The organism is Paraburkholderia sp. SG-MS1 (genome assembly GCF_012275575.1).
Taxonomy (GTDB): domain Bacteria; phylum Pseudomonadota; class Gammaproteobacteria; order Burkholderiales; family Burkholderiaceae; genus Paraburkholderia.
Genome location: NZ_NPIH01000235.1, coordinates 1 through 55,186 on the forward strand (window position 1 = coordinate 1; position 55,186 = coordinate 55,186).

General features: G+C 61.4%; 48 protein-coding genes. 9 read left to right on the forward strand and 39 right to left on the reverse strand.

Annotated features, from left to right (window positions below):
* On the reverse strand, positions 1–894 hold an 894-nt coding region (locus CIC12_RS22235; RefSeq protein WP_168667045.1), incomplete at its 3' end, for a primosomal protein N' family DNA-binding protein.
* Positions 895–1,358: 464 nt separating this feature from the next.
* Positions 1,359–2,459: a uroporphyrinogen decarboxylase gene (gene hemE, locus CIC12_RS22240; RefSeq protein WP_168667047.1), complete on the reverse strand. Its 1,101-nt coding sequence runs from the start codon at positions 2,457–2,459 to the stop codon at positions 1,359–1,361.
* A 218-nt stretch (positions 2,460–2,677) separates the two neighbouring features.
* Here hemE and CIC12_RS22245 point away from each other — a divergent pair, with 218 nt between their 5' ends.
* Positions 2,678–3,466 (forward strand): transporter substrate-binding domain-containing protein, encoded by a 789-nt coding sequence (locus CIC12_RS22245; RefSeq protein ID WP_168667049.1) that lies wholly within the window; start codon positions 2,678–2,680, stop codon positions 3,464–3,466.
* Positions 3,467–4,285: 819 nt separating this feature from the next.
* Here the strand turns inward: CIC12_RS22245 and CIC12_RS22250 are convergent.
* The 26 genes from CIC12_RS22250 to CIC12_RS22375 all read right to left on the reverse strand — a co-directional run bounded on the left by CIC12_RS22250 (position 4,286) and on the right by CIC12_RS22375 (position 35,133).
* Positions 4,286–6,016, reverse strand: a complete 1,731-nt coding sequence (locus CIC12_RS22250; protein WP_168667051.1) for an AMP-binding protein — start codon at positions 6,014–6,016, stop codon at positions 4,286–4,288.
* Positions 6,017–6,249: 233 nt separating this feature from the next.
* Complete coding sequence (locus CIC12_RS22255; protein WP_073427836.1) at positions 6,250–6,675, reverse strand: F0F1 ATP synthase subunit epsilon; 426 nt, start codon at positions 6,673–6,675, stop codon at positions 6,250–6,252.
* 161 nt (positions 6,676–6,836) lie between these two features.
* A complete protein-coding gene (atpD, locus tag CIC12_RS22260; protein WP_020067427.1) occupies positions 6,837–8,231 on the reverse strand; it encodes a F0F1 ATP synthase subunit beta in 1,395 nt (464 codons plus the stop codon).
* 115 nt (positions 8,232–8,346) lie between these two features.
* Positions 8,347–9,231: a F0F1 ATP synthase subunit gamma gene (atpG, locus tag CIC12_RS22265; protein ID WP_168667053.1), complete on the reverse strand. Its 885-nt coding sequence runs from the start codon at positions 9,229–9,231 to the stop codon at positions 8,347–8,349.
* A gap of 139 nt (positions 9,232–9,370) precedes the next feature.
* Positions 9,371–10,912 (reverse strand): F0F1 ATP synthase subunit alpha, encoded by a 1,542-nt coding sequence (atpA, locus tag CIC12_RS22270; protein ID WP_168667055.1) that lies wholly within the window; start codon positions 10,910–10,912, stop codon positions 9,371–9,373.
* 58 nt (positions 10,913–10,970) lie between these two features.
* Positions 10,971–11,510, reverse strand: a complete 540-nt coding sequence (locus CIC12_RS22275) for a F0F1 ATP synthase subunit delta (RefSeq protein ID WP_168667057.1) — start codon at positions 11,508–11,510, stop codon at positions 10,971–10,973.
* A 2-nt stretch (positions 11,511–11,512) separates the two neighbouring features.
* Positions 11,513–11,983 carry a F0F1 ATP synthase subunit B gene (locus CIC12_RS22280; RefSeq protein WP_168667059.1) on the reverse strand — a complete coding sequence of 157 codons (471 nt, stop codon included), beginning with the start codon at positions 11,981–11,983 and terminating at the stop codon, positions 11,513–11,515.
* A 138-nt stretch (positions 11,984–12,121) separates the two neighbouring features.
* The gene (atpE, locus tag CIC12_RS22285) at positions 12,122–12,391 is read right to left on the reverse strand and encodes a F0F1 ATP synthase subunit C (protein ID WP_007180033.1); all 270 of its coding nucleotides are present in this window, start codon (positions 12,389–12,391) and stop codon (positions 12,122–12,124) included.
* An 82-nt stretch (positions 12,392–12,473) separates the two neighbouring features.
* A complete protein-coding gene (atpB, locus tag CIC12_RS22290; RefSeq protein WP_168667061.1) occupies positions 12,474–13,325 on the reverse strand; it encodes a F0F1 ATP synthase subunit A in 852 nt (283 codons plus the stop codon).
* A gap of 161 nt (positions 13,326–13,486) precedes the next feature.
* Positions 13,487–14,032 carry an ATP synthase subunit I gene (locus CIC12_RS22295; protein WP_168667063.1) on the reverse strand — a complete coding sequence of 182 codons (546 nt, stop codon included), beginning with the start codon at positions 14,030–14,032 and terminating at the stop codon, positions 13,487–13,489.
* Positions 14,033–14,891: 859 nt separating this feature from the next.
* Positions 14,892–15,779, reverse strand: coding sequence for a ParB/RepB/Spo0J family partition protein (locus CIC12_RS22300; RefSeq protein WP_168667065.1), 888 nt, complete (start codon positions 15,777–15,779; stop codon positions 14,892–14,894).
* An 18-nt stretch (positions 15,780–15,797) separates the two neighbouring features.
* On the reverse strand, positions 15,798–16,589 hold the full coding sequence (locus CIC12_RS22305) for a ParA family protein (protein WP_168667067.1): 792 nt from the start codon (positions 16,587–16,589) through the stop codon (positions 15,798–15,800).
* Positions 16,590–16,666: 77 nt separating this feature from the next.
* A complete protein-coding gene (gene rsmG, locus CIC12_RS22310; protein ID WP_168667069.1) occupies positions 16,667–17,350 on the reverse strand; it encodes a 16S rRNA (guanine(527)-N(7))-methyltransferase RsmG in 684 nt (227 codons plus the stop codon).
* Positions 17,347–19,305, reverse strand: coding sequence for a tRNA uridine-5-carboxymethylaminomethyl(34) synthesis enzyme MnmG (gene mnmG / locus CIC12_RS22315; RefSeq protein ID WP_168667071.1), 1,959 nt, complete (start codon positions 19,303–19,305; stop codon positions 17,347–17,349). The genes rsmG and mnmG overlap by 4 nt, the downstream gene beginning before the upstream one ends.
* Before the next feature lie 170 nt (positions 19,306–19,475).
* Positions 19,476–20,228 carry an ABC transporter ATP-binding protein gene (locus CIC12_RS22320; RefSeq protein ID WP_174772145.1) on the reverse strand — a complete coding sequence of 251 codons (753 nt, stop codon included), beginning with the start codon at positions 20,226–20,228 and terminating at the stop codon, positions 19,476–19,478.
* A gap of 11 nt (positions 20,229–20,239) precedes the next feature.
* Entirely contained in the window at positions 20,240–22,024 is a 1,785-nt protein-coding gene (locus CIC12_RS22325) for a branched-chain amino acid ABC transporter ATP-binding protein/permease (RefSeq protein ID WP_168667075.1), read from the reverse strand.
* A 4-nt stretch (positions 22,025–22,028) separates the two neighbouring features.
* Entirely contained in the window at positions 22,029–23,084 is a 1,056-nt protein-coding gene (locus tag CIC12_RS22330; RefSeq protein ID WP_168667077.1) for a branched-chain amino acid ABC transporter permease, read from the reverse strand.
* A 210-nt stretch (positions 23,085–23,294) separates the two neighbouring features.
* Positions 23,295–24,455, reverse strand: coding sequence for an ABC transporter substrate-binding protein (locus tag CIC12_RS22335; RefSeq protein ID WP_168667079.1), 1,161 nt, complete (start codon positions 24,453–24,455; stop codon positions 23,295–23,297).
* A 403-nt stretch (positions 24,456–24,858) separates the two neighbouring features.
* Positions 24,859–26,025 carry an ABC transporter substrate-binding protein gene (locus tag CIC12_RS22340; protein WP_168667081.1) on the reverse strand — a complete coding sequence of 389 codons (1,167 nt, stop codon included), beginning with the start codon at positions 26,023–26,025 and terminating at the stop codon, positions 24,859–24,861.
* A 544-nt stretch (positions 26,026–26,569) separates the two neighbouring features.
* Entirely contained in the window at positions 26,570–27,541 is a 972-nt protein-coding gene (locus CIC12_RS22345; RefSeq protein ID WP_168667131.1) for a branched-chain amino acid ABC transporter permease, read from the reverse strand.
* Entirely contained in the window at positions 27,541–28,425 is an 885-nt protein-coding gene (locus CIC12_RS22350) for a branched-chain amino acid ABC transporter permease (protein WP_168667083.1), read from the reverse strand. Before CIC12_RS22350 ends, CIC12_RS22345 begins: the two co-directional genes overlap by 1 nt.
* 201 nt (positions 28,426–28,626) lie before the next feature.
* Complete coding sequence (locus CIC12_RS22355) at positions 28,627–29,841, reverse strand: ABC transporter substrate-binding protein (RefSeq protein ID WP_168667086.1); 1,215 nt, start codon at positions 29,839–29,841, stop codon at positions 28,627–28,629.
* Positions 29,842–29,902: 61 nt separating this feature from the next.
* Positions 29,903–30,661, reverse strand: a complete 759-nt coding sequence (locus CIC12_RS22360; RefSeq protein ID WP_168667088.1) for an ABC transporter ATP-binding protein — start codon at positions 30,659–30,661, stop codon at positions 29,903–29,905.
* Complete coding sequence (locus CIC12_RS22365) at positions 30,658–31,437, reverse strand: ABC transporter ATP-binding protein (RefSeq protein WP_168667090.1); 780 nt, start codon at positions 31,435–31,437, stop codon at positions 30,658–30,660. Before CIC12_RS22365 ends, CIC12_RS22360 begins: the two co-directional genes overlap by 4 nt.
* 325 nt (positions 31,438–31,762) lie before the next feature.
* Complete coding sequence (locus CIC12_RS22370) at positions 31,763–33,478, reverse strand: GMC family oxidoreductase (protein ID WP_168667092.1); 1,716 nt, start codon at positions 33,476–33,478, stop codon at positions 31,763–31,765.
* Between the two features lie 107 nt (positions 33,479–33,585).
* Positions 33,586–35,133: a CoA-acylating methylmalonate-semialdehyde dehydrogenase gene (locus tag CIC12_RS22375; protein ID WP_168667094.1), complete on the reverse strand. Its 1,548-nt coding sequence runs from the start codon at positions 35,131–35,133 to the stop codon at positions 33,586–33,588.
* A 142-nt stretch (positions 35,134–35,275) separates the two neighbouring features.
* Between CIC12_RS22375 and CIC12_RS22380 the strand changes: the two genes are divergently transcribed.
* On the forward strand, positions 35,276–36,175 hold the full coding sequence (locus tag CIC12_RS22380; RefSeq protein WP_168667096.1) for a LysR family transcriptional regulator: 900 nt from the start codon (positions 35,276–35,278) through the stop codon (positions 36,173–36,175).
* 279 nt (positions 36,176–36,454) lie between these two features.
* The gene (locus tag CIC12_RS22385) at positions 36,455–36,991 is read left to right on the forward strand and encodes a class IV adenylate cyclase (protein ID WP_168667098.1); all 537 of its coding nucleotides are present in this window, start codon (positions 36,455–36,457) and stop codon (positions 36,989–36,991) included.
* Positions 36,992–37,046: 55 nt separating this feature from the next.
* Here CIC12_RS22385 and CIC12_RS22390 read toward each other — a convergent pair whose 3' ends face one another.
* Entirely contained in the window at positions 37,047–37,538 is a 492-nt protein-coding gene (locus CIC12_RS22390; protein ID WP_168667100.1) for an Lrp/AsnC family transcriptional regulator, read from the reverse strand.
* A 148-nt stretch (positions 37,539–37,686) separates the two neighbouring features.
* Between CIC12_RS22390 and phhA the strand changes: the two genes are divergently transcribed.
* On the forward strand, positions 37,687–38,589 hold the full coding sequence (gene phhA, locus CIC12_RS22395; protein ID WP_174772146.1) for a phenylalanine 4-monooxygenase: 903 nt from the start codon (positions 37,687–37,689) through the stop codon (positions 38,587–38,589).
* 100 nt (positions 38,590–38,689) lie between these two features.
* The gene (locus tag CIC12_RS22400) at positions 38,690–38,980 is read left to right on the forward strand and encodes a 4a-hydroxytetrahydrobiopterin dehydratase (protein WP_168667104.1); all 291 of its coding nucleotides are present in this window, start codon (positions 38,690–38,692) and stop codon (positions 38,978–38,980) included.
* 105 nt (positions 38,981–39,085) lie between these two features.
* Here the strand turns inward: CIC12_RS22400 and CIC12_RS22405 are convergent, their stop codons facing one another.
* Positions 39,086–39,310, reverse strand: coding sequence for a DUF3717 domain-containing protein (locus CIC12_RS22405; protein ID WP_121319136.1), 225 nt, complete (start codon positions 39,308–39,310; stop codon positions 39,086–39,088).
* Positions 39,311–39,469: 159 nt separating this feature from the next.
* Between CIC12_RS22405 and CIC12_RS22410 the strand changes: the two genes are divergently transcribed.
* A complete protein-coding gene (locus CIC12_RS22410) occupies positions 39,470–40,156 on the forward strand; it encodes a response regulator transcription factor (protein ID WP_042327201.1) in 687 nt (228 codons plus the stop codon).
* Between the two features lie 134 nt (positions 40,157–40,290).
* Complete coding sequence (locus tag CIC12_RS22415) at positions 40,291–41,796, forward strand: sensor histidine kinase (RefSeq protein WP_168667106.1); 1,506 nt, start codon at positions 40,291–40,293, stop codon at positions 41,794–41,796.
* Between the two features lie 61 nt (positions 41,797–41,857).
* Here the strand turns inward: CIC12_RS22415 and CIC12_RS22420 are convergent, their stop codons facing one another.
* The 7 genes from CIC12_RS22420 to mnmC all read right to left on the reverse strand — a co-directional run bounded on the left by CIC12_RS22420 (position 41,858) and on the right by mnmC (position 51,101).
* Positions 41,858–42,388 carry an SET domain-containing protein gene (locus CIC12_RS22420; protein WP_168667115.1) on the reverse strand — a complete coding sequence of 177 codons (531 nt, stop codon included), beginning with the start codon at positions 42,386–42,388 and terminating at the stop codon, positions 41,858–41,860.
* A 222-nt stretch (positions 42,389–42,610) separates the two neighbouring features.
* Positions 42,611–43,723: an NADH:flavin oxidoreductase/NADH oxidase gene (locus CIC12_RS22425; RefSeq protein WP_168667117.1), complete on the reverse strand. Its 1,113-nt coding sequence runs from the start codon at positions 43,721–43,723 to the stop codon at positions 42,611–42,613.
* A 72-nt stretch (positions 43,724–43,795) separates the two neighbouring features.
* Positions 43,796–44,509, reverse strand: coding sequence for a glutamine amidotransferase (locus CIC12_RS22430; RefSeq protein WP_168667119.1), 714 nt, complete (start codon positions 44,507–44,509; stop codon positions 43,796–43,798).
* Between the two features lie 125 nt (positions 44,510–44,634).
* The gene (locus CIC12_RS22435; protein ID WP_168667121.1) at positions 44,635–45,273 is read right to left on the reverse strand and encodes a MarR family winged helix-turn-helix transcriptional regulator; all 639 of its coding nucleotides are present in this window, start codon (positions 45,271–45,273) and stop codon (positions 44,635–44,637) included.
* A 534-nt stretch (positions 45,274–45,807) separates the two neighbouring features.
* Complete coding sequence (locus tag CIC12_RS22440; RefSeq protein WP_168667123.1) at positions 45,808–46,923, reverse strand: YbdK family carboxylate-amine ligase; 1,116 nt, start codon at positions 46,921–46,923, stop codon at positions 45,808–45,810.
* Positions 46,924–47,028: 105 nt separating this feature from the next.
* The gene (locus CIC12_RS22445; protein ID WP_121316110.1) at positions 47,029–48,243 is read right to left on the reverse strand and encodes a cation:proton antiporter; all 1,215 of its coding nucleotides are present in this window, start codon (positions 48,241–48,243) and stop codon (positions 47,029–47,031) included.
* A gap of 878 nt (positions 48,244–49,121) precedes the next feature.
* Positions 49,122–51,101 carry a bifunctional tRNA (5-methylaminomethyl-2-thiouridine)(34)-methyltransferase MnmD/FAD-dependent 5-carboxymethylaminomethyl-2-thiouridine(34) oxidoreductase MnmC gene (mnmC, locus tag CIC12_RS22450; RefSeq protein ID WP_168667125.1) on the reverse strand — a complete coding sequence of 660 codons (1,980 nt, stop codon included), beginning with the start codon at positions 51,099–51,101 and terminating at the stop codon, positions 49,122–49,124.
* A 409-nt stretch (positions 51,102–51,510) separates the two neighbouring features.
* Here mnmC and CIC12_RS22455 point away from each other — a divergent pair, with 409 nt between their 5' ends.
* Positions 51,511–51,789, forward strand: coding sequence for an HU family DNA-binding protein (locus CIC12_RS22455; RefSeq protein ID WP_006050811.1), 279 nt, complete (start codon positions 51,511–51,513; stop codon positions 51,787–51,789).
* A gap of 111 nt (positions 51,790–51,900) precedes the next feature.
* Here the strand turns inward: CIC12_RS22455 and CIC12_RS22460 are convergent, their stop codons facing one another.
* Positions 51,901–53,226: a GTP-binding protein gene (locus tag CIC12_RS22460; RefSeq protein WP_168667127.1), complete on the reverse strand. Its 1,326-nt coding sequence runs from the start codon at positions 53,224–53,226 to the stop codon at positions 51,901–51,903.
* Positions 53,227–53,586: 360 nt separating this feature from the next.
* A complete protein-coding gene (locus CIC12_RS22465) occupies positions 53,587–54,033 on the reverse strand; it encodes a lytic transglycosylase domain-containing protein (protein WP_168667129.1) in 447 nt (148 codons plus the stop codon).
* Between the two features lie 511 nt (positions 54,034–54,544).
* On the opposite strand from CIC12_RS22465, the gene CIC12_RS22470 reads away from it, so the two are divergent.
* Positions 54,545–55,186: secretin N-terminal domain-containing protein (locus CIC12_RS22470; RefSeq protein WP_274597568.1), on the forward strand; the 642-nt coding region annotated here is incomplete at its 3' end.

The following is a 55,186-nucleotide window of genomic DNA, read 5'->3' on the forward strand; positions in this document are numbered from 1 at the left end:
ACGTTCGCCCTCCGCGAGGCCGCTGTGCAACGTGACGATCGACGTGCCGTTGAGCGCGGCGAAGCGCGCCCGGAAAGCCGCCTCGAATTGGGGCGTCAGATTGATTTCCGGCACGAGGACGAGCGCCTGGGCGTCGGGCTTCGCGGCAAGAATCTCGGCGAGCGCACGCAGATACACCTCGGTCTTGCCGCTGCCCGTCACGCCGTGCAGCAGGAACGGAGCAAAGCCGTCCGCGTCGCGAATTGCTTCGACGGCGGCCGTTTGCTCGTCCGTAAGCGTGGGCAGCACGGGCGCAGGCGCGTCGGGCGACGCCGGAACGGCCTGCACCTCGGCAGCCTCGATGATGTCGAGCGCCACCCACCCCTGCGCTTGCCATGCTTCGAGATTCGCAAGCGCTTTGGGGTGGAGCGCGCGAGCGTCGGCGGCCAGCAGAAAATCGGCGTCGGCGAGCGATTGTGCGAGCTTTCGCAAGGCGCTCGCGCGCGCAGGCAAGGCGTCGGGTAGTGCCTCCCGGCCTTCCGGCGTGACGCTATAGCGCTCCTCCGGTGCGAACAGGCGAGACCAGCGCGACGCATCGCGTAACGCTTGCGGCAACGCCGGCAACGCCACCTCACCCATCCCGCGCTGGTAGTAGTCGGCGGCGAAGGCGCTCAGCCTCAACCATTCCGCGGACAGCGGCGGGCACGCGGTGCATAAGCTGCTGACCGAGCGCAGGCGGTTTTCCGGCACGTCGCTGTGAGCGGTCACTTCGCAGACGAGCCCGACCACGTGCCGCTTGCCGAATGGCACACTGATGAGCATGCCCGGCGCGACGGGTTCAGATGCGTCGTATCGATAGTCGAACAGAGTCGGCAGCGGATGATCCAGCGCAACGCGGACGAAGACCTCGCTCACGCGGCCGCACGACTTGGGGGTGCTGACGCGACGTGACGCCACGTCGCCACGCACATCGGACACGCAGAGAGCCGATCAAAGTTAAAGTAAAACTTCAATAACAGCGCTAAGTTTTGGATTCCGCTGAACAATTGCAATCGATCCGCTGGCCTGTGGATAACTTTGTTGAGAACTTCGCCCGGATGGGCCGCGAACCGCGTCGCGGCGGCCTTCTGTGGGGTACCGCACATTTCGTCTGGCACCCCTCAAACCCTTGCCCGACAAGGGTTAGATCAAATGCGCACGCACTGTGCAAGGGTCAGGACACGACGAAAGGTTCTACTGCGCCGCAGCGTGGCAAATGTGCATAAGTCAAGTCTTGACAATCACGAGACCGCCACCCGACGGCCTATGAACAGCAATTCTCCCCTTAGACCCGGAGCCCACTTCGCTGCGTCGCAACAAAAATGGTAACGATTACGGCCTCACGTTAGTGCATGCGCGCCACCGCGAATCGTGCGGCTGTGACGATGCACTTCGTCGACCAGCTCCGCTACGTTTTCGGGGGGCGTGAACTGCGAGATACCGTGCCCCAGATTGAAGACGTGGCCGGGGTGACTGCCGAAGCTGTCGAGTACCGCGCGCGCTTCCATGCGAATCGAAGCGGGCGGCGCAAACAGCACCGAAGGGTCGATATTGCCTTGTAGCGCGACCTTGCCGCCCACGCGCTCGCGAGCTTTACCCAGATTCACGGTCCAGTCGAGACCGACCGCATCGACGCCGATCCGGGCTATCTCGTCGAGCCACAGACCGCCGCCCTTCGTGAAGGTGATCACCGGCACTTTCTCGCCGTCGTGATCGCGCTTCAACTGGCTCACCACCTGCTGGATGTACTGCAGTGAAAAGCGTTGATAGGCACCGTCCGCCAGCGCCCCGCCCCACGTGTCGAAAATCATCACGGCTTGCGCGCCGGCTTCGATCTGCGCATTCAGGTAGGCCGCGACCGAACGTGCATTGACGTCGAGGATCCGATGCATCAGATCCGGACGTGCGTAAAGCATCGACTTGACTGTGCGGAAGTCCGCCGACCCGCCGCCTTCGACCATGTAGCAGGCCAAGGTCCAAGGGCTGCCCGAAAAGCCGATCAGCGGCACCCGCTGGCGGCCTTGTGCGTCCGTGAGCGCCGTGCGAATTTCGCGAACGGCGTCAGTGACGTAGCGCAGCGTGGCGTCGATGTCCGGCACCGTGAGGCGCGCCACGTCGTCTTCCGTGCGCACCGGGCGGGCGAATTTCGGCCCCTCGCCCGTAACGAATTCGAGTCCGAGGCCCATGGCGTCGGGCACGGTCAGGATGTCGGAGAACAGGATCGCGGCGTCGAGGGGGTAACGATCGAGCGGCTGAAGCGTGACTTCCGTCGCGAACGCCGGACTCTTTGCAAGACCAAGGAAACTGCCTGCGCGACCCCGCGTGGCGTTGTATTCCGGCAGATAGCGACCAGCCTGCCGCATCAGCCAGATCGGCGTGTAGTCGGTAGGCTGGCGCAGCAGCGCGCGCAGGAAGGTGTCGTTCAGGAGTTTATGGGCCACGTTACGTACGACTGAGGGCAAAGGGGCATTTTACCGGAGCGCGCTCGCCCCATCGCGCCCGATACGACCAATAACTGTCCAGCCGCATGGTACCGACAGTTTTCCGTAGCTGCCCGCAGCTGTCACCCTGGCTGAATGGCCGATGTTCAAGGCAGCTTCACCGAGCTACTATCGGACCGTCTTACCAGACAATTACATACAAATGAGAAGGAGACTCGATGAAGCTAGTACTTGCCATCCTCGGCGCCATCGCCGGAGTTTTGATGCACGCAGGCGCGACCGGTGCGCAGACCAGTCCCGCCGCGCCGTCCAGACTGGACGAAATTCTTAGCCGTGGCACGCTGCGCGCTTGCACGACTGGTGACTACAAACCCTATTCGTTCGACAAAGGGGATGGCCAGTTCGAAGGCATCGACATTGACATGACGGAGTCGCTCGCGAAATCGCTCGGTGTGAAGGCGCAATTCGTCAAGACGTCATGGTCGAACCTGATGAACGACTTTGTCGCGAAATGCGATATCGGCGTGGGTGGCGTGTCGCCTACGCTCGAGCGGCAAAAGCGCGCGTTCTTCACGCAGGCTTACATGATCGACGGCAAGACGCCCATCGTGCGCTGCGACGACGTCAGCAAGTATCAGACTGTCGCGCAAATCGACCAGCCGTCGACGCGCGTGATCGTCAATCCCGGCGGGACCAACGAGCGTTTCGCGAAGCAGTACTTTGCGCATGCGAATTTGACCGTCTATCCGGACAACGTGACGATCTTCAAGCAGATCCTTGCTGGGAAGGCCGACGTGATGGTGACGGACGCCTCGGAAACCTTGTTGCAGCAGAAGCTGAATTCGGGTCTTTGTTCCGTGCATCCGGACAAGCCGTTCCAGTATGGCGAGAAAGCTTGGCTGCTGCCGCGCGGCGATGTGGCTTTCCAGCAGTATGTCGACCAGTGGCTCCACCTTGCGCGGGCGACTGGCGAATATCAGGCTATCTCCGACAAGTGGTTGAAATGAAGTAAGTGGCCGGCGCAGATGCCGATTACTTCTGGCGTCGGCCAACATCGTGTAACGAACCGCGTCCAGTTTTAAGAAAAAGCCCAACAACGGCGCCGCATGGTTAACTGCGTGAATTGACCCCTTCAAACGCCGTCGAAAAATGGAGGTTGTTGCTTTGCGATACATCAGACCGCGTTTTAAGTATAAATTTACAGCAGCTCAGCAATACCTGTAACACGGGAGATTTTCCCCATAAAAGATGCGCATGCAACCATTTGATGCGGAATCGACTGAACAATTTACGCCGCAATATGCGACACGAATAGCATCAATCATGGGTATGAAATTGCGAGCGAGTCATCAGTAAAAATTACGTTTCGAGCGTCCAAATTTGCCATGGCTCCCGCAGCGCCTTATTTGGCGGGCGTTACAACCTGAAACACTTTGTTACCGCGCCATTAGAGTAATTCGCCCACAATGCCTCAACGGTTTCAACACGGATGTGGCTGGGTGCATGGTGTGAGCGGATACGATGCACTTGCCGGTCGGCGCATGCCGAAGCCCTGAGAAGGGGCATCCCTGCTGGGGCCGTATTCGGCACAGGGTTGCCGTCTCAGTTGCTCCATCTTTGGTCTCCTCGCGCTAACCCCGTAGCGTGTGGTTTTTAGCGGGCTCCAGGCCCGCTTTTTTTTCGTCTGGCCAAACGTTTGCGCATACGGCACGCTCCGGCTTTGCTTCAATTCAGGTCGGTTGGCGAAGCCACCAGAACGGTTCTGGCTTCTGTTTGCGCCGCGCGGTTTGCCGTTAGCAATTACCAGCGCGGCTCTATTCTGCGCGTCATGCTGTCCTGTCTTCCTGCAGCTTCAATTCGCTAATCATCCGTTCGCGCATGATGAATTTCTGCACTTTGCCGGTCACCGTCATGGGCAGTTCGTCGACGAAACGGACGTACTTCGGCACTTTGTAGTGCGCAATTTGCCCTTGGCAGAATTGCTGAATCTCTTCGGCGCTCGCCTGCTCACCCGAGCGCAGCACGACCCATGCGCAGACTTCCTCGCCGTACTTCGCGTCGGGCACGCCGAACACCTGCACGCTCTGGATTTTCGGGTGGCGGAACAGAAATTCTTCGACCTCTCGCGGATAGATGTTTTCCCCTCCGCGAATCAGCATGTCCTTCAATCGGCCCACAATGTTGCAGTAACCCTCGGCATCGAGCGTTGCCAGATCGCCGGTATGCATCCAGCCGTCGATCACGCTTTCGCGCGTCTTCGCCTCGTCGCCCCAGTAACCCTGCATCACCGAGTAGCCCCGCGTGCACAGTTCGCCAGTCTCGCCCACCGGCACGATCTCGCCGAGCGGATCGACGATCTTCACCTCCAGATGCGGCTGAATGCGGCCCACCGTGGTGGTGCGTTTGTCGAGCGGGTCGGTCGTCGAACTCTGGAACGACACGGGGCTGGTTTCCGTCATGCCGTACGCAATCGTGATCTCGCTCAGATGCATCTTCGAGACGACCCTCTTCATCGTTTCGATCGGGCACGGCGAGCCCGCCATGATGCCGGTGCGCAGTTGCGAGAAGTCGTAGCCGGCGAAGTCCGGGTGATCGAGTTCGGCGATGAACATGGTCGGCACGCCGTGCAAGGCGGTGCACTTTTCTTCGGCCACCGCGGCGAGGGTCGCGGCGGGGTCGAAGCCTTCGCCTGGAAACACCATATTCGCGCCGACCGACACGCACGCCAGCACCGACAGGACCATCCCAAAACAGTGGTACAGCGGGACGGGAATACATAAGGCGTCCTGCTCGGACAGCCGCATCGCCATCGCGATGTAGCGCGCGTTGTTGACGACGTTGCTATGGGTTAGCGTTGCGCCTTTCGGATTTCCCGTCGTACCGCTCGTGAACTGAATGTTGATCGGTTCGTGGCATGTCAGCGTTGCGCCAACGGCTTCCAGTTGCGCGATGTCGAGCGTCGCGCGTCCCCGTTCAATCAGTTCGGAAAAGCTCATCATGCCAGGCGTTTCGGTGTCGCACATGCGAATCACGTAGCGCAACTCCGGCAACCGTGCGGCGTGAAGGTCGCCCGGCGCCTGCGCCGCCAGTTCGGGAGCAAGTTCCTGCAGCATTTCGAGGTACATCGACGTCTTGAAACGCTCGGCGGCAATGACCGCCTTGCAGCCGACCTTGTTTAACGCATATTCGAGCTCCGCGAGTCGATAGGCCGGGTTGATGTTGACCAGCACCGCGCCGATCCGCGCGGTCGCGAATTGGGTAAGCAACCACTCCACGCGGTTTGGCGACCAGATGCCCACGCGGTCGCCCTTCGCGATGCCGAGTGTGAGAAGCCCGGCCGCCAGCACGTCCACTTCGTCTGCAAATTCCTTCCACGTCCAGCGAATGCGCTGCTCGCGAAACACCACGGCCGGGCGGTCGGCAAAGCGCCTGGCCGTGTCGCGAAGAAACTGGCCGACGGTCGCTTCGCTCAACGGGATTTCGGTCGACCCACGCACATACGAAAGTCCGCCTTTGGGTTCGATGAGTGCACCTTCGCCTGACGCTTGCGTTGCCATGGTGTTGTCTCCGTGAGCGGAAGCTCGCCCGATTGAAATGAATTTGAAATCGATTGTGCCACCGGCGTGCGTTCTTATGGCATCAAGTCTTACCCGCAGCGCATCGCGCGGACTTGCGCGACAGGCGTGCGATCGGTCCGATCGCATCATTGTGCAGACCTTTCCGTAAACGTCAATTCGTGGTCAAAAAAAAGCAGCCGCGAAGGCTGCTTTCTCTCTGATACGTATGCCTTTTAGTTCTGACCACGCAGCTTGCGCAGACGCTGAATCGCAGCGAGCTGAGCCGTCGCGTAAGCCAATTCCGCTTGCGCGGTGGCGTATTCGAGGTTCGAACCCGTGTTTTGCAGCGCTTCTTCCGCGCGCTTGCGTGCATCTTCAGCTTTGGCTTCGTCGAGATCCTTGCCACGGATCGCGGTGTCGGCGAGAACCGTCACTGCGCCCGGCTGGACTTCGAGGATGCCGCCGGCGACGAACACAAACTCTTCTTCGCCGTTCTCAGCTTCGATGCGCACCGCACCCGGACGAATCCGCGTGATGAGCGGCGTGTGGCCCGGCAAAATACCGAGTTCACCCGCTTCGCCCGGCAGCGCGACGAACTTCGCCTGGCCCGAGAAGATCTGCTCTTCCGCGCTGACGACGTCTACTTTAATGGTTGCCATAACTGTCGACTCCTGTCGACGAGAGCTAGCGCTTGAGCGCCTATTCTCGTCCCATGCAAGGCTACAAGGTGAGCGTAGTGAGAGGCGCCCGCTTTGCGGTCCGATACAGCACAACCATATCGACACGCACAAGCCGACGCCCGCTTCGTTACACCCGACCCTTACTGGATCTTCTTGGCCTTTTCGAAGGCTTCGTCGATCGTGCCGACCATGTAGAACGCTTGTTCCGGCAGGTGGTCGCATTCGCCTTCAACGATCATCTTGAAGCCACGGATCGTTTCCTTCAGCGGCACGTACTTGCCCGGCGAACCCGTAAACACTTCAGCGACGTGGAACGGCTGCGACAGGAAACGCTGGATCTTACGAGCGCGCGCAACGGCGAGCTTGTCTTCCGGCGCCAGTTCGTCCATGCCCAGAATCGCGATAATGTCGCGCAGTTCCTTGTAGCGCTGCAGCGTCTGCTGCACGCCACGCGTGATCGAATAGTGCTCTTCGCCAATCACGTTCGGGTCGATCTGACGCGAGGTCGAATCGAGCGGGTCGACTGCCGGGTAGATGCCCAGCGAAGCGATGTCACGCGACAAGACGACGGTTGCGTCCAGGTGGCCGAAAGTCGTAGCCGGCGACGGGTCGGTCAAGTCATCCGCAGGGACGTACACGGCCTGAACCGACGTGATCGAGCCGGTCTTGGTCGACGTAATACGCTCTTGCAGCTTACCCATTTCTTCAGCCAGCGTCGGCTGATAGCCCACTGCCGACGGCATACGGCCGAGCAGTGCCGACACTTCCGTGCCTGCCAGCGTGAAACGGTAAATGTTGTCGACGAAGAACAGCACGTCGAGGCCTTCGTCACGGAAGTGCTCAGCCATCGTCAGACCGGTCAGCGCGACGCGCAGACGGTTGCCCGGCGGCTCGTTCATCTGGCCGTACACCAGCGCGACCTTGTCGAGAACGTTCGAGTCCTTCATTTCGTGATAGAAGTCGTTCCCTTCGCGGGTACGTTCGCCAACACCGGCGAACACGGAGTAACCACCGTGTTCCTTGGCGATGTTGTTGATCAGTTCCATCATGTTCACGGTCTTGCCCACGCCGGCGCCACCGAACAGACCCACCTTACCGCCCTTCGCGAACGGGCAGATCAGGTCGATAACCTTGATGCCAGTTTCGAGCAGCTCGGTCGACGGCGACAGTTCGTCGAACGCCGGAGCCTTCTGGTGAATACCGCGAACCACGTCCGAGTTGATCGGGCCGGCTTCGTCGATCGGGCGACCCAGCACGTCCATGATCCGCCCCAGAGTCGGCTTGCCGACCGGCACGCTGATCGGGTTACCCGTGTTCTTCACGACCGTGCCGCGACGCAGGCCGTCCGAAGCACCCAGACAGATGGTACGGACGACGCCGTCGCCCAGCTGTTGCTGGACTTCTAGGGTCAGTTCCGAACCTTCGAGAATGAGCGCGTCGTAAATCTTCGGCATGTCCGAACGCGGGAATTCCACGTCGATCACCGCGCCGATGCACTGTACGATCTTGCCTTCTACCAAAGCAGTAGTACTCATCGCTTTTCCTTTAGATACTCAATTCTTCACTCGCGCAAAGGCGCAATTTCGATGGGCCGCCAAGGTGGGGCGCGCCTCACGGGCGCACACGAAGCGGCGTGACTGACCGTCGAGGTCAGACTGCCGCCGCGCCACCGACGATTTCCGACAGTTCTTTCGTGATCGCGGCCTGACGGCTCTTGTTGTACACGAGCTGCAGTTCGTTGATGACCTGCTTCGCATTGTCCGAAGCAGCCTTCATCGCGACCATCCGCGCCGACTGCTCCGATGCCATGTTCTCCGCGACGGCCTGATAGACCAGCGCTTCGACATAACGCACCAGCAGTTCGTCCACCACTGCCTGCGCATCCGGCTCGTAGATGTAGTCCCACTGCGTGCTCGGCGTCGTGCTGTCTTCTTCCTTGCGCTCGAACTGGTCTGCCGACAGCGGCAGCAGTTGCTCAATCACCGGCTCCTGCTTCATCGTGTTGACGAAGCGCGTGTATGCCAGGTACACCGCCGACACCTTGCCTTCCGAGTACAGGTCGAGTTGCACCTTCACCGCGCCGATCAGCTTTTCCAGATGCGGCGTATCGCCCAGATGCACGACGTTCGACACCACCTTGGCGCGCAAACGGTTCAGAAAACCCAGACCCTTGGTGCCGATCGCAGTTGCTTCGACCGTCTTGCCCTGGCCTTCCAGTTCCTTGAACTTCTGCGTCGACGCGCGCAACACGTTGGTGTTCATCCCGCCGCACAGACCCTTGTCGGTGGTGACGAGGATGATGCCGGCCGCCTTCGCGCCTTCGTTCGACACCATGAACGGGTGACGATACTCAGGGTTCGCACGGCTCATGTGCGCAGCGATGTCGCGGACCTTGTCGGCATACGGGCGAGCAGCGCGCATGCGCTCCTGAGCGCGGCGCATCTTCGATGCGGCCACCATCTCCATCGCTTTCGTGATCTTGCGCGTGTTTTGCACGCTCTTGATCTTGCCGCGAATTTCCTTCATTCCAGCCATTGCTTGCTCCTTGTCGGCCCGAGTTAGCGCTTTAGCGCTTACTCGGGTCCCATGCAAAGCGATCGAAGCGGCGCGAGGGCATTCACATGCGTCCCGCTCCGCTTCAAGGTCCGTTTATGCCTTGCGGATCATTCGCGGATCAATAAGCGCCGGACCTCTTGAAGTCTTTGAGGACCGTGTGCAGCAGGCCTTCGTCGTCCTTCGAGAGTTCCTTGGTATCTTCGATGCGCTTGACCAGGTCAGCGTGGCTCGACTTCAGGTGCTCGCGCAGGCCCTTTTCGAACGGCAGGACTTGCGGGACTTCGAGGTCGTCGAGGTAGCCGTTGTTCGCTGCGAACAGCGAAACAGCCAGTTCCCACACTTGCAGCGGTTGGTACTGCGGCTGCTTCAGCAGTTCCGTCACGCGGCGGCCGCGCTCCAGCTGCTTACGGGTCGCTTCGTCGAGATCCGAGGCGAACTGGGCGAATGCTGCGAGTTCACGGTACTGTGCGAGGTCGGTACGGATACCACCCGACAGCTTCTTCACGACCTTCGTCTGAGCCGCACCACCCACGCGCGACACCGACACGCCGGCGTTAATCGCCGGGCGGATACCTGCGTTGAAGAGGTCGGTTTCCAGGAAGATCTGGCCGTCGGTAATCGAGATCACGTTCGTCGGAACGAATGCGGTCACGTCGCCTGCTTGCGTTTCGATGACCGGCAGTGCCGTCAGCGAACCGCTCTTGCCCTTCACTTCGCCGTTCGTGAACTTCTCGACGTACTCTTCCGAGACGCGAGCAGCACGCTCCAGCAGACGCGAGTGCAGATAGAACACGTCGCCCGGATACGCTTCACGGCCCGGCGGGCGGCGCAGCAACAGCGAGATCTGACGATACGCCCAAGCCTGCTTGGTCAAGTCGTCGTAAACGATCAGCGCGTCCTGACCGCGGTCGCGGAAGTATTCGCCCATCGTGCAGCCGGCGTAAGGTGCGAGGTACTGCATCGCAGCCGATTCCGAAGCCGAAGCGGCCACGACGATCGTGTATTCCAGCGCGCCGGTTTCTTCCAGCTTACGCACCACGTTCATGATCGACGAAGCCTTCTGGCCGATCGCGACGTAGATACAGAAAAGGTTCTTGCCCTTCTGGTTGATGATCGCGTCGACTGCGACTGCGGTCTTGCCGCACTGGCGGTCGCCAATGATCAGCTCACGCTGGCCGCGGCCAACCGGCACCATCGCGTCGATCGACTTCAGACCGGTCTGGACCGGCTCCGAAACCGACTTACGCCAGATCACACCCGGAGCAATCTTTTCGATTGCGTCGGTCTTCTTCGCGTTGATCGGGCCCTTGCCGTCGATCGGATTGCCAAGTGCATCGACCACGCGGCCGAGCAGTTCCGGACCCACCGGCACTTCGAGAATGCGGCCCGTCGTCTTGACGATGTCGCCTTCCGAAATGTGTTCGTACTCACCCAGAATCACGGCGCCGACCGAGTCGCGCTCGAGGTTCAGTGCGAGACCGAAGGTGTTGCCCGGAAATTCGAGCATTTCGCCCTGCATCACTTCCGACAGGCCGTGAATACGCACGATACCGTCGGTCACGGAGATCACGGTACCCTGGTTGCGAACGTCTGCGCTCGCTTCAAGGCCCTGGATCCGGCTCTTGATCAGCTCGCTGATCTCAGAGGGATTGAGTTGCATTATTCGCTCCTGATAGTCAATTCTGTTGCGTGCCAGCCGCTTCAGCGCCGTGGGCGCTTCAGGCCGTCAGAGCCGTTTGCATGCTGGCAAGCCGCGCGCGGACCGAGGTATCGAGCACTTCGTCGCCGACCGTCACGCGCACGCCGCCGATCAACGACGAGTCCACCTGGACCGTCGGCTTCAGCTTGCGTTTGAACTTGCGTTCGAGACTTGCGACGAGTTCGTTCAACTGCGCGCCTTCGAGCGGGAATGCGCTGACGATCAGCACATCGGCCGCCCCTTCGCGGGCATTCTTCAACTCTTCGAACTGCACGGCGATTTCCGGCAGCAATTGCAGGCGATGGTTGTCCACCAGCATTTGCACCAGATTCTTCGCTTGCGCGTTGTCCTTGAGCGGCGACTTGACCGCGGCCAGCAGCAGTTCGCTGACCTGGGCGCGGCTTACTTTCGGGCTCGAGGAAATCGACAGCACTTCGGGCAGACGCGCAACCTGTGCCAGCTCCTGCACGAGGGTAGACCAGGCGGCGATGTCACCAGCTTCGGCCACGCCAAAGAGCGCTTCTGCGTACGGACGGGCGATGGTTGCAAGTTCGGCCATGATCAGAGCTCGGCTTTCAGTTGATTCAGCAGGTCAGCGTGAGCTGCCTGGTCGACTTCGCGCTTCAGGATCTGTTCGGCGCCCTTCACAGCTAGCGCAGCGACTTCGCCGCGCAGCGTTTCGCGCGCCTTGACGACTTGCTGCTCCGCGTCGGCCTTCGCTTGCGCGATGATGCGAGCGGCTTCAGCTTGTGCCTGAGCCTTGATTTCGTCAGCGACTGCCACCGCGCGCTTTTCCGCGTCGGCAATACGTTGCTGACCGTCGTTGCGCGCCTGGGCGAGTTCCTGGTCGACGCGCTTGTGAGCAGCTTCGAGTTCTTGCTTGCCCTTTTCAGCAGCCGACAAACCGTCAGCAATCTTCTTCGAGCGCTCGTCGAGGGCGTTGATCAACGGCGGCCACACGAACTTCATCGTGAACCACGCGAGGATCAGGAACACGACCATTTGCGCAAACAGGGTTGCGTTGAGATTCACGGTGTTTCCTTAAACGTTGCTAGTTCGGAAAGTGAAACGGCAAGGCGCTCATCGATTCTGTATTCGATCAGCGCCCCAGTGCCCGTTCCGCCCTGCGCCTTTACCAGTTATAGCTCAGGCGCAAACTTCCGAGGAACCTCAGCCTGCCAGCTTCGACAGCAGCGGGTTCGCGAACGCAAACAGCATTGCCACACCAACGCCAATCAGGAACGCCGCATCGATCAGACCAGCCAGCAGGAACATCTTGGTTTGCAGCGGGTTCATCAGCTCCGGCTGACGAGCACATGCTTCGATGTACTTGCCGCCCATCAGGCCGATACCGATACAGGCGCCGATTGCACCCAGGCCGATGATGATGCCGATACCGATGGCGGTCAGACCCTGGATGTTGGCGATGAAAGCTTGCATGATCACTCCTTTGTGAAAAGTCTTTTAGAACTGGTTGGAACTGGGATTTAAAAACTAAAGCGATTCTTTTTGACGGCGCAGGTTAGTGCGTGTCGTGTGCCTGGCCGATATACACCAGCGTCAGCATCATGAAAATGAACGCCTGCAGCAGAACGATCAGGATGTGGAAGATTGACCACACGCTGCCGGCGATCACGTGGCCGATGAAGCCAAGCACCGTCGTGTCCGCGCCGAAGCTCCAGATGCTGCCGAGCAGGGCAATCAGCAGGAACAACAGTTCGCCCGCGTACATGTTGCCGAACAGCCGCATGCCGAGCGAGACCGTCTTCGCGACGAACTCGATGATGTTCAGTGCAAGGTTCGGAATCCACAGGAGCGGATGCGCGCCGAACGGAGCGGACAGCAGTTCATGCACGAAGCCGCCTGCGCCCTTGATCTTGAAGTTGTAGTAAATCATCAGCACGAACACGCCGAGCGCGATACCGAGCGTGCCGTTCAAGTCGGCGGTAGGCACGAGGCGATGGTGCGGGATGGCTTCAGACAGACCCAGCCAGCCGATCACATGGCCCGGCAGGTCGACAGGGATAAAGTCGAGCGAGTTCATCAGCGCGACCCAGACGAACACGGTCAGGGCCAGCGGTGCGATGAAGGTGCGCGTGCCGTGGATCATCGACTTCGATTGATCCTCGACCATTTCGACCAGCATTTCGATGGCGCACTGGAAACGGCCCGGCACGCCGGACGTCGCCTTGCGGGCAGCGAGATGCAGAATGAAGATAGTGGCCAGACCGCAAACGATCGACCAGAAAAGGGTGTCCAGATTCCACACGTGAATGTCGAAAATCGACGTCTGGTGCGCGTTGGAAAAGTTCTGCAAGTGGTGCGCGATGTACTCGGACGGATCCATTGCGCGCGTGCCTTCGCTAGCTGCCATATCGTTAAAGCCACCCAAATTGTCGAAAATCGTCTTAGGCCGCACCCGCAGCAATGCTGTATTGCGGGAACACGCCGGGTGCGGACCGTGTCGTATCCGCACACCTGGTGCTGGCGCTGCGCGCCAGCCTGAATTTTTTGCTGCTAACTGTTTCTGCTACCTTAGCGCCACGCCAAGGCGATCCAGTAAGTCTTGAGCGCGATGAGGTAGGTCACGAGCAGCGGCACCCAGCGTACGTCGTGATACCAGAAAGCGATGGCTACAAACATCGCAATCGTTGTCCCCATCTTGAGCGCTTCGCCGATCATCCAGCTCATCACTGTCTCGGCGCCGCTCAGCGTTCTAAGGCGTGCCGCGAACAGCGCGCCAGGGATCCAGCAAATCGCCCCACCCAGAAACGCGGACAGCGCAGCAGCGCCCGGCGGCTTGTAGAACAGCCACCACACCAGCGTAGCACCCAGGGACAAAACCATTTGCGCCATCACGACCTTGAAAGGCGTGACGCGCGATGGACGACTCACGTTAGGACCAAACAGCTTTTCAGCCTCGGCCCGCGTGAGCGGAACGATATTGTTATCTTCTTGCTCGACGCCCCATGGCTCGTCATGCGTAACTTGCTGGCCGGAGGACGAATCGGCAACGGTGCGTTCAGCGCGGTGTCCGTCGTGCCCATTTTCCGGCGCTTGATTCGACGTTTTGACCGCCATCGCAGTGTTCCGAAAGTCTTGATCAGCTCGCGAGCTTTCGCTGCGCTTACGGGGTTGCCGTGCAATTAAATCCGGGCGATTGTAAGCGATAGTTGCAGGCAATTCAAGACTTTAGGCCGTTCAATAACCGGCATCAAAGGCGCCCTCGCTGCGCGGGAACGGCATTCTGCCACGGGAAAACACGCCAAATGTAAGGCGGCTGGGGGATGGCAAAACGGGGGTGTGGAATTGCGCAGGCTTGCGCGTAATCATAGGTCGCGCAGACGTTGTGGCGGACGTGTCGAAAACACAACAAACGTCAATTTTTGCGTGCGGGATTGGACGCCGACGGGTAGAGAACGAGCGGCGTGGAGGCGCAAGGTCCTTATAACGAGGCTGCGAAGTCATCGGCAGATTCGCGAACCAGTTAACGGTTAGCCGCGAACGATTAGCTTAACCGCATCAAGCGGGTTAGAAGTCATACCAGTACGTGGGCTCTGCTCTCCCCGCAAGCGCCGCTGAGCCTCGCGAGGACGCGACTCCACATCTGCTGTGACGGAAGCCGAACGCGCGACCAGCATCCTACGCACCGCGTCGGCGGTCGCCGCAAGCCGCCCGCGCCGCAGCCAAGCGGCCTCGTTGGCACGAACATGATTCGCGCGACACACCGATATATCTCGATTCCTTATTATCCGACCTTCACTTTTATTTAGGATATCCAATCAAATTCGGCGTGGGATGCCAAGCAACAGAACCGGCCGACCAGGTGTACGCGCAGCGCCAACACGGGAACGCAGTCGAAGTGCGCCAAATAGCTTGTTGCATAGAACGTTGAACGCGCCGCAAGCCTATTCAGCACCCTTCCTACGCAATCCACGTTTCACGCAGTAGCATTGCCACGCAATCGAACGAGAATGCCTTCCAGCGCATCCAGATCGCCGAAGTCGACCAACACTTGGCCCCGGCCGCGTCGACCGAGCTTGATCTTGACCGTTGCCGACAGCAGATCCGACAGCTCCTCCTCGAGCCGCCGCGTATCGCGTCCGCCATCGGGATTCGCGCGCGCCTTGACCGCTGGGGCGGCCTTCGTGGTCGTCGTCACCAGTTTTTCGGTTTCACGCACGGACATGCGCTTGTTGACCACCTGATTGGCCAATGTGATCTGAGTGGCGCCGTCGACTGCCAGCAGCGCGCGGGCGTGCCCCATGTCCAGGTCGCCGGCCAGCAGCATCGTCTGCACCGGCGACGCGAGGTTGAGCAAGCGCAATAAGTTCGATACCGCGCTGCGCGAGCGGCCCACCGACTCTGCCGCCTGCTCGTGCGTGAAATTGAATTCGTCGAGCAAGCGCTGGATACCCTGCGCCTCTTCCAGCGGATTCAAATCCTCGCGCTGAATATTTTCGATCAGCGCCATCGCGGCGGCAGCCTGGTCTGGCACATCCTTCACCAGTACCGGCACCTCTTCGAGACCCGCTAGGCGCGCGGCACGAAAACGCCGCTCCCCCGCAATGATTTCGTATCTGTCCGCCGAAACAGGACGCACGAGGATCGGTTGCATCAGTCCCTGAGCGCGGATGCTGGCCGCCAGTTCCTGCAACGCGCCTTCGTCCATTCGCGTACGCGGCTGGTACTTGCCCGCCTGCATCTTGCTGAGCGGCAGCACATTGGGCGCACCTTCGATTGTCACCGCTTCCGTGATATCGGCGGTACCGCCTAGCAATGCCTCAAGACCGCGTCCCAATCCCTTCTTTCTTGCTACTGCATTCATCGTGCTTCCTCGGTCCACTTAGGATGCCTGGGGGGCGTCATTCAACGCGCGCACCCGCTCAATCATTTCCGCGCCGAACTGCACATACGCCTGAGCGCCGCGCGATGCCCGGTCGAACACCACGCCGGGCAAGCCATAGCTCGGCGCCTCGGCCAGACGTACGTTGCGTGGGATGACCGCGTCGAACACCTTGTCGCCGAAATGCTCTTTCAGTTGGTCTGAAACTTGCTGTTGCAACGTGATGCGCGGATCGAACATCACGCGCAGCAGGCCGATCACCTTCAAGTCCCGGTTCAGGTTGGCATGCACCTGTTTGATCGTGTTGACCAGATCGGACAAGCCTTCAAGCGCGAAGTACTCGCACTGCATGGGAATCACGACACCGTGCGCGGCGCACAGACCATTGAGTGTCAGCAGCGACAATGCCGGCGGGCAGTCGATCAGTACAAAATCGTATTCGCTCTCGACCGCCGCGAGCGCCCCCTTCAACTGCCGTTCACGATTTTGTACGCTGACGAGTTCCACCTCGGCGCCCGCGAGTTCGCGGTTGGCGGGCAGTACGTCGTAGCTGACTGCTTCTGGACGTATGCGCGCATCGGCCACCGAGACGTTATCCACGAGCACTTCGTAGACGGTGTTAGCGCATGCGGCCTTGTCGATACCGCTGCCCATCGTGGCGTTACCCTGCGGGTCCAGGTCGATGAGAAGAACTCGCTGTCCCTGCGCTGCCAGGCTCGCGGCCAGATTGACTGTGGTGGTCGTCTTGCCGACGCCACCCTTCTGGTTCGCAACGCAGAAGATTTTTGCCATCGTTGGTGTGTCCCTTTTGCTGCTGGATGAAGAAAAATTCGTTGATGACGCCGAGCCGATCTGCGCTGGCAAAAGGCTTAGTTGTCGGCATCCACCAGAACCTTGATCAGATGCCGCTCCGCGTCGAGGAACGGTACTTGCAGCCTGATGATCTGTTCCGCGTGGGCACCGGCCGGCAAACGTTCGATCTCGCCCTCCGGCCTCACGCCTTTCATTGCCCAGATCGCCCCCTGCTCCGCAACCAGATGACGGGCCAGTGTAACGAAATCCGCGAGCTCTGCGAATGCGCGCGAGACAATTACGTCGAACTTTGCCGGTACTTCGGCGCCCTGCCGCAAGACCTCGACGCGGCCGGTCACGACCAACAGGTTGGCAAGGCCGAGTTCGGCCTTCGCCTGCGACTGAAACGCCGTCTTCTTATGAACGATGTCGTTCACGGTGACGGTCCAATCGGGTAAAACGATCGCCAGCACGATTCCTGGGAGGCCCCCTCCCGACCCCACGTCGAGCACCGATGACGGGCCACGCGGCGCGAGATGCGACACGATCGACAGTGAATCGAGGATGTGCTGGATCAGCATTTGCCGCGGATCGCGGATCGCCGTCAGGTTATAGACGGCGTTCCATTTCGACAGCAGCGCCACGTAGTCGAGCAGCTTGCCGCGTTGCGTGTCGCTCAAATCGAGGCCGAGTTCGCGGACGCCGTCCGCTAGCAGTGGCGCCAACGCTTGCTGAATACTGCTCTTCTGGCTCGCCGTCATTGCGGCACCGCCGTGCTATCGGCGCCGGGTTCGGCGGGTTTCGTCGAACGACGGCCCAAGCCGCGCTTCAGGTGGACCATCAGCAAGGAAATTGCAGCCGGTGTGATGCCCGAAATGCGCGATGCCTGACCGATGGTTTCGGGACGGAATTGCGTCAGCTTCTGACGAGCTTCGAACGACAGGCCTCGGACTTCTGCATAGTCCAGCCCTTCGGGCAGGCGCGTGCTTTCGTGGGCCTCATTCCGCTCGATCTCACTAGCCTGTCGGTCGATATAGCCCTGATACTTGACGCCAATCTCGATCTGCTCCTTGATCTGAGCAAGCAATACATCGTCTTCTGCAAGCATCTCGGGCGCGCCGCATGTGCCAGCACGCAATCCGCAAACGCCGTCGTAGGTCACACCCGGGCGGCGCAGCAGATCGGCGAGGCTGTATTCATGGTCGATTGGCTTGCCGAGCAAGGCTGTCGCTTCGTCGGCCGGCAACGTCTTAGGATTGACCCACGTCGCGCGCAGTCGCTCTGTTTCACGTGAAACAGCGTCGCGCTTGCGGCGAAAGGCGTCCCAACGGATGTCGTCGACCACGCCAAGCTCGCGCCCGATCTCGGTCAGGCGCATATCGGCATTGTCTTCCCGAAGGCTCAGACGATATTCAGCCCGGCTAGTGAACATCCGGTACGGCTCGGACACGCCGCGTGTCACAAGATCATCGACCAGCACGCCAAGGTAGGCCTGATCCCGACGCGGACACCATGCATCCTTGCCCTGTACGTACAAACCCGCGTTGATGCCCGCCAGCAGACCTTGCGCGGCCGCCTCTTCGTAACCGGTCGTCCCATTGATCTGGCCGGCGAAGAAGAGACCGTTGATCACTTTGGTTTCCAGTGATGCCTTCAACCCGCGCGGATCGAAATAATCATACTCAATCGCGTAACCAGGCCGCAGGATATGCGCGTGTTCCAGACCGCGCATCGAGCGCACCAATTCCAGCTGAACATCGAACGGCAGGCTCGTGGAAATCCCGTTTGGATAGAACTCGTTGGTGGTCAGCCCTTCCGGCTCCAGGAAGATCTGGTGCGATTCCTTCGATGCAAAGCGGTGGATCTTGTCCTCGATAGACGGGCAATAGCGCGGCCCTACGCCCTCGATGACGCCCGTATACATCGGCGACCGGTCGAGCCCGCCCCGGATGATGTCGTGCGTCCGCTCGTTCGTATGCGTTACCCAGCACGGCACCTGCCGCGGATGCTGCTCCACGCGCCCCAGAAATGAAAACACCGGCACGGGGTCCAGATCGCCTGGCTGCTCTTCCAGCTGCGAAAAGTCGATCGTGCGACCGTCGATCCGCGGGGGCGTACCCGTCTTGAGTCGGCCTTGCGGCAGCTGCAATTCCTTTAGCCGTGCGGAAAGCGAAACCGCAGCCGGATCGCCCGCGCGACCACCCGTATAGTTGTTCAAACCCACGTGAATCTTGCCGTCGAGGAACGTCCCGGCCGTCAACACCACCGCCCGCGCGCGAAAACGAATTCCCACCTGCGTCACGGCGCCAACGACACGATCGCCCTCTACTATCAAATCGTCGACAGCCTGCTGGAACAGCCACAGGTTTGGCTGATTCTCCAGCCGATGCCGGATCGCCTGTTTGTACAGCAGACGGTCCGCCTGAGCGCGTGTGGCCCGAACGGCGGGACCCTTCGACGAATTGAGGATGCGGAACTGGATCCCGCCCTCGTCCGTGGCGGCTGCCATGGCGCCGCCGAGCGCATCGACTTCCTTGACGAGATGGCCCTTGCCGATGCCGCCAATCGACGGATTGCAGCTCATCTGGCCAAGGGTTTCAATGTTGTGGGTCAGCAGGAGCGTCGTATTGCCCATGCGCGCCGAGGCCAACGCGGCCTCTGTGCCGGCATGACCGCCGCCAACGACAATGACGTGAAATTCTGTGGGAAAGAGCATTGCGGATCTCACGCCAGATCGTCGCGTGAGCCTTAAAGGAAAAGTATGGACGAATTATAACGGGTTCGGTTTCGGCCCGAATTTCGTCCGAGTGGCCATACAAAAAAAGCGGTGTGTTTCACGTGAAACACACCGCATATAGGTCCCGCCACCCGCTAAAAAGTACGCGACTACGCCACTTTCTTGGCCAACCCCAAATAGGTTTCGATGACGCGTGGATTTTGCGCCAAATCCGGAGCGGGCCCCTCCAATGCTAGCTCTCCGGTTTCCAGTACATAGCCATAGTCGGAAATTTGCAAAGCGGCTCGCGCATTCTGCTCGATCAGCAGCGTCGCAACGCCGGTCTGCCGTAACGCGCTAATGATGTGGAAAATTTCTTTTACGATCAGCGGCGCAAGACCCAGACTCGGTTCATCGAGCATCAACAGATCGGGCTTTCCCATCAGCGCACGCCCCACCGCCAGCATCTGCCGCTCACCGCCAGACAATGTACCGGCAGCCTGCTTCCGACGCTCCTTTAGTCGCGGAAACAGTGTGAAAACCGGCTCAAGCTGGTCGAGGAAATTGCGCTCCCCCGCGCGCTTGCGTCGATATGCTCCGAGGACCAGGTTGTCTTCCACCGTCATCGATGCAAAAAGCTCTCGCTTCTCGGGTACCAGACACATGCCGCGAGCCACCCGCTTCTCGACCGGCACCGCGCTCACGTCCTCGCCCTGATAGACGACGGCGCCCTTCGCATGGCCGGAAGTCGGCAGCGCGCCCATGATGGCGTTCAGCAACGTGGATTTGCCCGCTCCGTTTGGACCGATCACCGAGACGATCTGCCCGGCCCGCACCTTGATCGCAGCCCCGTGCAGCGCTTCGACCTTGCCGTATCGGACCGACAGTCCGGCCACGTCGAGAATCGGTGCAACAGCCTTCATTGTGTTCTCCATCACTCCACCCCGCCCAGATACGCTTCGAGCACCGCCGGGTCTTGTTGCACATCCAACGGCAACCCTTCCGCGATCCGCGTCCCGAACTCCATGACGACTAGCCGATCGGTGAGATTCATCACGAAGTCCATGTCGTGCTCCACCAGCAGCACGCTCATGCCTTCCGCCTTGAGGCGACGCAACAGATCAGCGAGCTGCAACTTTTCCTGATAGCGCAAGCCGGCCGCAGGTTCGTCCAACAGCAACAACGTCGGGTCACAGCACAAAGCGCGAGCAATTTCGAGGATCCGTTGCTGGCCCAGCGCGAGACTGCCAGCCTCATCGTACATATGCTGTTCGAGCCCCACGCGACGAATCTGTCGAGCCGCCTCCGCCATCAGGCGCGCTTCTTCCGCGCCGTTCAGACGTGCGACACTGCGCCAGACACCCGCCTGGCCGCGCAAATGCGCGCCGATCGCGACGTTCTCGAGCACCGTCATCCCCGGCAGAAGCTTGACGTGCTGGAAGGTTCTGCCGATCCCACGCCTAACGATTTCGCGTGAACTCAACGAATCGATACGCTCGCCGCGGAACGTGATCTCACCACTGGTCGCCTGCAGCACCCCCGTAACCAGATTGAAGGTCGTTGACTTACCGGCTCCGTTCGGCCCGATCAGCCCGATAATTTGCCCCGCTTTCACCTCGAAGCTGACGTCGTTGACCGCGACTAGACCGCCGAACTGCTTGCGCGCCTTGTTCACTGTCAGCAGATCTTCGCCGGCTTCCGGCTTGCTGCGCTGCGGCAACGGTTCCGCCTCATCTGGCAGATGCGCGCGCGGACCACGGGGGAAGAAGCGTGCGACGAACGGCCAAACCCCTTGGCGGGCGTACTGCAGCAGTAACACCATCAAGATGCCGAATACGATCACTTCGAAGTTGCCGTTTTCCCCGAGCAGCTTCGGCAGCAGCGTTTGCAGATAGTCCTGCAGCAACGTCAAGATCGCCGCGCCGAGGACCGCCCCCCACACGTGCGACACGCCTCCGACCACCGCCATGAACAGAAACTCGATGCCGTGATTCAGGCCAAACGGCGTGGGATTCACCGCGCGTTGCAGATGGGCGTACAGGAAGCCCGACACCGACGCCAGCACCGCTGCATAGACGAAAATCACGACGCGCATCCAGCCAGTGTTCACACCCATCGCCTCAGCCATCATGCCGCCTCCGCGCAGCGCGCGAATTGCGCGCCCCGGCCGGCTATTAAGCAGATTCTGAACAGAAATCACCGCACCGAGCACGACCAGCCAGATCAGGTAATAGATATGCCGACCGGACTCCAGGTTGATGCCGAAAACATTCAGCACCGGAATTCCATTGATGCCGTCGTACTTACCTAGCATCTCCAGATTGCCGAACAGATAGAACAGCGCAAGCCCCCACGCGATCGTGCCGAGCGGCAGAAAGTGGCCGGACAGACGCATCGTCACGAGGCCCAGCATCAGCGCGATCAATGCGGTCACGACGACGCCCGCGATCAACGCGAGCCACGGCGACACGCCATACGTGGTCGTCAGATACGCGGTCGCGTAGGCGCCGATGCCGACAAACGCCGCCTGCCCAAAGCTCGTCATCCCGCCGATGCCAGTCAGCAGTACGAGTCCGATCGCGACGATCGAATACAGGCCGATGTAGTTGAGCAACGTCACCCAGTATTCGGGCACGTGAATGGGCTGCGGCAACACCGGCAGCGCGAACAGCACCACGAGGAACAACCAGAAGAACTTGTTTTGCATGATCCGTTTCATCGTGTCACTCCTCTTCCTCTTCGGCGTGCGGGCTGGCAAGACTTCGCCAGAGCAGCACGGGGATGATCAGCGTGAACACGATCACTTCTTTATAAGCGCTCGCCCAGAACGACGAATACGACTCCAGCAGGCCCACCAGGATAGAGCCCGCTGCCGCCAGCGGATAGCTGACCAGACCGCCGATAATCGCCCCCACAAAGCCCTTCAGACCGATCAGGAAGCCCGAGTCGTAGTAAATGGTGGTCAGGGGTGCCACGAGGATTCCGCACAGCGCGCCGAGCCCGGCTGCCAGCGTGAACGCAAGGCGCCCCGCTTGCGTGGTGCCGATGCCGACGAGCCGTGCACCGAGCCGGTTCACCGACGTCGCGCGCAACGCCTTGCCCGAGATCGAGCGATCGAAGTACAGGTACAACGCGCCAATCAGCACGACCGCTGTGCCGACCACCCACAGACTTTGTCCGGAGATCGACAGGCTGCCGGCGCTGAACGTCGCATCCGAGAACGCGGTCGTGCGCGAACCTTCCGCGCCGAACATCACGAGCCCCAGTCCAACCATCGCGAAGTGCACTGCGACTGCCACGATCAGCAACAACAGCGTGGTCGCTTCCGCGATCGGCTCATAGGCAAGCCGGTAGACGAACGGACCCATTGGAATCACGATCAGAAGCGTCAGGGCGATCTGTACGATCATCGGCAGCGGCTGTAGGAAAACACCCCGCGTGAGCGCGTACACCGCGATCGGAAACAGCAGGTATTTCCCGGCCAGCGTAACCAGGGTCCGTGCCGCGTGTCGGCGACGCTCGGCATGCCGCACTAGTCCCACTACCTCGACGACGAAGCAGGCCGCGCCCATCGCCATCAGCAGCCAGCAGGTGGCCGGAAACTTCTGTGTCTGCAGTGCGGCGAGCGTCAGCGCGCCGTACGAAACAAACTCCCCCTGCGGGATGAAGATCACCCGCGTCACGGAGAACACCAACACCAGCGCGAGCGCGAGCAGCGCGTAGATCGCGCCGGTGGTGATGCCGTCCTGCGCGAGGATCGCCGCAATTGATAGATCCATACTTCCTCGTCCTGAAGCGTCGAAACCGAAATCGGGAACGGTCGTGACGTGGCGGCAGAAGCCGCGGCCGGCCACCGACCTGCAATGACTGAAAAGGCAACCGCCGCACCGTGTTCCGGCGCGGCGGTCGATGCCATTGTCATCGAACACAATGGCAATGCGGCGTCAGATGCCGCAGATTGCGCGAGAGGCGCGTACCGCTTTTTATCGTTAGTCGTTGTGCAGCTTCCACTTGCCGTCGACGATCTGCACGATCACGCGCGCACGCTTGTCGAGGCCGTTGTGGTCGGTCGTCGTGGTGTTCATGATGCCGTGCGACACCGGCAGTTCCTTGATGTTTTCGAGCGCGCCGCGCAGTGCCACGCGGAATGCTTCAGTGCCCGGCTGAGCGGTCTTCAGCGCCACCGGAATCGCCGCTTGCAGCATCTGGCCGGCATCCCATGCGTGACCGCCGAAGGTCGCCACCGAGCCCGCTCCATACGCTTTCTCGTAAGCCGTCTTATACGCTTGCGACGACTTCTTCACCGGATTCGAATCCGGCAACTGGTCTGTCACGAGGATCGGGCCAGCCGGCAGGAATTCGCCCTCGCAATCCTTGCCGCACACGCGCAGGAAGTCGTTATTCGCGACGCCGTGCGTCTGGTAGACCTTGCCCTTGTAGCCGCGCTCCTTGAGCGTCTTGGCCGGCAGCGCCGACGGCGTACCCGCGCCGGCGATCAACACGGCGTCAGGATTCGCGCCCATCGTCTTGAGCACCTGGCCGGTCACCGATGCGTCGGTGCGATTAAACCGCTCGTTGGAAACGATCTTCAGGTTGTGCGCGGCGGCCGCAGCGGTGAAGACGTTATTCCAGCCGTCGCCATACGCGTCCGCGAAGCCGATGAAGCCCACCGTCTTCACACCGTGATGCTCCATGTAGTCGGCGATCGCGTCGGCCATCAAGCTGTCGTTCTGCGGCGGTTTGAAGGCCCATGCGCGCTTCGCGTCCATCGGCGAGATGATCGCCGCCGATGCCGCCAATGAGACCACCGGCGTCTTGCCTTCGGCGGCGGCGTCGAGCATCGCGAGCGAATTCGGCGTGACGGTCGAACCGATGATCGCGTCGACGTGATCCTCATCGATCAGCTTGCGCGTGTTCTGCACGGCCTTGCCGGTATCCGAGCCGTCGTCGAGCACGATGTACTGCACTGTCTTCCCGCCGATCTCTTTCGGCAACAACGCGATCGTGTTCTTCTCAGGAATCCCGAGCGATGCGGCCGGCCCCGTTGTCGACAACGTTACCCCAATTTTCACCTGGGCAAACGCCACGCCGGCACCGCACATCAACGCCATCGCGATGCCGGTGCGTACCCATTGCCTTGTCTTGTTCATTGCGAGTCTCCAAACGCTTTGAAGCGCGTATCTGTAATCCGGCTTGACGACCGGGTGTCTGAATCTAGTTATAGGGTTCAGGTGTGCCAAGCATGGTTTTCCCTGCTCGGCGCGAATACCTTCGCCGTTTTGTTGGGTGCCGCTCCCCTCTCTCACACTACGGCGAACCGCCGCGATTTCCTGCGCCAGTCGCCTCACTTCCGTACTTCGAATTCAACTCAACAAACTACTAACATGTTAGTAGTATTGCGTTCTGCATCATTGACGGTCAATAGACCGTTAGGCAAATGAGGGTTTGTCCTGAAGCGACGGAACCACACTTTTGACGTGATGCAGACAATAAAAAAGACGCGTCAACTGCACGCGTCTTTTTCAATGAGGTTCCTTATCGCTGCGCCTTCGCTCAGTCGCCGGCCAGCTTCCACTTGCCGCCGACGATCTCCACCATCACGCGCGCCCGCTGGTCGAGGCCAGCGTGGTCGTTCGCGCTCATGTTGAAGATGCCGTGCGACGCGGGCAGGTCTTTGGTGTTCTCCAGTGCTGCGCGCAGCGCCTCGCGAAACGCTGGCGTGCCCGGCTGGCCGTTCTTCAGTGCGAGCGGAATCGCGCGCTGCAGCAGCAAGCCGGCATCCCATGCGTGACCGCCGAAAGTCGACACCGAGCCGGCGCCGTAAGCGGTTTCGTATGCGTGCTTGTAGGCGAGCGCGGTCTTCTTCACCGGGTTCGAATCGGGCAGCTGATCGGCGACCAGCAGCGGGCCAGCGGGCAGCCAGGTGCCTTCGCAGTCCTTGCCGCACACGCGCAGGAAGTCGTTATTTGCGACACCGTGCGTCTGGTAGTACTTGCCCTTGTAGCCACGCTCCTTGAGCGTTTTCTGCGGCAGCGCGGCCGGCGTGCCCGCCCCCGCGATCAGCACCGCATCCGGGTTCTGCGTCATCATCTTCAACACCTGGCCCGTGACCGACGCGTCGTTGCGCGCAAAGCGCTCGTTCGCGACGACCTTGATCTTCGCGAGATCAGCGGCCTTACCGAACTCCTTGAACCAGCTCTCGCCGTACGCGTCCGAAAAGCCGATGAACGCGACCGTCTTCACGCCGTGATTCGCCATATGCTGCGCGATCGCGGTGGCCATCAAAATGTCGTTTTGCGGTGTTTTGAAGACCCATGCACGCTTCGCGTCCATCGGTTCGACGATGCTCGCCGCGGCGGCCATCGAGATCATCGGCGTGCCGCTTTCGCTGGCGACGTCGATCATTGCGAGCGAATTCGGCACCACGGTCGAGCCGATCAACGCATCCACGTGATCTTCACTGGTGAGCTTGCGTGCGTTCTTGACCGCCTGAGTGGAATCGGTCGCATCGTCGAGCACGATGTAGTCGATTTTCTGACCCGCCACTTCTTTAGGCAGCAACGCGACGGTGTTCTTTTCCGGAATGCCGAGCGAGGCGGCCGGCCCCGTTGCCGACACGGTGACGCCGATTTTCACGTCCGCGAATGCATGACCGCTCCATGTTGCGGATACCCCAGTGGCGACCAATGCCGCGCTAATCCAACGCAATGCCGACTTCATCCCGCTCCTCTATCAACACCGTTATTCATTTGAATTTAAATCCGCGGATTTAAATACCGACCCAGCGGTCGGTGAATAGGAAGTTTAGCGGACGAAAGCCCCACGCTGCAAGCGCTTTGCAGGGTTATACGGTGTGATGTCGTGAGCGCTTCGGTGAATAAAAAATGACTGCCGAATTGGCAACGAATGGAATGACGCTTTAGCAAAGCACAAATAAAAAGCGCTGTTGGATATCAATCCAACAGCGCTTTCGTCTGGGCACTGAGTGCCTCATTGTCTCCTCGTTCTCCACCTGCAAATTCGTGGTGCATCAGAACTGCATGAAGGTTAAACGACCCCCCCCTCTGCTACAACTAGCAATTACCCTAGTGGTGCAGTGCGGCACCGAATTGGGGCGCGTTAGGGCGGCCTTGCCGGCGGGCCTGCGCGCGCTATCCGGCTTCGCGATTCACATGCTCAGTGCATCGACGCGTACCGAATTAGATCGGATACCGAATCAATTTCGCCTCTCACCATGCACCCCTACTACGCACCGCGCCGCGCATCAGGCCCGCAACGGCCGCACCCGCGCAACGATCTCGCCGACGATACCGCGCCGGAACGCCAGCACACACGCAATGAAAATCACGCCGGTCACGATCGTCACCGACTCGCCCAGCGAACGGAACCAGTCGATGCCGGTCGCCGCCGCGAGCGCCCCACCGATGTCGCCGAGCCGGTCTTCCAGCGCAACAATCAACGCGGCGCCGAGCAAAGGCCCGAACAACGTCCCCATACCGCCGACGAGCGTCATCAGGATCACCAGACCGGACATGGTCCAGTAAGCGTCGCCGAGCGTCTCGAAGCCTTGCACCAGCACTTTGAGCGACCCCGCGAGACCCGCCAGCCCCGCCGATAGAATGAACGCGAGCAGCTTGAAGCGATCCGTATCGTACCCGAGCGACACCGCGCGCGGCTCGTTTTCCTTGATCGCCACCAGCACCTGGCCGAACGGCGAGTGCACGATCCGCACGATCAGCAGGAACGCGAGCACCATCACGATCAGAATGACAAAGTACAGCGCGACATCCGAGGACAGATCCAGCAAACCGAACAGCTTGCCGCGCGGCACGCCTTGCAGGCCGTCTTCGCCATGCGTGAACGGCGCTTGCAGGAACACGAAGTAGACCATCTGCGCGAGCGCCAGCGTCACCATCGCGAAGTAGATGCCTTGGCGGCGAATCGCGAAGAACCCGACGATCAAGCCGAGCAAGGTCGCCACCGCAGTGCCGGCAATCACGCCCAATTCCGGTGAAAAGCCGAGCGTCTGCATCGCATAACCCGTGACGTAACCGGCCGATGCCAGAAACATCGCGTGTCCGAACGACAGCAAGCCCGTATAGCCGATCAGCAGATTGAACGCCGCCGCGAACAGCGCGAAGCACAGCACCTTCATCACGAAGAGCGGATAGATGCCGAGCACCGGCACCGCAATGAGCCCGATCAGCAGCAGACCGTAGAGCACTTTTCTCTGCATCATTTTTCCTTGCCGAAGAGGCCCGCCGGGCGCACCAGCAACACGAGCGCCATGATCACGAAGACGACGGTCGCCGACGCTTCCGGATAGAACACGCGCGTGAGCCCCTCGATCACGCCGAGCATGAGACCGGTGAGTATCGAGCCCATGATCGAACCCATCCCGCCGATCACGACCACGGCGAACACGGTGATGATCATCGGCTGGCCCATCAGCGGCGATACCTGAATGACCGGCGCGGCGAGCACGCCGGCGAATGCGGCCAGCGCGACACCGAAGCCGTAGGTCAGCGTGATCATCAGCGGCACGTTGACGCCGAATGCCTCGACCAGTTTCGGATTCTCAGTGCCTGCGCGCAAATAGGCGCCGAGGCGCGTCTTCTCGATCACGAACCATGTCGCGAAGCAGACCACCAGCGACGCTACGACCACCCACGCGCGATAGTTCGGCAGGAACATGAAGCCGAGGTTGGTCGCGCCCGAGAGCGCCGACGGCACGTCGTAGGGCTGGCCGGACGAACCATAGATCGAGCGGAATACGCCTTCGACGACCAGCGTGAGCCCGAACGTCAGCAGCAGGCCATACAGGTGATCGAGCTTGTACAGCCAGCGCAGCATCGAGCGTTCAATCGCGATGCCGAACAGCCCCACGAGCAGCGGCGCCAGCACCAGCATCACCCAGTACGGCAAGCCGAAATACGACAGCCCCATCCACGCGAGCATCGCACCGAGCATGAACAACGCGCCGTGCGCGAAGTTGATCACGTTGAGCAAGCCGAAGATGATCGCCAGCCCGAGACTCAGAATCGCGTAGAACGAGCCGTTCACGAGCCCCAGCAGAAGCTGGCTCAGCATCGCCGGTAGCGGAACGCCAAAGATGTCCATTGAAGCCCTTAACCCCTGAAGCCATCGCCAAGGTGAGATCGCTCACGCACGATCCGGCCTGCGCGCGACAGGCGGCAACGGCGCCCATCGTGCGCGGCATGTGAAACGGTTTGCCCTCTGCCTGCCGCGCGCGCCGCGCATCTCGCAACGCGCGCGGCAAGACTTCGACAGGCAGACGGCCTCAAGACCCTCGGTCCACGCTTACTTCCACGCCGCGCAGCGCGTTTCCGCCTTGGTCGTGAACGCCTGCTCGCCGGGGATCGTCGCGACGATCTTGTAGTAGTCCCACGGCTCTTTGGATTCGGCCGGCGTCTTCACCTGCATCAGGTACATGTCATGGATCATGCTGCCGTCCTGACGCACGTAGCCCTTCGCGTAGAAGTCGTCGATCTTGGTCTTCTTCAGCTGCGCCATCACCTTGTCGGAGTCGGTCGAGCCGACTGCCTGCACGGCCTTCAGGTAGTTCATCGTCGCCGAGTAGTCGGCGGCCTGCAGGCTCGACGGCATCTTCTTCGTCTTGTCGAAATAGCGCTGCGCCCACTTGCGCGTGTCGGCGTCCTTGTTCCAGTACCAGCTGTCCGTGAGCACCAGACCTTGCGTGGTCTCCAGCCCGAGGCTGTGGATATCGTTGATGAACACCAGCAGCGCGGCAATCTTCATCGTCTTGTTGATGCCGAATTCCTTGGCCGCCTTGATCGAGTTGACCGTGTCGCCGCCGGCATTGGCGAGGCCGAGGATCTGCGCCTTCGAAGCCTGTGCCTGCAGCAGGAACGACGAGAAGTCCGACGCGGACAGCGGATGACGCACCGCGCCCAGCACCTGGCCGCCGTTCGCTTTCACCACGTCCGAGGTGTTCTTTTCGAGCGCCTTGCCAAAGGCGTAGTCAGCCGTCAGGAAGTACCAGGTCTTGCCGCCCTGCTTGGTCACCGCCGAGCCCGTGCCCTTGGCGAGCGCGGTCGTGTCGTACGCATAGTGGATCGTGTACGGCGTGCACTGCTCGTTGGTCAGCGTGTCTGCGCCCGCGCCGATGCTGATGTAGACCTTGTGCTTCTCCCCCGCCACTGTATTCATCGACAGACCCGTCGCCGAGTTCGTGCCGCCGATCAGCATGTCCACGCCATCACGGTCGAACCACTCGCGGGCTCGCGACGCGGCGATGTCCGCCTTGTTCTGGTGATCCGCGTAGACCAGCGTAATCGGCTTGCCGTTGACCTTGCCGCCGAAGTCGGCGATCGCCATGCGAATCGCTTCGAGGCCGCCCTGCCCGTCGATGTCCGCATACAGCCCCGACAGATCGGTGATGAAGCCGATCTTCACCGCATCGTCGGCCGCTTGCGCGCTGCCCATTGTGAGAGCGGCGCCGGCCGCGACCGCGAAACAAACTGAGGCAAGCCGCGCGAGTGGGTTCTTTTTCATTCGTGTCTCCTGGGTTCTTCGCTTGTGGTTATCAGAGGCAATCGGGCGCGTGGCTACAGGTTCATACGCCCAGTAAATCGTGCAGGACCGGCATCTTGCCTTCGAGTTCGTTCGCCTCGAAGTGCTCGACGATCGAGCCGTGCTCCATCACGTAGAAGCGATCGGCAAGCGGCGCGGCAAAGCGGAAATTCTGTTCGACCATCACGACCGTATACCCGCGCGCCTTGAGCGTGACGATCATGCGAGCGAGCGCCTGCACGATCACGGGCGCAAGTCCTTCCGAAATTTCGTCGAGCAACAGAAGGCTCGCGCCGGTGCGCAGAATCCGCGCGACCGCCAGCATCTGCTGCTCGCCACCCGAGAGGCGCGTGCCCTGGCTCATGCGGCGTTCCTGCAGATTTGGAAACATCGAATAGATTTCTTCGAGCGACATCATGTGCGTCTTATCGCCGACAGGCGGCGGCAGCAGCAGATTTTCCTCGCACGAGAGGCTCGAAAAAATGCCGCGCTCTTCCGGGCAATAACCGATGCCGCAATGCGCGATGCGATGCGTGGGCAAGTTGATCGTTTCGCGTCCGCCGATGCGGATCGAACCGGTGCGCCGGCCGGTGAGGCCCATGATCGCGCGCAGCGTGGTGGTGCGGCCCGCGCCGTTGCGGCCGAGCAGCGTGACCACTTCGCCGCGGTGCACCGTTAGATCCACACCATGCAGGATGTGGGACTCCCCGTACCACGCCTGCAAGCCCGCGATTTCCAGCGCGGGCGCGGCATCGCCCGTGCCGCTCACTTCGAGGCCTTCGCGCTCGACAATCGTATTCATGCGTGGGCTCCGGCGAGCGCCGCGTCGGCGCTGCCCATGTAGGCTTGCATCACGAGCGGATTCTTCGACACTTCCGCGTAGCTGCCTTCGGCGAGCACCTCGCCTCGTTGCAGCACGGTGATCGTGTCGGAGATACCGGCGATCACGTTCATATTGTGCTCGACCATCAGGATCGTGCGGCCGCTCGATACTTTTTTGATCAACGCCGTGACCCGGTCGACGTCTTCGTGACCCATGCCTTGGGTCGGTTCGTCGAGCAGCATCAGTTCAGGCTCCATCGAAAGCGTGGTGGCGATTTCCAGCGCGCGCTTGCGGCCATAGGACAGTTCGACGGTCGGCACATCGGCGAAATCGGTCAAGCCAACCTGCGTGAGCAGATCCATTGCGCGGTCGTCGAGCTGGCGCAGCGTGCGCTCGCTCTTCCAGAAGTGGAATGACGTGCCGAGCGAGCGCTGCAAACCGATGCGCACGTTCTGCAATGCTGTCAGATGCGGAAATACCGCGGAAATCTGGAACGAACGGATGATGCCGCGCCGCGCGATTTGCGCCGGACGCTCGTGTGTGATGTCGACGCCGTTGAAAACGATCTGACCCGCCGTCGGTTCGAGAAATTTGGTGAGCAGGTTGAAGCAGGTGGTCTTGCCTGCCCCATTAGGGCCGATCAGCGCATGGATAGAGCCACGGCGCACGCGCAGGTTCACCCCGTTCACGGCGATGAAGCCTTTGAACTCGCGAGTCAGGCCGCGCGTTTCGAGAATCGTATCGCCGAGAATCATGTTCCCTTCCATACGGAGTAAGGCGAAGCATTACGATCTTCCGCGCAAAGCTCTGCGCGACTTGTTATGACGGCGGCACCCCTTGCCGCTCGTTGGCGTCCTGCACCAATCCGGACGGTAATCCATGGCGCGGCACGCAGCATGGCTGCCATTGTCGCGCCAATGATGCAGCGCATTCATTGGGATTTGCACTTAGTGAAGCGTGTCCGCCCTGTGCGTGGCCAGCGGCGCGGGCCACGCGTCGGGGAACGGTCTGAGACTTTGGTTCGGCAAACATGACCGATGTCTCACACCATAGACCGTGCCGACGCTGCACGCTGCCTTGTCACACGGCGGACATCGAAGGCGCCGCGCTGGTTTGCTGCGCAACACTGCCGCTTACACGGGCGCGGCGATCTTCACGGATCATGTCGCTCGCACGTTCGGCGATCATCAGCGTGGGTGAGTTGGTGTTGCCCGACGTGATGTTCGGCATCACCGATGCGTCGACCACGCGCAGTCCGTCGACGCCAAGCACGCGCAGCCGGTTGTCGACCACCGCGGCCGGATCATCACTCGTGCCCATGCGGCAGGTCCCGACCGGATGGAAGATGGTCGTGCCGACCGCGCCGGCGGCCTGCTGCAGTTCCTCCTCGGTCTGATACTGGATGCCCGGCAAGATCTCCTGCGGCCGATAACGTGCGAGCGCCGGTGCCGACGCGATGCGGCGGGTGAGACGCAACGCGTTGGCAGCGACGTGGCGATCGTAATCGGTGGACAGGTAGTTGGGCGCGATCAGCGGCGGCGCCGACGCATCGGCTGATTCGATGTGGATGCTGCCGCGCGAAGTCGGCCGCAACTGACACACCGACGCCGTGAACGCATTGAAGCGATGCAGCGGTTCGCCGAAGCGATCGAGTGAAAGCGGCTGCACGTGATACTCCAGATCGGGACGCGTGAGCGAACGGTCGGCGGGATCCGATTTGGCGAACGCACCAAGTTGCGACGGCGACATCGACATCGGCCCGCTTTGCAGCAACGCGTATTGCACGCCGATCATCAGCTTGCCCCACCAATGCGCGGACGCGGTGTTGAGCGTGCGCACGCCATCGACTTTATAGGCCATGCGCAGTTGCAGATGATCCTGCAGATTTTCGCCGACGCCACGTAAATCCTTGACGACCTCGATGCCCAGATTTTGCAAACGCGCACCGTTGCCGATGCCGGAGAGTTCGAGCAGTTGCGGCGAGTTCACCGCGCCCGAGCTGAGGATGACTTCGCAGCGCACCTTCGCGAGATAGTCGGTGTTGTCGCCGCGATATTCGACGCCGCAGCAACGGCGTCCTTCGAACACGACGCGCTGGGTATGCGCACCGGTGATGATCGTCAGATTCGGACGCTTGAGTGCGGGACGCAGGAACGCTTTCGACGCGTTCCAGCGAATGCCGCGCTTCTGATTGACGTCGAAGTAGCCGACGCCGGCGTTGTCACCGCGATTGAAGTCGTCCGTGGCGGGAATGCCGCTCTGCTGCGCGGCCTTCGAAAACTCTTCGAGAATCTTCCACTTCAGGCGTTGTTTTTCGACGCGCCACGGTCCGCCCGCGCCGTGCGATTCGCTGGCGCCGCCATGATGGTCTTCGCTGCGTTTAAAGACTGGCAGTACCGAGTTCCACGACCACGATGCATCATTGGTTACGCGGGCCCACTCGTCGTAGTCCTCGCGCTGGCCGCGCATGTAGATCATGCCATTGATCGACGAGCTGCCGCCCAACACGCGTCCGCGTGGATACGACAGCGCGCGTCCGTTCAGACCGGCTTCCGGCTGCGTTTTATAAAGCCAGTCCGTGCGCGGATTGCCAATACAATACAAATAGCCGACCGGCACGTGAATCCAGTGGTAATCGTCTTTGCCGCCAGCTTCCAGCAACAGGACGCTCACGTCCGGATCTTCGGTCAGCCGATTGGCGAGCACACAACCGGCCGTTCCCGCGCCGACAATGATGTAGTCGAATTCGCCTTCCAGCCGCCGGGCGGCCGCATGCGTGCTTTCGGTGTGGCTCATCGCTTCAGTCTCCTAAGCTTTTTTTCGCGCGGCCGCATTGTTCTCATGCGACCGCGGTGTCAGCCTCTATGGGTGTTTTCTGTGCGTGCGAACGCAACCCGCCCGGGTTATTTGGCGACCGGCATCGTAAATTCAGCGCCCTTCGCGATGCTGTCGGGCCAGCGCTGCATGATGCTTTTGTAGCGCGTATAAAAACGCACGCCCTCTTCGCCGTACGCATGATGGTCGCCGAACAGCGACTTCTTCCATCCGCCAAACGAATGCCATGCCATCGGCACCGGAATCGGCACGTTGATCCCCACCATGCCGATTTCGATCTGCCGCGAGAATGCCCGCGCCACACCGCCATCAGACGTGAACAACGACACGCCGTTGGCGAACTCGTTGGCGTTGATGAGTTCGACCGCGGAAGCGAAATCCGGCACGCGCACCACGCACAGCACGGGCCCGAAAATCTCTTCGCGATAAATCTTCATGTCGGTCGACACGTCGTCGAACAATGTGCCGCCGAGGAAGAAGCCCTTCTCATGACCCGCAACCTGATGGCCGCGTCCGTCGACCACCAGCTTCGCGCCCGCCTCGATACCCGCATCGATATAGCCGACCACCTTCTCGCGATGCGTTGCCGTTACCAACGGCCCCATCTCGGCTGCGGACTCCATGCCGTTGAGGATCTTCAGGCTCTTCACGCGCGGCGTCAGGCGCTCGATCAGTTCATCGGCGATATGCCCGACCGCGACCGCCACCGAGATCGCCATGCAGCGCTCGCCCGCCGAACCGTACGCGGCGCCGATCAACGCATCGACCGCCTGATCGAGATCGGCGTCCGGCATCACGACGAGGTGATTCTTCGCTCCGCCCAGGGCCTGCACGCGCTTGCCGTGTTTCGTGCCTTCCGTGTAGATGTATTCGGCGATCGGCGTCGAGCCGACAAACGACAACGCGCTCACTTCCGGATGCACGAGCAGCGCGTCGACCGCGACCTTGTCGCCGTGCACGACGTTGAATACGCCATCTGGCAAGCCTGCTTCCTTCAGCAATTCGGCGAGCCGGTTGGAACAGGACGGATCGCGCTCCGACGGCTTCAGCACGAACGTATTGCCGCACGCGATCGCGACAGGGAACATCCAGCACGGCACCATCATCGGGAAGTTGAACGGCGTGATGCCGGCCACGACACCGAGCGGCTGGCGCAGATTCCAGTTGTCGATGCCGCCGCCGATCTGATCGGTGAAGTCGGTCTTCAACAGATTCGGAATGCCACACGCGAACTCGACGATCTCGATGCCGCGCATCACCTCGCCCTTCGCGTCCGAAAACACCTTGCCGTGCTCACGCGTGATCAATTCCGCCAGTTCGTCGTGATGGCGGTCGAGCAATTCCTTGAACTTGAACAGCACGCGCGCCCGTTTGATCGGCGCGGTTTCGCTCCATGCGGGAAAAGCGGCTCGGGCAGCAGCGACCGCGGCGTCCACTTCCGCGACGCTCGCGAGCGGCACACGCGCGCTCACGCTGCCGAGCGCAGGATTGAAGACGTCGCCGAAACGGCCGCTCGTGCCGTCGATCGGCTTGCCGTTGATGAAATGGGTCAGCGCGCGCGCGCCGTTGGTGGTGCTTGCGCTGCCGGTAGTCTCGTTCTGAAGTGTCTCGCTCATGTCTTTCCTCTTCCTGTGAAATCTTCCGCCTGCCGCGCGAGGCGCGTCAAAGGCGTGCTGAACGCCCAGCGTACGGCGCTTCGGGGCGACAAATCCAATGAGTAATGCTCAACTGCGCTATAAGCCGCGCTAATATCAGCGCATGGATCTCACTCTGCTCCGGGCCTTCACTACCGTGGCGCGGGAGGGCAACCTCACGCGTGCCGCTGTGCAGCTTCACCTGACCCAACCCGCCGTCAGCCTGCAAATCAAGCATTTGCAGGAGGCGCTCGGCGTGACACTGTTCACGCGGACTTCGCGCGGCCTCTCGCTCACGCGCGACGGGCAGGCGCTGCTGCCCCATGCCGAACGCGCGCTCGGCGCGGCGGCCGATGTGCAGCGGGCCGCGCAGTCGCTGCGTCACGAAGTTCGGGGCCGCTTGCGGATCGGCACGATTCTCGACCCGGCGTTCCTGCGCCTCGGCGGCTTTCTCAAGCAGCTGGTGGAGACATGGCCGCATATCGAAACGGCCTTGCGGCATGGCATGTCGGGCTGGGTACTGGAGCAGATTCGCGCGGGCGAACTGGATGTTGGCTACTACATCGGCCTGCCGTCCGACGACGAACCGCGCGACAGCCCCGCCTTCCACGCGCTCACGCTCACCCACTTCCAGTATCGCGTGTTGGCGCCGGCTGGCTGGAAAGACCGCGTCAAGGGCGCGCGCGACTGGCGCTCGCTTGCCGCGCTGCCGTGGATCTGGACGCCCCCCGCGTCCGCGCACAACCGCCTGCTGTCGCGCTGCTTTGGCGAGGCCGGCGTGAACCCGGTCAAGGTGGCGGAAGTGGACCAGGAGCCGTCGATGCTAGATCTGGTGAAATCGGGCGTCGGCCTCACGCTCGCACGCGACGCCACCGCGATCGCCGAAGCGCATGCGCACGCACTGACCATCATCGACGGGATGACGGTGCCGACCCAGCTCAGCTTTGTCACGCTCGAGGAACGCAAGGACGAACCGGCGATTGCCGCGGCGTTGAAGCTGATCGAGCAGCAATGGGCGACCTGAATGCCGGCGGGAGCGCAGGCCGCGTGCGGCAAGGCTACGACGATATGAATCGCGCTAATGGTAGATGGATGCGAGGCGCCTCCGGCGCCCCGCACCCGCTCAACTATTCATTTCCTCCCGAAACGACACCGTCACGCAGTTTTTGTTAGATTGGCGGTTCGCGCTCACAAGCCGGCCCCGCATCGTTTTCTGTTCCGCATGACTTTGTCCTTCCCGGCAGCTTCGCCCCCGGCAACACCGGAAGCCGCCGACCACGCCATCCTTCGACAGGAGCCTGACATGGCACGCAACATCGAAATCAAAGCCCGCGCCCAGCATTTCGAGCAACTGCGCGAGCGCGCGGCGCAGCTCGCGACGGACGCCCCGCTGATCTTCCGCCAGCAGGACTTTTTCTACGACGTGCCGCGTGGCCGTCTGAAACTGCGCCAGTTCGACGACGGCACGCCGGCCGAACTCATTTTCTATCAGCGCGACGATCGCGACGGCCCCAAAGCGTCGTATTACACGCGCAGCCCCGTGACCAATCCCGAAGCGATGCACGCGCTGCTCGCCACCGCGTTGACCACACGCGGCATCGTCACCAAGGAACGGCACGTGTATCTGACCGGGCGCACGCGGATTCATCTGGACCGCGTTGACGGTCTGGGCGACTTTGTCGAACTGGAGGTGCTGCTCGCCCAGGACGACGACGAAGAAGGTGGCCATGCCGAAGCCCACGCGATGTTCGAGCGCTTGGGCGTCGCGGAATCGGATCTGGTAGCAGTGGCGTATGTCGATCTGCTGAGCCCGGACGGCGAGCCAAAGCAGGCAGCGTGAATCTCAAGCAGCGTGGTCCGCGTCGCGATCCTCCCGGCTGTGGGTGCCGCCCACCTCAGCCAGCGGCCGATCCCGGCGATAGATGACCGAGCGGCAGCGGCCCATTGCGCTTGAAGGTAGTCAGCACGATATTCGAGCGCACGCTGTCGACGCCCGGTACGCGCATCAATTTCTTCATCACGAAGGTCGACAGATAATTGAGATCGGGCGCGACGATGCGCAACAGGTAATCGGCGTCCCCCACCACCGCATGACATTCGAGCACTTCGGGCAACACGTCGATCTGTTGCTGGAATTGTTCGATGATCGAGTCGCCGTGGTGCTTCAACTTCAAACTCGTAAACGCGGTGACGCCCAGCCCGAGTTTCTCTGGCCGTAACACGACGCGATAGCCGTCCACCACGCCCACCTGTTCGAGCCGTTGCAAACGCCGTCCAATCTGCGACGGTGATAGCGGCACCTGCTCGGCCAGTTGCTGATGCGTGGCCCGGCCGAAGCGCTGCAGCACGTCGAGCAGCGCGAGATCGAAGTGATCGAGTTCCAACATGTTATTAATCTGCATCGAGTGGTCATTTGATGCACGATTATTGCATATCAATGGCCTGCAACGCCAACAGTGCGCCCTTTCCGCGCGCGTGCCGCTCTACACTTGCATCAACGATTTCCACTGTCATCGCCGCCGGGCGCAGCATCCCATGTCGACCACAACCCGCACCGCCAACACTGCCAGGCTGAAAGAGCAATTCGACGCCGGCCTCGAAACTCGTGCCGATTTCACCATCGATCAACCGACCGACCGATACGGCGCAGTCGACCACGCGGTATGGCGACAGCTCTACGCCCGCCAGACCGCGCTGCTCGAAAGCCGGGTCTGCGACGCGTTTCTGGCGGGCGTCGAACGCATCGGTATGCCCGCCGACCGCGTGCCTTCCTTCGACGAAATCAACGTAAAGCTGACTTCGGCCACCGGCTGGCAAATCGTCGCCGTGCCCGGTCTCGTGCCGGATCAGGTGTTCTTCGAGCATCTGGCGAACCGCCGCTTTCCCGTGACGTGGTGGATGCGTCGTCCCGACCAGCTCGATTATCTGCAGGAACCGGACTGTTTCCACGATCTGTTCGGCCACGTGCCGCTACTGATCAATCCGGTATTCGCCGACTATATGCACGCGTACGGCCGCGCCGCACTCGCCGCCAATGACGCGGGCGCGCTGCCGCTGCTTGCACGGCTTTATTGGTACACAGTGGAGTTCGGTCTGATCCGCGACGCAGCGAGTCCGAACGGTGTGAAGATCTACGGCGCGGGCATCGTGTCAAGCAAGGGCGAGACGCTTTACAGCCAGCAGAGCGCGGCGCCGAACCGGTTGCGCTTCGATCTGGAGCGCGTAATGCGCACTCGGTATCGCATCGACACGTTCCAGAAAACCTACTTCGTAATCGATGACTTCGAGCAGCTGTTCAGCGTCGCGCAAACCGATTTCGCGGCGCTGCTCACACGGCTCGCAGCCGAACCGGCCTTCCTGGCCGGCGATGTGCTCGAGAACGACCGCATCATCACGCGTGGTTCGCAGCAAGGCTGGCAAGTCGACGGTGACGTTTGACGTCGCCAGCGGGGCTGCATCGGCAGCGGGCTCTTCGCATCCATGAAAAAATAGTGCGCGCGCTCGCCCACCGCGCGCGTTCCGATCGACGAGGTAACGCATGATTCAGAGACTGACTTCCGCAGAGCGCGCTGTGCAGATGGCTCGACTGCACGGCTGGCAAACCGTCGCGCAGCGCGACGCGATCCAGCGCAAGTTCGAGTTCGCCGACTTCAACGAAGCATTCGGCTTCATGACGCGCGTGGCGATCAAAGCGCAGGAAATGGATCACCACCCGGAGTGGTTCAACGTGTACAACAAGGTGGATATCGCGCTGTCCACACATGAAGCCGACGGCGTCACCGCGCGCGACATCGAGCTGGCTTCGTTCATCGACAGTATTACCGCGTAATACAAAAAATCTACGGCGTTTCACGCGGGTTTACCTGCCACGCGCTGAACAATCCCGCGGAAATGAAAGGACAATGCAGGCAATCCCGCGTTCAATCCTTCAGTTCTACAGGCTATTATTAAGGCGCACGTAAGTTTCCCAGGCTTGCCTCGCAATCCCGTCCAAACGATCCGGTGATAGCGTCTGTTGACGCTGTACAATCAGCAGCGCATACGGCTTGGAGAGCGCGCTTGCCTCCTTGCACAGAACGAGTTCGTCGCCGCTCGAAGGTGAGCGGGCGCGCCAGAAGTTGATCGCGGCTTCCAGTTCGTGAATGGATATATCGGACATGACTTCGTGATCGCCCAGTAGCGCTGAAGGCGGCTCGATGTCTGCTCCGTGGCCTGTTCCCGCCAATCCGGCATGGCCACGCCGCACGCTGCCTGTGCAGCAGGCGCCCCGGCGAACCGCTTGCCCAAACGCCTAAACCCATTGTACTTGAGCGAATTCATGCGACTCCTTCTGATCGAAGATGACCGCCCCATCGCACGCGGCATCCAAAGCAGTCTCGAACAAGCCGGCTTCACCGTCGACATGGTCCACGACGGCATTTTTGCCGAACAGGCTCTCACGCAAAACCGCCACGAGCTCGTGATCCTCGATCTGGGTCTGCCCGGCATCGACGGCATGACCCTGCTCTCGCGCTTTCGCCAGAGCAATCGCCACACGCCGGTAATCATCCTTACCGCGCGCGACGAATTGCACGACCGCGTGCAAGGCCTGAATTCCGGCGCCGACGACTACATGCTGAAGCCGTTCGAACCGGCTGAACTCGAAGCGCGCATCCGCGCGGTGATGCGCCGCAGCGGCCCGCACGGCGACATGCCGCGTCCGGAAGTGTCGTTGGGCGGCGTGCGTCTGTCGGGCGTGGATCGCCGCATCTTCAATGACGACAAGCCGCTCGAACTGTCGCCGCGTGAATTCGCGGTGCTGGAAATGCTGCTGCTGCGTCATGGCCGCGTGGTCAGCAAGGCGCAACTGCAAGACCACCTGACGCATTTCGGCGGCGATCTCGGCGACACCGCGATCGAAGTCTATGTGCACCGGGTGCGCAAGAAACTCGAGAACTGCCGTGTCGAAATCGTCACGGTGCGCGGTTTTGGTTATCTGTTGCAGGAAATCCGCCAGGCCGCATAATCGTCATGAAGGCCGCAAGTTCGACTGCGGCCTGACGGCGCCGGGCCGGCGCCGCGCACTCAGTGCGCACTTCGCCGGCATCCGGCGGATTTCACGGCGCACGGCGCCGTTGCCACTTTCCCACGCGTTCGATCATGCCCCAGCCGGCCGCCAATAGTCTGCGCCGCACGCTGCTGCGGCGCCTCGCTGCACCTCTTTCGCTGCTCGCGCTGATGAGCGGCCTGATCGCTTACTGGCTGGCCTGGCAGTACACACAGCATGTCGTCGACCGCTCGCTAGCCGACCTCGCCACCGCGATTTCCAAACAGATCCAGATTGCCGGCCCGGATGCGCCGATCACCGTGCCGCCGCTCGCTCAGGCGATGTTCTCCGATCCGGTCGAACAGCTCGTCTATCGGATCAGCAACGGCGAGACTGAAATCGCCGGCGATCACAACCTGCCGCTGCAAGGCACCAGCGTGCGCCGCATGCATTACGCCTACGTGTTCGAAACGCAGCACGAAGGTGTGACGGTACGCGTGGCCCAGGTGCGAGTCGATCAGCCGACCGGCAATCCGATCGTCGTCGAAGTGGGTCAGCCGGTGCATCATCGCTTTCGCATCGCTGCCGAGTTTCTCGTCGCGATCATGATGCCGCTGCTCTTGCTGCTGCTGGCGGGCTGGGTGATCGTGTGGCGGGTCGTCAACCAGCAGCTCAACCCGCTCACCGATCTCGCGGACTCGCTGAACCGGCAGACCCACACGTCGCTCGAACCGGTCGACGAAACCTATGTACCGGTCGAAATCCGGCCGCTGACGGGCGCGCTGAACGCGCTGCTCGGCCGTCTGAAAACCGCGCTCGACGGACAGCGCAAATTCATCGCCGATGCCGCGCACCAATTGCGCACGCCGCTTACCGCCGTGAAACTGCATGCGGAACAGGCGGCGGTCGCGCGTGATCCGCAGCAGACGCTCGCCGCCGTGCGCGAGCTGCGCGCCGCGGCCGACCGCGCAGTGCGACTGTCGAATCAACTGCTTTCGCTGGCGCGCGCGGAGCCGGGCGAACAGGCGGCCCGCTTCGTCAATGTGGACATGGCCGCGCTCGCGTTCGATACCGGCGCGGAGTGGGTGCCGCGCGCGCTGACCTTCCACGTGGACCTCGGCTTCCAGCGCCTCGACGACCCAGGCAACGACCATCCGTTGATCGCGCGCGGCAATCCGGTGCTGCTGCACGAAGTGATCGCCAATCTGCTGGATAACGCGCTCAAGTACGTACCGCCGTCGCGCTTCGATGGCGGCCGCATCACGGTGACGGTGTCACAAACGGCGATCGACGATCTGCGCATGGCGGAGATCGTGGTCGAAGATAACGGGCCGGGCGTGCCGCGTACACAGCAGGCCGACCTGTTCAAACGGTTCTTCCGCGGCGACGGTCAGAGCGATGCCGGTGTCGATAGCGGCGCGGGTCTCGGTCTCGCGATCGTCCACGACATCATGGTGCTGCATCACGGCAGCGTGCATTACGAGGACGCGCCGGATGGCGGCGCACGTTTCATTGTGCGCATTCCGCTCGTGCCGATCGTCGTTCAGAGCGACACCACCGACACCGAGCCACGACGCCAGGCAAAAAAATCGGCGCACTCGGCGCCGATCGATATGTAACGGTGTTAGCGGGCTGCTTCGAACTCACTGACACGAGCGAGCAGCCCAGGCAGCCTCTGCGTCACTTCTTTTTCGCTTTTTTCTCCGACGCCTTCACGTCCGCCTTTTTCGCCGACTTGCTGGCTTTGCCCGCGCCCTTCTCTTTCTCCGGCGGCGCCAGCATCGTGCCGCGGCACTTGCGCGCGCCGCAACGGCATTCGTATTCCTTCTTGAGCTTCTTGGTCTGACGCGCGTCGATCACGAGGCCATAGTCGTAAAAGACCTCCTCGCCCTCCGCGATATCGCGCAACGCGTGCACGTAGACGTGACCGTCGATTTCCTCGGCTTCGCAGTTCGGCGCGCAGGAGTGATTGATCCAGCGCGCGCTGTTGCCGTTCACCTTGCCGTCGATCACCTTGCCGCTATCGAGCGCGAAATAAAATGTGTGATTCGGTTCTGCCGGATTATGTGGATGACGGCGCAATGCTTCTTTCCAGGAGATCCGCTCGCCCTTGTATTCGATCAACCGCTCGCCGGCCGCAATCGGTTCGACGGCAAACACGCCTTTGCCGTGCACACCAGAACGGCGCACGGCGATCCTGCGTGAACTCATTGAATGAATCCTTGTGAAGAACTTGGGGGTGAAGTCCGGCAGCCGCTTGAATTGCCCGCGTCTGACGCGCTGCTTTTTTCCGACGCGGATAGCAAACGCGGCGCCTTGCGAGCGCCGCGTCGACTTGCGACGCGCAATGCGCCACATCCGGCATCCTACACGCTCAAGACGGCTTCGTTCAACCGTCAAAGAAACGCGTTCGCGCAACCTGCGCTGCCAACTTCACCGTTGTCCGAAGGAAATATCGCCGAACAGCGCTTTCTGCTCGCGCGGTTGCGAACGCCAGTATTGCGGCGGCGCTTCGACCGTCGCACCGAGTTGCGCCGCGGCATGCCAAGGCCAGCGCGGGTTGTACAGCAACGCGCGAGCCAGCGCGATCAGATCCGCGTCGCCTGCTTCGATTAGTTGCTCGGCGTACAGCGGATCGGTGATCAAGCCGACGCCGATGGTGGTCAGCCCCGTGGCCTGTTTGACCGCCTTCGCGAACGGAATCTGATAACCCGGCTCGAGCGGAATCTTCTGCAACGGCGACACGCCACCAGAGGACACGTCGATCCAGTCGCAACCACGCTTTTTCAACTCGTGCGCGAAAGCAACCGTGTCCGCGAGCGTCCAGCCGCCCTCGACCCAGTCGGTTGCCGAAACACGCACGCCGACCGGTTTGTCGGCGGGAAATGCGGCGCGCACGATATCGAAGATTTCGAGCGGGAAGCGCATGCGGTTTTCGAGCGAACCGCCGTAGTCGTCATCGCGCTGATTCGCGATCGGCGAAAGGAATTGGTGCAGAAGATAACCGTGCGCCGCATGCACTTCCAATGCGTCGATGCCAAGACGCGCGGCACGTCGCGCAGAGGCGGCGAACGCTTCGCGAATCCGGTTCAGCCCGGCCGTATCGAGCGCAAGCGGCGGCTCTTCGCCCGCTTTGTGCGGCAACGCGGAGGGCGCGTGCGGCAGCCAGCCGCCTTGCGCCACCGGAATCAGCTGGCCGCCTTCCCATGGCACGTGGCTCGACGCCTTGCGCCCGGCGTGCGACAACTGCATCGTCACCTTGATATGCGAGTGCTTGCGGATCGCCGCCAGCACCGGCGCGAGCGCGGCTTCGGTGGCGTCGTCCCACAAGCCGAGGTCGCCCGGCGTGATGCGGCCGTCCGGTTCGACGGAGGTGGCCTCGATGAACAGCATGCCGGCGCCCGACAACGCGAGACTGCCGAGGTGCAGCATATGCCACGCTGTCGCCTCGCCACGTTCGGCGGAATACTGGCACATCGGGGACACGACGATACGATTGGGAAGCGTCACGCTACGCAGCGTGAGCGGAGAAAAAAGCGCGCTCATGGATTACGCCCAGTGAAAGCCCGAGAGCGATCGAGCATAGCACCGTGAGCGGTTTACTGCATGTCCCGTCGGTCAGGCCTTGGCGTCCACGTGATCGAGCCATTCACTGAACATCTGGCCGGTGGCGGCTTCGAGCGCGGGACCGAATTGCGCGGTGTCGGCTCGCAACCGGCGCGCGTCGATGCCATGACCGGCAAGCTCTCCCGCGTTACCGATCAGCCAGGGCTCGAAGCGATCGGCGCGAATCTCCGGATGACACTGCAAAGCCAGCACGTGGTCACCCCAGGCGAACGCCTGGTTTTCGCAAGCGGGCGTCGATGCGAGACGCGTTGCGTTATCGGGTAGATCGAAGGTCTCATCGTGCCAATGCAGCATCGAAGTATGCGCGCCATCCAGATGACGCAGCGGCGATGCGCGGCCGGCATCCGTCAGCGTAAGCGGCGTCCAGCCCAGTTCGGTATGGCCCGCGGGATAGACACGCGCTCCAAGCACACGCGCGATCAGTTGAGCGCCGAGGCAGATGCCGAGCGTCGGCAATCCTGCAGCGATGCGCTTTTCGATCAACGACAGTAAGGGGACAAGCGTTGGATAAAGCGCCTCGTCGGTGGCGCTGATCGGGCCGCCGAGCACCACCATCAGTGATGCGGCAACCGGGTTCGGCGCCTCGATACGGGCGAAGCCTACATCGAGATAACGGACTGGGCGTCCGCGCTCACCGAGCACTCGCTCAAGACTGCCCAGATCCTCGAAGTGCACGTGGCGAATGGCCAGTACTTCGCGATTCATCGGCCTGTCCCACCTTCAGGTTGACTAAAGACTCACCGCTACACGGCGCCAGACGGCTGACCCGCGATAATACCGCCCGCCGAAGCCGGCTTGGCAGTGTAGCGGACTGTCCTGAACGAACGCGCTTACTGCGCGAAGATCTTCCAGGTCTTTTTCTGGGTGGCGATGTCGGCGGTTTCATGCACCGAGCAGTCGAGGCGCAGATCCGTATCGGACATCTTCATGTCGAGCAGCGCGCAGTGATGCGGCGCCTTCTTCGGATTCTTGCTCGGCTCGAAGTGCGTGCAGCTCAGGCACATGCGGTGCGGCGGAATCGTGCCGTGCGCCTCGAGTTGATAAATCGTCTTGAGGAGCGTGCGATAGAAAACAGCCTGCTCGTCGTCACGCAACGTGCCCACCGCCTTGCCCAGAAAGTCCGGCCATTGCGCGGCGCGCTTCGCTGCCGTGCGGCCACGCGCGGTCAGGCGAACTGCGAGGGCGCGGCCGTCGTCGAGGGCGCGGCGCTTTTCGACGAGGCCTTTGGTTTCAAGCGTGCTGACTGCGTCGCTGGTGGTGGCGGCGGTCAAGGCCGTTTCACGGGCGATTTCGCCGAGGCGCATCGGGCCCTTGCGTTGCATCAACAAGACCAGGATTTCGCCCTGAGTCGGCGTGAGACCCGCGCCTTCGGCCCATTCCCAAGCCTGGCTTCGCATCGCCGTGCTCAATCTCAATAGGCTATGGGTCACTCGCCCGGTTGCCTGTTCTCCGTATACGCCTTCGCTCATAATCTTCGATTCGTTTATTTACAGCTTTAGTACGCCGCCGGTGAACTGCTTGCCGACTTCGCCCGTAGCTTGTGTGGGGTAGCTTCGTCCACGCACGGACGAAACCGTTTCTCTGCTATCTCAAAAATTTACCGCCGAGCAATCCCGAGGCGGTGAAACAACATTCTATGCGAGAGCGGCAAATCGTACAGCTAACTTATCCAATGCTGTCTGTGGATAACCCTGGGAAAACACGTGGACAGCATGTGCATCGTTCCTGGCGCGCATTCGAGCCGGGCTGCACGGCGCCAGAATAGTCCTTGTTCGACGAAGCCGATGCGCGCCCGGTCAGTCTGGTTATGCTTTTCGCAGTACGTTGACTTTGCAGGGAATTATTCAGTTGTCCACAGCCTCATGCAATGCACGCGCACGGCTACTAGGTTGGTATACGTAAACTTTGGAAAAACCTGAAGGCCGCGAGCTCAAATAAATTTCGAAAAAAAACCCGCGCGAAGCGGGTTTTTTTATGACCGAGCTGCGCAATGCCGCCCCAAGCTAGGCTCGCCATTGCAAACACTGCTGCCGAACCGCTTCGTGCAGGGACTTTTCCTGCGCAAACACACCGCGCAACCAGGTCGCGTCATTCATCTGCCCGCGCGCGATTGCGCCGATTTCGGCGAGTGCATTGCCCGAACCGAGCGCCTGCGCATGCGGTGCGATCAGGTCGAGCGTTTCGAGGATGTCCTCTGAGATCGTCTTGCGTTCGCCCGTTTGCGGATTGATGCAGGTGCCGGCCAGACCGAAACGGCATGCTTCGAAACGGTTGAACGTGTAGACCAGATAGTCGTCTTCCTTCGGCGCGATCGGCTTGTCGAGCAACAGATGGCGGGCAAGCGTCTGGATGTAGCACGCAATCGCCGCAGCGCGATCCACCGAAAACGGCGTGTCCATCACGCGCACTTCGATCGTGCCAAAGCCCGGCTTCGGCCGGATGTCCCAGTAAAAATCCTTCATGCTGTTGACCACGCCGGTCTGGACCATCTTCGAGAAATATTCCTCGAAGCTGTCCCACGTCAGCACGAATGGCGCGCGGCCCGACAACGGAAACGCAAAAACGGAATTCAGGCGTGCCGAATGAAATCCAGTATCGACGCCTTGCACGAACGGCGACGAGGCGGACAACGCGATGAAATGCGGGATGAATCGCGACATCGAATGTAGCAGGTACAGCGCGCTGTTCGGATCCGGGCAACCGATGTGCACATGCTGGCCGAACACCGTGAATTGCTTCGCGAGGTAGCCGTACAGCTCGGACAGATACTGGAAACGCGGTGTATCCACGATCTGCCGCTCGCTCCATTGCTGGAATGCGTGGGTGCCGCCGCCGCACAAGCCGACGTTCAGATGATCGGCCGCGGAAACCAGCGTGTCGCGAATCTTGCGCAAATCGGTGACGGCCTGCTCGTGCGTCGTGCAGATGCCGGTCGACAACTCGATCATGCTCTCGGTGATTTCCGGCGTGATATTGCCGGGGATCTTTTCGTCCTTGATAAGACGCAGCAGATCCGTGCCGGCTTTGGTCAGATCATAGTCATGCGTATTGACGATCTGCATCTCGAGTTCGACACCGAACGTAAACGGTTTCGAATCGATGAAGGGTTCGAGTGACATGGCGTCCCCTGAGTCAGGTCAGCCGGGTAGCTATCGCTTGCCCGGCCGCTTTTGAATCGAATGAGTTGAATGAAACATCACTTGCCGCGAGCGCGCGGCAAGCGCTTACCGCGTTGACTCTTCGCGCCGCTCAGCGACCAGTGCGAGGCTACGATAGACGAGCCACGGCCCGAGAATCTGCAGCACGAAAATCGAACACATCACGATTGCCCGCAATTGCGGATCGAAATTCGGATAAAGGTTGTAGGTATCGTCCACCAGCAGATAGGCAAGCGCCGACATGGGCGATAAAGACAAACCAAGCGCCGCCCCCTGCTTCCAGTTCAAGCCGCTCGGTTTGGCGAACGCCATGACGCCGATCAGCTTCGCGATCAGACGAGCAACGATCAGACCCAGCGCCGCGACACCGCCGAGCGCGATGTGCCGCCATTCGAATGACGTCAGCGTGAGCACGAACAGAATCACGGTCAACAGCCAGCCGGCGGTGCCGAAATGCTGCGGCCACAACTGCGGGCGCGCCTCGTGATTTTTTACGATGATGCCGGCGGCCAGCAGCGCAAGAATCGTCGACAGCTTGAACAGATGCGAGACGGCGATCGCTAGCAGCACGAGGCCGAACAGCGCGACGAACGAATGCTCATCCTGCATGTTGAGCCGGCGATAGAAAAACGTGCAGGTGCGCGCAAGCAGATACGCGAGCACGAGCGAGCCGATCAGCAGGTAGAGCGGTTGCAGGATCGTCGCGAAGACATTGCCGTAAACCTCCTGATGCAGCCAGCTCGACACGAGCTTTTCGATCACGACCGCATACATGCTGTTCAGCGCGGTCAAGGTCAGCAAACGCTGGGTCACCTGCCCTTCCGCGCGCAATTCCGTTTTGAGCTGGATCACCATCGCGGGCGACGTTGCCATGGCAATCGCAGCGAGCACCATTGCTACCATCAGCGGCACGTTCAGGAACAGCAACACCGGCAGCACGAAGGCGAAAGTCAGCGTGGCTTCGGCCACGCTCGACAGGATCAGCCACGGATTGCGGCGGATCCAGCGCAGATCGAGCCGGCTTCCGAGTTCGAACAGCAACAGGCCGAGCGCAACGTCGAGCAAAGGACGCGCGGCCATTGCGGAATCCGCATCGATGACGCCGAAGCCAGCCGCACCGGCAATCAGGCCGATGACCGCGTAGCCGGAAATGCGCGGTAAACGCCACGCGCGATAGCACAGCTCACCGCACAGACCCGCGGCAAGCAGGGCGAGACCAGCCCAAAAGATAGCGTCGGGTGAAAGCGGCCAGGCTGGAAAAAATGAAAACGCCGAATTCATCGTGATGGGTTCTCCTTTGCAGCAACGGCGGACGACACGACCCGGCATAAGCACCGGCGAACAGGCGGGCGCGTGAGGCGCTCACCGTCGCAATCGCTTCGCATAGCCAGCGTTGCGAGTTTTCATTGATCGGATGATCTGAGTCTGAATGCGCTGCAGCCACGAAAGAGGCAGGCACATTCAAGGATGAGGCTGTAGCAAACGGAATGGCGAAAGAACGCCGTCGACTTTGAATCAGATTCTGATTGAGCGGCACCGTTCCGTTGCCGCGTGTGCCGCCAGAGACGAGGCACGACGCGCAAAGAACGGCGATTGTGCCATAGCTTTTTCAGCCTTAACCGAAAACACACGAACACGCTGGCAAAACGGTAAAAACGTGCGTTATCTCCGTGACGCGGGGGAAAAGCGACTTTTTTACCGCAGCAGACTGTCGAGTTAACCGCCAGTTTGGACACGGCGAATGTGCTTTTGAGGACATTGCGATAGAAGTTTTCGCGTTAGTGAGGGTAAATGCCACGCCGATGACCGAGCCCCCAGCCTCGGCCTTGCTGTTTACAGGTTTACCGTATGTATACGTAGTAACAGTTAACAAGGTGCCTCGGTTTCTGTGGATAACTCATGTTTACCGAAGTAAATCAGTGGTTTGCCGACGGCATAACCGGATGCACAGCATGTGCGGGAGCAGCGCGTATACGCGAGTAACTTTTTGCGCTTTTCGGCGCGGAGAAAGTTACCCCGTTTACGTCCACAACGGTTCCACACGACTTGCGCGGGTTAACAGCGTGGTTATCCACATCTTTCGGTGGATAACTATACCGACGCGTGCACGTCGGTATACCGACGGTTAACGGCGCACCGTCGTCGTCGCCGGGCAGCAGCTAACCGACTGTTCCCTGCCGCAATGCGCGCAGCAGGAAACGGGCGGGATCGATGTCTTCGGCCAGATCGCGTTCGAGCGGCCACGGCTCGCCTTCTATTTGTGAGGCGATCAGTTCGGCGCCTAGCGCTGCCCACACCAGTCCGCGCGAGCCGTATGCGAATGCGCCGTACACGCCTTCCATGCGCGGCAGATCGAGCGGCCATGCACCGCGCAGACGCTGCGCATCGCGGGGCGCTTTGCTTTCGTCGGCGAGTTGGCCGATCATCGGCATGCGGTCGGTCGTGACGCAGCGAAACGCGACGCGTCCAGCCAGCGCCGCCGACCGTGCCGGATCGACCGCGCAGGCGGCAAGAGGGGCATACGCCGGCAGCATCTGCGCGACGCGCTCGAGGTTTTCCAGATGACCGCTCGCGCGCAGCGACGTCTCGGAGTCGTCGAGTTCATACGTTGCGCCAGTCAACGTGACGCCGTTGGCAAGCGGCACCGCGTAGCCTTCGCCAATCACCGGTAGCGCGAGTGACGGTGCGGTGCCCGCCGGCAACAACGTCAACTGGCCGCGAATGCTGCGAGTCGGCGCATGCTGCAAACCGGCGATGCGCGCGGCATCATGAGCGCTCGCAACGATTACCACCGCCGCGCGCGCGACCACCTGGCCCGCTGTGTCAAAGACGGTCCACTGATCGCTGGACCGTTCGAGCCGCGCGACTTCCACGCCGAAGCGGCGTTCGAGCAGACCGCCCGCCGCGGCGAACTGCGCGGCGCATAGCGAAGCCGGATCGATCCAGCCACCCTGCGGAAAAAACCAGCCGCCGCGCGCGAGCGGCGTGCCAGCGAGCTTTTGCGCTTCGGCTGCCGAGACCGGCGTCGCGTAGCCAGACGGATAGTTGAACGCGGCGATCGCGTCGCCCATCGCGCGAGCTTCGTCGTCGTCCGCGGCGATCTGCAGCAAGCCTGGGCTGCCGCGCAACGGTCGATGAGCGAGCCGTTCGAGTTCGGCCCAGCGCCGCAACGCATAAAGAAATCCGGCGCGTGTGACGCGCGAGGCGACGCTGTCGTCGCGTGAAATCATCGGGTGGAACACGCCGGCTGGATTGCCCGACGCGTCCTGCGCGACCGACGCATGCCGCTCCAGCGACGTCACCCGCCAACCACGCGCCGCAAGCCGTTCGATCACCGCGCTGCCCGCAAGCCCTGCGCCGATCACCACCGCATGCCGTTCGTCGAGCGCGAGCGGGGCGGGTGGCTCGTAGCGGCGCACGCGCCAGCGCGGCGCGAAGTGGCCGACCAGCATCGCCCGTTTCCAGCCGAAGCCGTCGATCTTCCGATACTCGAAGCCGCATTGCGTCAAGGCGCGTTTGATCTCGCCGGCGCTGCTGTAGGTGGCGAACGTGGCGTCCTCGCCCGCCATTCGCGCGAGCGCCTTGAAAATCGGCAGGGACCAGAGTTCCGGGTTTCTGGTCGGCGCGAAGCCGTCGAGATAGAACGCATCGGCGCGCAGTCGCAAGGCCGGCAAGCTGTCGAGCGCATCGGCCAGCACCAGCGTAAGCACGACGCGCCCGTCTTCGAATTCGAGCCGGTGCGTGCCGGGGACGAGCATCGGCCATGCGTTCGCGAGGGTATCGGCCAGTTCGGCCACCGCCGGATCGGACAGGGTCGCCGCATAGACGTTGCGCAGATCGGCGACCGTAAACGGATGCTTCTCAGTCGAAACGAAATGCAGCCGCTCGCATCGCGCCGGATCGGCGCGCCATGCGGCCCACGTCACGAGGAAGTTGATGCCCATGCCGAAGCCGGTTTCGAGCACGGTGAAAGTGCGGCGGCCCTGCCAACGTTCGGGCAGCGCATTGCCGTTCAGGAAAACGTAGCGAGCCTGTTCGAGACCGCCCACGGCGCTGTGATAGATATCGTCGTAGAACGGTGAAAACGGGGTGCCGTTGTCGCGAAAAGCGAGGACAGCGGGGATCAGCGGATCGGTCATGCGTCGGAAATGACGCTCGCAGGAGCGGTTCTCACGTTACCGCCAGCGCGCGCAGCTCGCCGGACAGCGAAAAAGACGCGCCAAACGTTGGCAAAAACCAACGCCAAGCCCCGTCCCTACTGGGTTTCAGCCCTCCGTGGGAGGCCGTTGAGCGCAAAATCGCGTTTTCCTTGCCATATCGACGCTGGAACCTCGCAATTCTTCCAAACCCTTATCCTGATTGGGTTTGCGCTGCGCTATCATAGCAAGCGCCGCGAATCGAGCGGGAGCACGGCCAATGGACAGTCATCTGTCCTGTGCTACCGGTCCGGGGGATCCGGAGCCGTAGCTGCTCGACGGCGCGGCCCGCGCACGTATAATCGGCGCGTTCGCGCTGTTCGTATCAACCTAAACTCAGAAAGGAACCTTAATGAACAAACAGGAACTGATCGACGCCGTCGCAGGACAGACGGGCGCCAGCAAGGCTCAAACCGGTGAAACGTTGGACACGTTGCTTGAAGTGATCAAGAAGTCTGTGTCGAAAGGCGATGCGGTCCAGTTGATTGGCTTCGGCAGCTTTGGTTCGGGCAAGCGCGCAGCGCGTACGGGGCGTAACCCCAAGACCGGCGAAACCATCAAGATTCCGGCAGCCAAGACCGTCAAGTTCACGGCAGGCAAGGCGTTCAAGGACGCGGTCAACAAGCGCTAAGCAGATTGCTGCCAGGCAGTTGACACCCGCCAATGNNCGCGTTGTGCGCGGGATAAGCCGCGACACACGTCGCAGCTATTTTATTGCATCGACACGTGAGGTGACCGCCGTTCAGTCGTGACGGTGGCCGTGATCGTGCCCATGACCATCGTGATCATGATAATGGTGGTGATCGTGGTCATGATGATCGTGATCGTCTTCGTCGAAATCCCAGGCGGGGAACGGGTCGGCAAACTGTTGCCAGCCCTGCGGCCCCAACGCGTACTCGTCGTCGCTCAGCAGACACGCGTCGAACTTCGCCGTCCACTCCGCCGGGTCGATGCCGACCCCGATCAGCACCAGCTCCTGGCGACGGTCGCCAATGCTCAGATCGTCCGGGTCGCCGTACCAGTCGCCGGCGATTTCGGCGGCCAGTTCGTCGTCGCCGTCCGGCCACTCGCTGCGGTCCTGCGCGGCCCACCACATGCCCGCCGGACCATGCCGGCAAGCGCCGCCAGCCTGCGACAGCGAACCGGCAATGTCGTGGCGCGTCGCGAGCCAGAAGAAGCCCTTGCTGCGCAAGACACCCTTCCACTCCTGATGCAGCAGCGCCCACAGCCGCTCCGGATGGAACGGCCGGCGCGCCCGATAAATGAAATTGCCGATGCCGAACTCGTCCGCTTCCCCTTCCCCTTGAGACGCATGGCCGTGGCCGTGCTCATGATTAAGTGACGCGAGCCAGCCCGGCGCGCTCGCCGCCTCGTCGAAATCGAACCGGCCGGTGTTCAGCACTTGCGCGAGCGGCACCGCGCCGAAGCGGCTGACCACCTGCACCGCACGCGGGTTGATGCGCGCGAGGATGCGTTGCAAACGCGTGAGCTCGTCTGTGCTCACGAGGTCGGCCTTGTTCACCACCAGCACGTCGCAGAATTCAAACTGCTCGATCAGCAATTCGACGATGGTGCGGTCGTCTTCGTCGGTCGCGGCGATGCCGCGTTCGGCGAGCGCGTCGGCCGAACCGTAGTCGCGCAGAAAGTTGAACGCGTCGACCACGGTCACCATCGTGTCGAGCCGTGCGACGTCGGCGAGCGAAGCGCCAGCGTCGTCGACGAGGGTGAAGGTTTCGGCGATCGGCATCGGCTCGGCGACGCCGGTCGATTCGATCAGAATCGCATCAAAACGCTGTTCGGCGGCAAGACGTTTGATCTCGACGGCCAGATCGTCGCGCAGCGTGCAGCAAATGCAGCCGTTCGACAGTTCGACAAGCCGCTCTTCAACGCGCGATAGCGTGGCGGCATCGCGCACGAGCGTCCCGTCGACGTTGACCGCGGCCAGGTCGTTGACGATTACGGCCACGCGCAAACCGGCGCGATTCGCGAGGATGTGGTTCAGGAGCGTGGTCTTGCCGGCGCCCAGAAAACCGGAGAGCACGGTGACGGGCAGTAGCGGCTGGTTCATCGCAGTACGGAAAGGCAAGAGGATTGGAGGGCGCGCCGGGCCTTGGGACCGCATGACTGCGCGACCGGTGTGACGCTTGGCCTCGACGGCAGCACGAAGCCGCATTGTGCATCAAAACGGGCGGCCTCCGCGTGACTGGCTGGATGGGCGGGGCTTGACCAGCGTGTCTTGAAATCGGGCGGCAGAAGAACGCGAGGACGACGCGACGTGTAAAATGCCGGTGCGCGCTCACGAGCAGACCACGAAATGCGTCAAGCGGTCAGCCGGGAAGCGGGCTCGAAAAGGGCAAATGAGGGAGGCAGTCGCGAGAGACGCCTTCGGCAGACAGCCCGAACAGGCCTGCTCGAATAAACCGGACGCTCAACGTGCAGCCGGCATCAAATTCCACTTGCGTAGAATAGCGACGATTTGCTGCGCATACTTGTCGCGCAAAGCGGGTGTTTCGGAGTGGTATGCGCCGACCGCTTGCCACGTGTTGCCATATTTGTTCATCTGACGGCGCAGATGCCAGGCCGCGATATAGACGTTCTTGCACGGCTCCATCAGCGTGCCTTGTGATATGCCGTACTGGGCGAGCGTGGGCAGATGGATCGAATTGATCTGCATTACCCCATAGTCGGTCGAACCGTTGGCGTTCTTGTGTTGCGCGTCAGGCCGGTTGTGCGACTCCTGCCACGCAATTGCACGCAGAATCAACGGGTTAACCTTTTGATACTTCGCCGCTTCGTCGAAGCAATCGGCGCGTGCTGACCCCGCTGCAACCAGCATGGCGAGGCCTGCGGCGACGGTGACGAAGGCATGATTCATCGGTCAAGACGACTAAGTAAATTGCAAGCGTAAGGGTTGGTAAGGCGTTTATCCGGCCATACCCCAGCCGACGACAGCCGCCAGGGCACGCCGGTCGGGCTTTTGTCGAACATGCGGGAAAACCCGCGTCGGCAAACCCTGAACCGGAGACTCGAACGGCTCGTATCATACCGGCAGTCCGACCCGCGTCAAGTTAGCTAACAGACATAAGCGGACTGAAAACGAAGCGCCCCGGCGCGCTTCGCCACCGTTTAGCTTTCAATTGCATGACAAACGGTGCGGGCTTTCAGGGAATCGCGCATCACCCGTCCGTTTTGTGACAAATCCGACATGAAAAACTGTTACTGTTCATTTTTTTCGGACGCCGGATGGTCGGAACCCGCGGCGACCTTGGTCCGCGAGGCCGATCCACAGACCGGCAGGGTGGTGGCTTACCCCCGTGTCCGCACTGCATGACCGTCGGCAGCATCGGCTGCCGGCATCGATATCACAACCCATGAGAAGAAATTGTATGGCTTTGCGTCGCGTTGCAACGGCGCTGCTGGTGGCTGGATTGATCACCGCGCAGACAGCACAGGCTCAGGTGACACTCAACTTCGTGAACGCCGATATCGACCAGGTTGCCAAGGCGATCGGCGCGGCAACCGGCAAAACGATCATCGTGGACCCGCGTGTGAAGGGCCAGTTGAACCTCGTGTCGGAAAATTCAGTGCCGCAGGACCAGGCGCTCAAGACCCTGCAGTCCGCTTTGCGCATGCAGGGTTTCGCGCTGGTGCAGGACCACGGCGTGCTGAAGGTCGTGCCGGAAGCCGACGCCAAGCTGCAGGGCGTGCCGACCTACGTCGGCAATGCGCCTGTTGCGCGCGGCGACCAGGTGGTCACGCAGGTGTTCGTGCTGAAGAACGAGTCGGCCAATAACCTGCTGCCGGTGCTGCGTCCGCTCATTTCGCCGAACAACACCGTGGCCGCTTACCCGGCCAACAATACGATCGTCGTCACCGATTACGCCGACAACGTGCGGCGCATTGCGCAGATCATCGCGGGTGTGGATACCGCGGCGGGCCAGGCGGTCGCCGTCGTGCCGCTGAGAAACGGCAACGCGATCGACATCGCCACGCAGTTGACCAAGATGCTCGACCCCGGCGCGATCGGC

Bases quoted from the DNA above. Each gene is read 5' to 3' on its own strand.
- CIC12_RS22245 (WP_168667049.1), top strand. From the start codon at position 2,678: ATGAAGCTAGTACTTGCCATCCTCGGCGCCATCGCCGGAGTTTTGATG.
- CIC12_RS22250 (WP_168667051.1), bottom strand. From the start codon at position 6,016: ATGGCAACGCAAGCGTCAGGCGAAGGTGCACTCATCGAACCCAAAGGC.
- CIC12_RS22255 (WP_073427836.1), bottom strand. From the start codon at position 6,675: ATGGCAACCATTAAAGTAGACGTCGTCAGCGCGGAAGAGCAGATCTTC.
- atpD (WP_020067427.1), bottom strand. From the start codon at position 8,231: ATGAGTACTACTGCTTTGGTAGAAGGCAAGATCGTACAGTGCATCGGC.
- atpG (WP_168667053.1), bottom strand. From the start codon at position 9,231: ATGGCTGGAATGAAGGAAATTCGCGGCAAGATCAAGAGCGTGCAAAAC.
- atpA (WP_168667055.1), bottom strand. From the start codon at position 10,912: ATGCAACTCAATCCCTCTGAGATCAGCGAGCTGATCAAGAGCCGGATC.
- CIC12_RS22275 (WP_168667057.1), bottom strand. From the start codon at position 11,510: ATGGCCGAACTTGCAACCATCGCCCGTCCGTACGCAGAAGCGCTCTTT.
- atpE (WP_007180033.1), bottom strand. From the start codon at position 12,391: ATGCAAGCTTTCATCGCCAACATCCAGGGTCTGACCGCCATCGGTATC.
- atpB (WP_168667061.1), bottom strand. From the start codon at position 13,325: ATGGCAGCTAGCGAAGGCACGCGCGCAATGGATCCGTCCGAGTACATC.
- CIC12_RS22295 (WP_168667063.1), bottom strand. From the start codon at position 14,032: ATGGCGGTCAAAACGTCGAATCAAGCGCCGGAAAATGGGCACGACGGA.
- CIC12_RS22300 (WP_168667065.1), bottom strand. From the start codon at position 15,779: ATGAATGCAGTAGCAAGAAAGAAGGGATTGGGACGCGGTCTTGAGGCA.
- CIC12_RS22305 (WP_168667067.1), bottom strand. From the start codon at position 16,589: ATGGCAAAAATCTTCTGCGTTGCGAACCAGAAGGGTGGCGTCGGCAAG.
- rsmG (WP_168667069.1), bottom strand. From the start codon at position 17,350: ATGACGGCGAGCCAGAAGAGCAGTATTCAGCAAGCGTTGGCGCCACTG.
- mnmG (WP_168667071.1), bottom strand. From the start codon at position 19,305: ATGCTCTTTCCCACAGAATTTCACGTCATTGTCGTTGGCGGCGGTCAT.
- CIC12_RS22320 (WP_174772145.1), bottom strand. From the start codon at position 20,228: ATGAAGGCTGTTGCACCGATTCTCGACGTGGCCGGACTGTCGGTCCGA.
- CIC12_RS22325 (WP_168667075.1), bottom strand. From the start codon at position 22,024: ATGAAACGGATCATGCAAAACAAGTTCTTCTGGTTGTTCCTCGTGGTG.
- CIC12_RS22330 (WP_168667077.1), bottom strand. From the start codon at position 23,084: ATGGATCTATCAATTGCGGCGATCCTCGCGCAGGACGGCATCACCACC.
- CIC12_RS22335 (WP_168667079.1), bottom strand. From the start codon at position 24,455: ATGAACAAGACAAGGCAATGGGTACGCACCGGCATCGCGATGGCGTTG.
- CIC12_RS22340 (WP_168667081.1), bottom strand. From the start codon at position 26,025: ATGAAGTCGGCATTGCGTTGGATTAGCGCGGCATTGGTCGCCACTGGG.
- CIC12_RS22345 (WP_168667131.1), bottom strand. From the start codon at position 27,541: ATGCAGAGAAAAGTGCTCTACGGTCTGCTGCTGATCGGGCTCATTGCG.
- CIC12_RS22350 (WP_168667083.1), bottom strand. From the start codon at position 28,425: ATGGACATCTTTGGCGTTCCGCTACCGGCGATGCTGAGCCAGCTTCTG.
- CIC12_RS22355 (WP_168667086.1), bottom strand. From the start codon at position 29,841: ATGAAAAAGAACCCACTCGCGCGGCTTGCCTCAGTTTGTTTCGCGGTC.
- CIC12_RS22360 (WP_168667088.1), bottom strand. From the start codon at position 30,661: ATGAATACGATTGTCGAGCGCGAAGGCCTCGAAGTGAGCGGCACGGGC.
- CIC12_RS22365 (WP_168667090.1), bottom strand. From the start codon at position 31,437: ATGATTCTCGGCGATACGATTCTCGAAACGCGCGGCCTGACTCGCGAG.
- CIC12_RS22370 (WP_168667092.1), bottom strand. From the start codon at position 33,478: ATGAGCCACACCGAAAGCACGCATGCGGCCGCCCGGCGGCTGGAAGGC.
- CIC12_RS22375 (WP_168667094.1), bottom strand. From the start codon at position 35,133: ATGAGCGAGACACTTCAGAACGAGACTACCGGCAGCGCAAGCACCACC.
- CIC12_RS22380 (WP_168667096.1), top strand. From the start codon at position 35,276: ATGGATCTCACTCTGCTCCGGGCCTTCACTACCGTGGCGCGGGAGGGC.
- CIC12_RS22385 (WP_168667098.1), top strand. From the start codon at position 36,455: ATGGCACGCAACATCGAAATCAAAGCCCGCGCCCAGCATTTCGAGCAA.
- CIC12_RS22390 (WP_168667100.1), bottom strand. From the start codon at position 37,538: ATGTTGGAACTCGATCACTTCGATCTCGCGCTGCTCGACGTGCTGCAG.
- phhA (WP_174772146.1), top strand. From the start codon at position 37,687: ATGTCGACCACAACCCGCACCGCCAACACTGCCAGGCTGAAAGAGCAA.
- CIC12_RS22400 (WP_168667104.1), top strand. From the start codon at position 38,690: ATGATTCAGAGACTGACTTCCGCAGAGCGCGCTGTGCAGATGGCTCGA.
- CIC12_RS22405 (WP_121319136.1), bottom strand. From the start codon at position 39,310: ATGTCCGATATATCCATTCACGAACTGGAAGCCGCGATCAACTTCTGG.
- CIC12_RS22410 (WP_042327201.1), top strand. From the start codon at position 39,470: ATGCGACTCCTTCTGATCGAAGATGACCGCCCCATCGCACGCGGCATC.
- CIC12_RS22415 (WP_168667106.1), top strand. From the start codon at position 40,291: ATGCCCCAGCCGGCCGCCAATAGTCTGCGCCGCACGCTGCTGCGGCGC.
- CIC12_RS22420 (WP_168667115.1), bottom strand. From the start codon at position 42,388: ATGAGTTCACGCAGGATCGCCGTGCGCCGTTCTGGTGTGCACGGCAAA.
- CIC12_RS22425 (WP_168667117.1), bottom strand. From the start codon at position 43,723: ATGAGCGCGCTTTTTTCTCCGCTCACGCTGCGTAGCGTGACGCTTCCC.
- CIC12_RS22430 (WP_168667119.1), bottom strand. From the start codon at position 44,509: ATGAATCGCGAAGTACTGGCCATTCGCCACGTGCACTTCGAGGATCTG.
- CIC12_RS22435 (WP_168667121.1), bottom strand. From the start codon at position 45,273: ATGAGCGAAGGCGTATACGGAGAACAGGCAACCGGGCGAGTGACCCAT.
- CIC12_RS22440 (WP_168667123.1), bottom strand. From the start codon at position 46,923: ATGTCACTCGAACCCTTCATCGATTCGAAACCGTTTACGTTCGGTGTC.
- CIC12_RS22445 (WP_121316110.1), bottom strand. From the start codon at position 48,243: ATGAATTCGGCGTTTTCATTTTTTCCAGCCTGGCCGCTTTCACCCGAC.
- mnmC (WP_168667125.1), bottom strand. From the start codon at position 51,101: ATGACCGATCCGCTGATCCCCGCTGTCCTCGCTTTTCGCGACAACGGC.
- CIC12_RS22455 (WP_006050811.1), top strand. From the start codon at position 51,511: ATGAACAAACAGGAACTGATCGACGCCGTCGCAGGACAGACGGGCGCC.
- CIC12_RS22460 (WP_168667127.1), bottom strand. From the start codon at position 53,226: ATGAACCAGCCGCTACTGCCCGTCACCGTGCTCTCCGGTTTTCTGGGC.
- CIC12_RS22465 (WP_168667129.1), bottom strand. From the start codon at position 54,033: ATGAATCATGCCTTCGTCACCGTCGCCGCAGGCCTCGCCATGCTGGTT.